General features: G+C 36.6%; 51 protein-coding genes, 1 other RNA gene and 1 pseudogene (1 of these 53 only partly in view). 12 read left to right on the top strand and 41 right to left on the bottom strand.

Annotated features, from left to right (window positions below):
- The 7 genes from LF20184_RS06790 to LF20184_RS06760 form a co-directional block, all read right to left on the bottom strand.
- Window positions 1-205, bottom strand: partial view of an ATP-binding protein gene (locus LF20184_RS06790; protein WP_010019805.1) — the 5' portion only. Its footprint begins 2,198 nt before the window's first position; only the first 205 of its 2,403 coding nucleotides appear in the window; it begins with the start codon at window positions 203-205; its stop codon lies off the left edge, out of view.
- Window positions 196-1,284 (bottom strand): carbamoyl phosphate synthase small subunit, encoded by a 1,089-nt coding sequence (locus tag LF20184_RS06785; RefSeq protein ID WP_010019804.1) that lies wholly within the window; start codon window positions 1,282-1,284, stop codon window positions 196-198. The genes LF20184_RS06790 and LF20184_RS06785 overlap by 10 nt, the downstream gene beginning before the upstream one ends.
- 21 nt (window positions 1,285-1,305) lie before the next feature.
- Window positions 1,306-1,833: a bifunctional pyr operon transcriptional regulator/uracil phosphoribosyltransferase PyrR gene (gene pyrR / locus LF20184_RS06780; RefSeq protein WP_010019803.1), complete on the bottom strand. Its 528-nt coding sequence runs from the start codon at window positions 1,831-1,833 to the stop codon at window positions 1,306-1,308.
- Between the two features lie 105 nt (window positions 1,834-1,938).
- Window positions 1,939-2,841: an RluA family pseudouridine synthase gene (locus LF20184_RS06775; RefSeq protein WP_029606517.1), complete on the bottom strand. Its 903-nt coding sequence runs from the start codon at window positions 2,839-2,841 to the stop codon at window positions 1,939-1,941.
- Entirely contained in the window at window positions 2,834-3,298 is a 465-nt protein-coding gene (gene lspA / locus LF20184_RS06770; protein WP_010019800.1) for a signal peptidase II, read from the bottom strand. Before lspA ends, LF20184_RS06775 begins: the two co-directional genes overlap by 8 nt.
- On the bottom strand, window positions 3,298-4,983 hold the full coding sequence (locus LF20184_RS06765; RefSeq protein ID WP_010019799.1) for a formate--tetrahydrofolate ligase: 1,686 nt from the start codon (window positions 4,981-4,983) through the stop codon (window positions 3,298-3,300). The genes lspA and LF20184_RS06765 overlap by 1 nt, the downstream gene beginning before the upstream one ends.
- The gene (locus tag LF20184_RS06760) at window positions 4,967-5,365 is read right to left on the bottom strand and encodes an EbsA family protein (RefSeq protein WP_010019798.1); all 399 of its coding nucleotides are present in this window, start codon (window positions 5,363-5,365) and stop codon (window positions 4,967-4,969) included. The genes LF20184_RS06765 and LF20184_RS06760 overlap by 17 nt, the downstream gene beginning before the upstream one ends.
- Before the next feature lie 27 nt (window positions 5,366-5,392).
- Here LF20184_RS06760 and LF20184_RS06755 point away from each other — a divergent pair, with 27 nt between their 5' ends.
- From LF20184_RS06755 to LF20184_RS06745, 3 genes are all read left to right on the top strand, one after another.
- Window positions 5,393-5,797, top strand: a complete 405-nt coding sequence (locus tag LF20184_RS06755; protein ID WP_010019797.1) for a reverse transcriptase-like protein — start codon at window positions 5,393-5,395, stop codon at window positions 5,795-5,797.
- A gap of 66 nt (window positions 5,798-5,863) precedes the next feature.
- A complete protein-coding gene (locus tag LF20184_RS06750; RefSeq protein ID WP_010019796.1) occupies window positions 5,864-6,877 on the top strand; it encodes a lipoate--protein ligase in 1,014 nt (337 codons plus the stop codon).
- 102 nt (window positions 6,878-6,979) lie between these two features.
- Window positions 6,980-7,924: a magnesium transporter CorA family protein gene (locus tag LF20184_RS06745; RefSeq protein ID WP_010019795.1), complete on the top strand. Its 945-nt coding sequence runs from the start codon at window positions 6,980-6,982 to the stop codon at window positions 7,922-7,924.
- Here LF20184_RS06745 and LF20184_RS06740 read toward each other — a convergent pair.
- The 4 genes and pseudogenes from LF20184_RS06740 to LF20184_RS06725 form a co-directional block, all read right to left on the bottom strand.
- Complete coding sequence (locus LF20184_RS06740; RefSeq protein ID WP_010019793.1) at window positions 7,921-9,036, bottom strand: THUMP domain-containing class I SAM-dependent RNA methyltransferase; 1,116 nt, start codon at window positions 9,034-9,036, stop codon at window positions 7,921-7,923. The two genes, LF20184_RS06745 and LF20184_RS06740, sit on opposite strands and share 4 nt — an antisense overlap.
- A 78-nt stretch (window positions 9,037-9,114) precedes the next feature.
- Window positions 9,115-9,474, bottom strand: an RNA gene (gene rnpB / locus LF20184_RS06735) — RNase P RNA component class B.
- Between the two features lie 313 nt (window positions 9,475-9,787).
- A pseudogene (gpsB, locus tag LF20184_RS13150) lies at window positions 9,788-10,192 on the bottom strand (cell division regulator GpsB); the annotation flags it as partial.
- A 61-nt stretch (window positions 10,193-10,253) separates the two neighbouring features.
- Entirely contained in the window at window positions 10,254-10,805 is a 552-nt protein-coding gene (locus LF20184_RS06725) for an SLOG family protein (protein ID WP_010019791.1), read from the bottom strand.
- A 67-nt stretch (window positions 10,806-10,872) separates the two neighbouring features.
- Between LF20184_RS06725 and recU the strand changes: the two genes are divergently transcribed.
- Window positions 10,873-11,499, top strand: a complete 627-nt coding sequence (gene recU / locus LF20184_RS06720) for a Holliday junction resolvase RecU (protein WP_010019790.1) — start codon at window positions 10,873-10,875, stop codon at window positions 11,497-11,499.
- Complete coding sequence (locus tag LF20184_RS06715; RefSeq protein ID WP_010019788.1) at window positions 11,499-13,958, top strand: transglycosylase domain-containing protein; 2,460 nt, start codon at window positions 11,499-11,501, stop codon at window positions 13,956-13,958. Before recU ends, LF20184_RS06715 begins: the two co-directional genes overlap by 1 nt.
- An 85-nt stretch (window positions 13,959-14,043) precedes the next feature.
- Here the strand turns inward: LF20184_RS06715 and LF20184_RS06710 are convergent, their stop codons facing one another.
- The 6 genes from LF20184_RS06710 to LF20184_RS06685 are packed head-to-tail and all read right to left on the bottom strand — an operon-like array spanning window position 14,044 to window position 25,840.
- The gene (locus LF20184_RS06710) at window positions 14,044-14,703 is read right to left on the bottom strand and encodes an endonuclease III domain-containing protein (protein ID WP_010019786.1); all 660 of its coding nucleotides are present in this window, start codon (window positions 14,701-14,703) and stop codon (window positions 14,044-14,046) included.
- Complete coding sequence (locus tag LF20184_RS06705) at window positions 14,703-15,326, bottom strand: DnaD domain protein (protein WP_010019784.1); 624 nt, start codon at window positions 15,324-15,326, stop codon at window positions 14,703-14,705. The genes LF20184_RS06710 and LF20184_RS06705 overlap by 1 nt, the downstream gene beginning before the upstream one ends.
- Window positions 15,327-15,383: 57 nt before the next feature.
- Window positions 15,384-15,863 (bottom strand): cell wall elongation regulator TseB-like domain-containing protein, encoded by a 480-nt coding sequence (locus LF20184_RS06700; RefSeq protein WP_010019782.1) that lies wholly within the window; start codon window positions 15,861-15,863, stop codon window positions 15,384-15,386.
- A gap of 46 nt (window positions 15,864-15,909) precedes the next feature.
- Entirely contained in the window at window positions 15,910-18,729 is a 2,820-nt protein-coding gene (locus LF20184_RS06695) for an ATP-dependent DNA helicase DinG, 3'-5' exoribonuclease type (protein ID WP_241653819.1), read from the bottom strand.
- Between the two features lie 15 nt (window positions 18,730-18,744).
- The gene (gene addA / locus LF20184_RS06690) at window positions 18,745-22,353 is read right to left on the bottom strand and encodes a helicase-exonuclease AddAB subunit AddA (RefSeq protein WP_010019779.1); all 3,609 of its coding nucleotides are present in this window, start codon (window positions 22,351-22,353) and stop codon (window positions 18,745-18,747) included.
- Window positions 22,346-25,840 (bottom strand): PD-(D/E)XK nuclease family protein, encoded by a 3,495-nt coding sequence (locus LF20184_RS06685; RefSeq protein ID WP_056945124.1) that lies wholly within the window; start codon window positions 25,838-25,840, stop codon window positions 22,346-22,348. The genes addA and LF20184_RS06685 overlap by 8 nt, the downstream gene beginning before the upstream one ends.
- 102 nt (window positions 25,841-25,942) lie before the next feature.
- Between LF20184_RS06685 and mvk the strand changes: the two genes are divergently transcribed.
- From mvk to fni, 4 genes are read left to right on the top strand one after another with little or no spacing between them, the layout of a single operon-like run.
- Entirely contained in the window at window positions 25,943-26,893 is a 951-nt protein-coding gene (gene mvk, locus LF20184_RS06680; protein WP_029606514.1) for a mevalonate kinase, read from the top strand.
- Window positions 26,886-27,851: a diphosphomevalonate decarboxylase gene (gene mvaD, locus LF20184_RS06675; protein WP_010019774.1), complete on the top strand. Its 966-nt coding sequence runs from the start codon at window positions 26,886-26,888 to the stop codon at window positions 27,849-27,851. Before mvk ends, mvaD begins: the two co-directional genes overlap by 8 nt.
- A 24-nt stretch (window positions 27,852-27,875) precedes the next feature.
- Window positions 27,876-28,955, top strand: a complete 1,080-nt coding sequence (locus LF20184_RS06670; RefSeq protein ID WP_099240471.1) for a phosphomevalonate kinase — start codon at window positions 27,876-27,878, stop codon at window positions 28,953-28,955.
- Window positions 28,948-29,994, top strand: a complete 1,047-nt coding sequence (fni, locus tag LF20184_RS06665) for a type 2 isopentenyl-diphosphate Delta-isomerase (RefSeq protein WP_010019769.1) — start codon at window positions 28,948-28,950, stop codon at window positions 29,992-29,994. The genes LF20184_RS06670 and fni overlap by 8 nt, the downstream gene beginning before the upstream one ends.
- On the opposite strand, the gene LF20184_RS06660 is transcribed toward fni, so the two are convergent.
- The 3 genes from LF20184_RS06660 to LF20184_RS06650 all read right to left on the bottom strand — a co-directional run bounded on the left by LF20184_RS06660 (window position 29,991) and on the right by LF20184_RS06650 (window position 33,176).
- Window positions 29,991-31,343, bottom strand: a complete 1,353-nt coding sequence (locus LF20184_RS06660) for an RsmB/NOP family class I SAM-dependent RNA methyltransferase (protein WP_056945122.1) — start codon at window positions 31,341-31,343, stop codon at window positions 29,991-29,993. The genes fni and LF20184_RS06660 overlap by 4 nt on opposite strands.
- Before the next feature lie 2 nt (window positions 31,344-31,345).
- On the bottom strand, window positions 31,346-32,320 hold the full coding sequence (locus LF20184_RS06655) for a hypothetical protein (RefSeq protein WP_010019765.1): 975 nt from the start codon (window positions 32,318-32,320) through the stop codon (window positions 31,346-31,348).
- A gap of 94 nt (window positions 32,321-32,414) precedes the next feature.
- Window positions 32,415-33,176: a hypothetical protein gene (locus LF20184_RS06650; protein WP_010019764.1), complete on the bottom strand. Its 762-nt coding sequence runs from the start codon at window positions 33,174-33,176 to the stop codon at window positions 32,415-32,417.
- A 199-nt stretch (window positions 33,177-33,375) separates the two neighbouring features.
- Here LF20184_RS06650 and lepB point away from each other — a divergent pair, with 199 nt between their 5' ends.
- Both lepB and LF20184_RS06640 read left to right on the top strand, forming a co-directional pair.
- Window positions 33,376-34,041 carry a signal peptidase I gene (gene lepB / locus LF20184_RS06645; protein WP_010019763.1) on the top strand — a complete coding sequence of 222 codons (666 nt, stop codon included), beginning with the start codon at window positions 33,376-33,378 and terminating at the stop codon, window positions 34,039-34,041.
- A gap of 31 nt (window positions 34,042-34,072) precedes the next feature.
- Window positions 34,073-34,258, top strand: coding sequence for an LBP_cg2779 family protein (locus tag LF20184_RS06640; RefSeq protein ID WP_010019762.1), 186 nt, complete (start codon window positions 34,073-34,075; stop codon window positions 34,256-34,258).
- Between the two features lie 131 nt (window positions 34,259-34,389).
- On the opposite strand, the gene LF20184_RS06635 is transcribed toward LF20184_RS06640, so the two are convergent.
- From LF20184_RS06635 to rpsU, 15 genes are all read right to left on the bottom strand, one after another.
- Window positions 34,390-35,571, bottom strand: a complete 1,182-nt coding sequence (locus LF20184_RS06635) for a DUF2075 domain-containing protein (protein WP_010019761.1) — start codon at window positions 35,569-35,571, stop codon at window positions 34,390-34,392.
- Between the two features lie 140 nt (window positions 35,572-35,711).
- A complete protein-coding gene (locus LF20184_RS06630) occupies window positions 35,712-35,900 on the bottom strand; it encodes a 2-hydroxymuconate tautomerase (RefSeq protein WP_010019760.1) in 189 nt (62 codons plus the stop codon).
- Between the two features lie 80 nt (window positions 35,901-35,980).
- The gene (gene pepT, locus LF20184_RS06625; RefSeq protein ID WP_010019758.1) at window positions 35,981-37,222 is read right to left on the bottom strand and encodes a peptidase T; all 1,242 of its coding nucleotides are present in this window, start codon (window positions 37,220-37,222) and stop codon (window positions 35,981-35,983) included.
- A 13-nt stretch (window positions 37,223-37,235) separates the two neighbouring features.
- Entirely contained in the window at window positions 37,236-38,027 is a 792-nt protein-coding gene (locus LF20184_RS06620; RefSeq protein WP_056945121.1) for a Nif3-like dinuclear metal center hexameric protein, read from the bottom strand.
- Window positions 38,027-38,716 (bottom strand): tRNA (adenine(22)-N(1))-methyltransferase, encoded by a 690-nt coding sequence (locus LF20184_RS06615; RefSeq protein WP_010019755.1) that lies wholly within the window; start codon window positions 38,714-38,716, stop codon window positions 38,027-38,029. Before LF20184_RS06615 ends, LF20184_RS06620 begins: the two co-directional genes overlap by 1 nt.
- An 8-nt stretch (window positions 38,717-38,724) precedes the next feature.
- Complete coding sequence (locus LF20184_RS06610; protein WP_010019754.1) at window positions 38,725-39,921, bottom strand: SAM-dependent methyltransferase; 1,197 nt, start codon at window positions 39,919-39,921, stop codon at window positions 38,725-38,727.
- 155 nt (window positions 39,922-40,076) lie between these two features.
- Window positions 40,077-41,192 (bottom strand): RNA polymerase sigma factor RpoD, encoded by a 1,116-nt coding sequence (rpoD, locus tag LF20184_RS06605; RefSeq protein WP_010019753.1) that lies wholly within the window; start codon window positions 41,190-41,192, stop codon window positions 40,077-40,079.
- A 20-nt stretch (window positions 41,193-41,212) separates the two neighbouring features.
- Entirely contained in the window at window positions 41,213-43,033 is a 1,821-nt protein-coding gene (gene dnaG / locus LF20184_RS06600; protein WP_010019752.1) for a DNA primase, read from the bottom strand.
- A 224-nt stretch (window positions 43,034-43,257) separates the two neighbouring features.
- Window positions 43,258-45,318, bottom strand: a complete 2,061-nt coding sequence (gene glyS, locus LF20184_RS06595) for a glycine--tRNA ligase subunit beta (RefSeq protein WP_010019750.1) — start codon at window positions 45,316-45,318, stop codon at window positions 43,258-43,260.
- Window positions 45,311-46,219, bottom strand: a complete 909-nt coding sequence (gene glyQ / locus LF20184_RS06590) for a glycine--tRNA ligase subunit alpha (RefSeq protein ID WP_056945120.1) — start codon at window positions 46,217-46,219, stop codon at window positions 45,311-45,313. Before glyQ ends, glyS begins: the two co-directional genes overlap by 8 nt.
- Before the next feature lie 221 nt (window positions 46,220-46,440).
- Window positions 46,441-47,199: a DNA repair protein RecO gene (recO, locus tag LF20184_RS06585; RefSeq protein ID WP_010019748.1), complete on the bottom strand. Its 759-nt coding sequence runs from the start codon at window positions 47,197-47,199 to the stop codon at window positions 46,441-46,443.
- Window positions 47,199-48,110, bottom strand: a complete 912-nt coding sequence (gene era / locus LF20184_RS06580) for a GTPase Era (protein WP_010019747.1) — start codon at window positions 48,108-48,110, stop codon at window positions 47,199-47,201. The genes recO and era overlap by 1 nt, the downstream gene beginning before the upstream one ends.
- A gap of 140 nt (window positions 48,111-48,250) precedes the next feature.
- Window positions 48,251-48,721 carry an rRNA maturation RNase YbeY gene (gene ybeY / locus LF20184_RS06575; RefSeq protein WP_010019746.1) on the bottom strand — a complete coding sequence of 157 codons (471 nt, stop codon included), beginning with the start codon at window positions 48,719-48,721 and terminating at the stop codon, window positions 48,251-48,253.
- Window positions 48,722-48,739: 18 nt separating this feature from the next.
- Window positions 48,740-49,717 (bottom strand): PhoH family protein, encoded by a 978-nt coding sequence (locus LF20184_RS06570; RefSeq protein WP_010019744.1) that lies wholly within the window; start codon window positions 49,715-49,717, stop codon window positions 48,740-48,742.
- Between the two features lie 105 nt (window positions 49,718-49,822).
- Window positions 49,823-50,005: a 30S ribosomal protein S21 gene (gene rpsU / locus LF20184_RS06565; protein WP_010019742.1), complete on the bottom strand. Its 183-nt coding sequence runs from the start codon at window positions 50,003-50,005 to the stop codon at window positions 49,823-49,825.
- Window positions 50,006-50,127: 122 nt separating this feature from the next.
- On the opposite strand from rpsU, the gene LF20184_RS06560 reads away from it, so the two are divergent.
- Entirely contained in the window at window positions 50,128-50,949 is an 822-nt protein-coding gene (locus LF20184_RS06560) for a pyruvate, water dikinase regulatory protein (RefSeq protein ID WP_010019741.1), read from the top strand.
- A 55-nt stretch (window positions 50,950-51,004) separates the two neighbouring features.
- Here LF20184_RS06560 and LF20184_RS06555 read toward each other — a convergent pair whose 3' ends face one another.
- The 6 genes from LF20184_RS06555 to hisS form a co-directional block, all read right to left on the bottom strand.
- Window positions 51,005-51,901: a deoxyribonuclease IV gene (locus LF20184_RS06555; protein WP_010019740.1), complete on the bottom strand. Its 897-nt coding sequence runs from the start codon at window positions 51,899-51,901 to the stop codon at window positions 51,005-51,007.
- Between the two features lie 70 nt (window positions 51,902-51,971).
- Window positions 51,972-52,850 carry a YitT family protein gene (locus LF20184_RS06550; RefSeq protein WP_010019739.1) on the bottom strand — a complete coding sequence of 293 codons (879 nt, stop codon included), beginning with the start codon at window positions 52,848-52,850 and terminating at the stop codon, window positions 51,972-51,974.
- Window positions 52,851-52,927: 77 nt separating this feature from the next.
- Window positions 52,928-53,446, bottom strand: coding sequence for a peptide-methionine (S)-S-oxide reductase MsrA (gene msrA / locus LF20184_RS06545; RefSeq protein ID WP_010019737.1), 519 nt, complete (start codon window positions 53,444-53,446; stop codon window positions 52,928-52,930).
- Complete coding sequence (gene msrB / locus LF20184_RS06540) at window positions 53,446-53,889, bottom strand: peptide-methionine (R)-S-oxide reductase MsrB (protein WP_010019735.1); 444 nt, start codon at window positions 53,887-53,889, stop codon at window positions 53,446-53,448. Before msrB ends, msrA begins: the two co-directional genes overlap by 1 nt.
- Before the next feature lie 473 nt (window positions 53,890-54,362).
- Window positions 54,363-56,132 carry an aspartate--tRNA ligase gene (gene aspS / locus LF20184_RS06535; RefSeq protein WP_010019734.1) on the bottom strand — a complete coding sequence of 590 codons (1,770 nt, stop codon included), beginning with the start codon at window positions 56,130-56,132 and terminating at the stop codon, window positions 54,363-54,365.
- 2 nt (window positions 56,133-56,134) lie between these two features.
- A complete protein-coding gene (gene hisS, locus LF20184_RS06530; RefSeq protein WP_056945119.1) occupies window positions 56,135-57,406 on the bottom strand; it encodes a histidine--tRNA ligase in 1,272 nt (423 codons plus the stop codon).
- Window positions 57,407-57,671 lie beyond the last annotated feature (265 nt).

Here is a 57,671-nt window from a genome sequence, read left to right as displayed (position 1 = left end):
CACCAGTAACCTTTTCTACTATCGTCTTATCGTAAAAGACACCAGATGATAACAAGGAGGTTGGATCCTCAACGATAATCGAAAGCTTGTAACCAAGTTGATGCAAGATGTCAACGGTATCATAAAGAGCAGTCGATAAATCAACGTTTTTATCACTACTAGTAGGACCGATAATTAAAATTGTATGTACATCGTCTAATTCCATTGACTTCTAATTCCCTCCTGTTGCTTGACCGATTCGATCAAATCAATAAATTCATCAAATACATAATAGCCGTCGGTTGGTCCAGGAGCAGCTTCTGGTTCAAATAAAACTCCCATAATTGGCAAATATTCATGACGAATTCCTTCGATAGTCCCGTCCGCAACACAAATATTAGTCACAATAAAATCAGAACTACCGATGTACTTCTGATCTAAAGTATAAGAATGATTATGATTAACAAAATCAATTTTGCCACTGGCCACTTCCTTAACTGCTAAGGATGATTCATGATGTGGCTGTGGTAAGTGAATTATTTGACATTCGTTTGCAAGAGCTATCAATAAACTACCTAGGCCAATCCCTAAAATTGGATAATCCTTTTGTAGGGTTTGAATTCGTTCGATCGTCTTCGGCAAGTCTTTGGGATCACCAGGTCCATTAGAAAAAATAATTCCATCCGGATGAAGATTTTCAATCTCTTCAACTGTCGAATTGTAATTAACGATAATCGAATTACAATCTCGATAAGATAATTGTCTCAAAATTGAATATTTTAAGCCAAGATCTACGATGACGATTTTTAGACCCATATTAGGATTAGGATATGATTGTCGAGTTGAAACTCGTTTGACTAAATCTGGTGGCAACACTAAAGCCTTGATCTGATCGATTGCATGTTCATCATGAGTATCCATGATACTAGCTTTCATTTCGCCATGTTCAGCAATGTGTTTTGACAAAGCTCTCACATCGACGTTTTTAATACCAGGAATCTTCAAACTAGTGATCCATTCTTCAAACGAAATAGAATTATTAACTGTCGACAAACTAGAGGAGCCGATTACGACTCCCTTACATTGCGAATTGATTGACTCATAAAAATCACGATTAATTCCCGAGTTACCCACAGAAGGAATTGTAAAAGCAATAATTTGACCCTCGGTATTAGGATCAGTTACCGATTGTTCAATCCCCGTACGATTATTTGATATTACTAATTGACCAGTAGTAATAATAGAAGAACCGAAACCATCTCCAGGAAAAACTGTTCCATCTTCTAAAATTAAATAACGTTTCATCTAAAGCAACTCCTCAAATATTTATTCGATTTCGATCTTATCTTCTCCATCGATTTCTTTCATTGAAACTTTGATCTTTTCCTTTTGAGAAGTTGGAATATTCTTACCAACAAAGTCAGCACGAATTGGTAATTCACGGTGTCCACGATCTACTAAAACAGCTAGAGAGATCTTCTTAGGACGGCCAGCACTCATCAAAGCATCCATTGCAGCACGAATCGTTCTACCAGTGTATAAAACATCATCCGTTAAGATTACGTGTTTGTTATTAATATCAATGCCTAGAGGTTGGGCGTCAACTTTTGAAATATCTTTTTCTTCGTGAGTTTGGTCATCACGATAAGGTGTAATATCTAGTTCCGCAACTGGAATCGAAATATCCTCTAACTGTTTTAATCTAGACTCGATTCGGTGAGTCACAAAGACACCGCGTGTTTTAATCCCTACAAGAACCAAGTCCTCAATTCCCTTGTTTCTTTCAATAATTTCATAAGTAATACGTGTCAATGCACGAGTCATCGTTTGACCATCAATAATTTCTTTTGCCATTAATTTTCCCTACTTTCAAAAAAAAGCACCCACAAAGTGAGTGCTTTAGTTTATTTATAATCGCACACAATTCTATTTTTACATTATAGCACGACGCTTTCACTGTCAATGACGTAATTGCATTAAAGTGTCTAAGAAAATCTTTGGGGGTTCAACTGAAAATTCCATCCATTTGTTAGTTCTTGGATGAACGAACCCTAAAGTTTTAGCATGTAAAAATTGACCATTGCCTTTTAGAGTATTTTTAGGACCATACAAAGGATCTCCCGCAACGGGATGACCGATGTATTGCATATGTACTCTAATTTGGTGCGTACGACCAGTTTCTAATTTTAATTTTAAAAGCGAGTAATTTTCAAATTGTTCCAAAACGGTAAAGTGAGTAACCGCATTACGACCATTTTCAACGACCGCTTGTTTCTTACGATCAGTTTTTGAACGGCCTAACGGTGCATTGATCTTACCAGTTTTTTCTTTGAAGTTGCCGTGAACGATAGCCACGTACTCGCGAAGATTACTTTTTTCTTTGAGCTGTTTCATCAATGATTGCTTAGCTAAATTGTTCTTCGCTATCATCAATAAACCTGAAGTATCTTTATCGATTCGATGAACGATACCTGGTCTGATCATGTCATCATCGTTGATTTGGCAATGGTACAAAATTGCATTGACCAAAGTCTTGTCTGGATGACCAGCAGCGGGATGAACTACCATTCCTTGAGGTTTGTTAACGACTAAGACGTCATCGTCCTCATAAACGACATCGATAGGAATATTTTCTGGAATAGCCTCGATCGGTTCTTCTTCAGGAACATTCACTAAAATTTTATCGCCATTGGTTAATTTAAAACCACTTTTTGCTACCGGTTGACCATTAACAGTAATGTATTGATCTTTGATGAACTTTTGAATCTGTGAACGTGTTAATTCAGAGATTTCATCATTGATAAAGGCATCTAAACGACCCTTTTTTGTTTCATTGTATTCTAAGTTAAAAGACTTACTTATTATTTTTCTCACCTGCTAGTTGGATAATCAAAGAGCCAATAATTAAAACCACACCAATTGTGATGTAAGTATCAGCCAGATTAAAGATTGGAAAGTTGATAAAGTCCAAGTTGAACATGTCGACGACGAAATGTCTAGTAAAACGATCAATGGCATTACCAACTGTGCCCGCTAATAAGAATATCAAAGAAAAGCGATAAAGATAATCTTTTTTGTCAGCTTTAACAAATAAATATATTAAAACGACCACAGCCACGATAGTTACCAAGTAAAAGAACATCATTTTACCTTCTAGCATGCTCCAAGCAGCCCCAGTATTTGTAATGTGCGTAATTGATAAAAGACCAGGGATGAAGTCATGCACGCTCATCGGTGCAATATTTGTCGTCACATAGGACTTAAGAGCTTGATCACCAACAACTAAAACCCCAAACAGTAGCCAATAAACTAACTGCACTAGAACAATCCTCCGATAGTACCTTCATTATCAACATCCATGTTCAAAGCTGCTGGTTTCTTAGGAAGTCCTGGCATAGTCATTACGTTACCTGTCAAAACAACCACGAATCCGGCACCTAATTTTGGAATGATATCAGTTACGTGAAGCGTAAAGTCTCTTGGTGAGCCGAGTCTCTTAGGATCATCACTGAGTGAATATTGAGTTTTAGCGATACATACTGGAAGATCATCCCAAGCATTATCTTTTAGTACTTGTAATTGGTTGCGAGCTTTTTTGCTGTATTCAACGTTGTTAGCGCCGTAAACTTCTGAAGCAATCGTAGCAATCTTAGCTTCTGTTGTTTCGCCGTCTTCATACAAACGAGTATAGTTAGCTGCTTTTTCAGTTGCTTTGATAACAGCCTTAGCCAATGCTTGACCACCTTTACTACCATTGTGATGGATTTCAGCTAGTTGTACATCAACGCCTACTTCATCACATAAACTAGTCAAAAGCTTGATTTCATTATCAGTATCAGTAGCAAATTTGTTGATGGCAACAACTACTGGAATGTGATAGTAACGCATATTATGGATATGACGTTTCAAGTTCTTAAAGCCAAGATTCAAGGCGTTCAAGTCCTCATTTTGAATATCAGCTAATTTTTGACCACCGTTGTACTTCAAGGCACGAACCGTAGCAACAATAACGATAGCGTTTGGTGCGTGATTCAATTTTGGCGTTACGATGTCCAAGAATTTCTCGCCACCAAGGTCAGCACCAAAGCCTGCCTCGGTAACAGCGTAATCGCCTAATTTCATAGCTAATTTAGTAGCAAGGATACTATTGCATCCGTGAGCAATATTAGCAAAAGGTCCACCATGAATAATAGCTGGTGTGTTTTCCAAAGTTTGAACTAGATTTGGCTTCAAGGCATCTTTTAGGAGAACTGTAATTGCTCCTTCAACGTGCAAATCTCTAACGAAGATTGGTTTCTTGTCAAAAGTATAAGCAATCAAAATATTAGAAATACGTTCTTTCAAATCATCGATATCTTGTGCTAAACAAAGTACCGCCATCAATTCACTGGCAACGGTGATTTCAAAGTGTTCTTCACGAGGAACAGAGTTGAATGGGCCACCAAGACCAACAACGATGTTTCTAAGCGCACGATCGTTGATATCTAAAGCGCGCTTCCAGACGATTCTTCTAGGATCGATATTTAAAGCGTTACCTTGATGAATATGATTATCGATCAAAGCAGCCAAAGTATTGACCGCACTAGTCAAGGCGTGCATATCACCTGTAAAATGAAGATTGATATCTTCCATTGGTACTACTTGAGCGTATCCACCGCCGGTAGCTCCACCTTTCATTCCCATAACGGGTCCTAAAGATGGTTCACGAAGTGCCAAAACAGTTTTCTTGCCGAGCGATTGTAAAGAATCAGCTAAACCAATAGCAACTGTCGACTTACCTTCTCCAGCTGGAGTAGGATTAATGGAAGTTACTAGGATCAACTTGCCATCATCTTTTTCATCCATAGTTTTTGCAATACTACGACCAGAAAACTTAGCTTTGTAGTGACCGTATGGTTCAATATCATCTGGTGTTAAACCTATTTTTTTAGCAATTTCGTTAATATTTTTCATATTGTCATGCTCATTAATTTGAGCAATTTCGATATCACTTGGAAATGACATTGCTTTCACCTGCTTCTTTTTTGATTATATTTAAAATTCCCTTTGTAGAAATAATTTTGAATGGAAAGAAATCCCGATTACTGAAGTGGAATTCCATTGTCCAATTATTGTCCGCCCTTATGTTAACATCTTCGTGTTTAAATACACGTGCCTTATAGTATGGTTCTTTGATAGTAACTGAATCCTTAGAAATTTTGATCCAAGAATTGGTAATAATGTAAAAGACATAAATACCATCAATAATCCAAACTATAAATGGAATAAAACTAAGCGCCATGATCTCCAGTTGTAAAATAATACCTAAACAAGCTAGACTTAATGCGATAGACCACATGATCACGCCCCATGCGCCAGTTGGTTGAACAAAATGTTTCTTTGACATAATTTCTCCTGAAAGGTTCTAAATAATATGATTAAATTGTACACCGATGCCGGATTAAATACTAATTTAAATCTTGGCGTCGTTGCGTTTGTAATAAAGCAAAATAATAAATTTTATAGCGATGCTCTTGAACAAGATTTTAATGACAATCACTATTTGGAATTCTTGGCATTAAAGATTGCTTTGAAAAAAATTATAGAAAAAAATTGGAATCACGACATTATCCAGATTCACTCTGACAGCCAAATCGTGATTGATAGTTTGAACAAAAAATATTCTAAGCACTATCAACCGATATTAGATGACATCTTAAAAGAGCTGAAATCGTTTCCATTTTACTTTGCTAAACACGTCTCAGATAAAGAAAATAGCGCCGCCCACGCCCAGGTTCATCAAAAAATGTTAAACATTCGTAAACATAGGTCTAAATAGTTTTTAGAAAATAGAAACTATGCTACGATTAAAACGTTTTCAATTAAAGTTGAGGGGGATTTCCTTATGTATTATGTTGTTATGAAAGATCGTGACATTCGCGATAATTTAGCTACTGAGCAATATTTAATGAATAACGTGAAATTTGATGAACCATTAGTCCTATTTTACATTGAAAAATCTTGTATCATCGTTGGTCGTAATCAAAATACCCTTGAAGAGATCAACAGCGACTACATTAAGGATAACAATATCACAGTTACCCGTCGTATTTCTGGTGGTGGTGCCGTCTACCAAGATTTAGGCAATTTATGTTTTAGTTTCGTAGTCGATTCTGATGATAAAAACTTCGGTGACTTTAAGTCTTTCACCCAACCAATTATTGATGCCTTGCACCAAATGGGCGCTACCACGGCCGAAGTTTCTGGTCGAAATGACTTGTTAGTTGATGGCAAGAAGTTTTCTGGAAACGCCATGTATTCTAGAAACGGCAAGACTTTCTCACATGGAACTTTATCACTTGACGTTGACCTAGATGTCCTTACTAAGGCTTTGCACGTTCAAAAAGACAAGATTGCTTCTAAAGGTATCAAATCAATCAGAAGTCGTGTAACTAATCTACGTCCATACTTAGCTTCTGAATATCAAAATCTGACGACTGAGCAATTCCGTGACCGTTTATTATTAGAATTATTCCACGCCAACAGTCTTGATGAAATTAAAGATCATGAATATGTCGTGACTGAAGAAGATCAAAAAGCCATCGATAAAATCAAAGAACAATATTATTACAATTGGGATTGGGTCTATGGTAAGTCCCCCGCTTTCACTGCTAAGCAAAGAAAACATTTTGACATGGGAACAGTTGACGTTCGTTATAACATCGCTAACGGCGTCGTCGAGAATGTTGAAATATATGGTGATTTCTTTGGTATGAAAGATGTTAATGATATTAAACAAAAATTATTAAATGTTAAATTTGATCGTGATGAAATTTTGAAAGTTCTTGGACAATTTAATTTGGATGATTACTTTAAGGGAATTCCAGAACAGGATCTAGGAAAACTCTTCACTCCCTAAAGCAAATTTTGTCTACTCTTTTAAATCAAAATGAGCCGAGAAAAATAATTCTCGACTCGTTTTTTATTTTTGTTATGATTATCTTTAATAAGGGGTTAAAAGATGATTAATGAAATTGTTTTAAATGATTCAATAAGTCTAATCGACGTTCATTCAACGACTAATTTAAATGATGATGACCGAATGAAACTAATTGAAGAGTATCGCTTGACTAATGAAGTTTTGGACTACGCCGACGATGAAAATGAACGAGCTCGTTTTGAATATGATGATTTGAGCAAAACCTACTTGATTGTTTACAATGTGCAAAACGAAAATGACCAGGTGGAAGATCTATCTCAACGAGTTTTGCCGATATCACTAGCTATTAAAGATCAACAACTATTTTTATTTACTAATGACGCTACCCACTACATCAAAGATTATCTCATCGACGTTAAAAATCATTTGAGTAAAAAATATCAAAAAGAAATTTGGGAATTCATTTTTAATACTTTTGACCAAATTTCCAGTGACTATAGCGATCAAATTAGTGAAATAGATTTACAAAGAAATAAAATTCAGTCTTTGATCCGTCGCCATCATTCATCAGAAAATCAAATTTTGGATCTGTCTGATTTAGAAGATTTGACGACTTATTTAAACACTGCCATCAATGATAACTATACTGTTGTAAAACAGCTTCAGATGGTCTCTAGTGGCAATTCTCAAGTGATTCATTTGGATAAAGTCAGTAAGGAACACCTGCACGATTCTCTAGTTGAAATTGAGCAGATCAAAAACCAAGTTGACCTTAGTTCTGATATTATCGATCGAATTTCGAACACTTACAACAATATTCTCAATAATAGAACAAATACGACCATGAAGATACTGACGGTTTACACCATTATTCTCAGTATCCCCACGATCGTATCGGGTTTTTACGGAATGAATATGAAATTGCCAATTGCCGATCAAAAATGGTCGTGGGTATTTTCATTAATCATTACCGTAGCTATTATTCTAATAATTCTCTGGGATCTACATCGTAGAAACAGTCTTTAGTGTTTTGCCCAGTATTGATAAAAGTCAGTTCTAATTGAACCATTATACAATTTACGTTTCTTAGTAGCTTGTTGACCATAATACTTTTCAAATTCAGTATCACTAGTCAAAATATACTTATTCCAAGTGGGAGCGGTCGCAAAGACTTCTCCCATTTCTTTATACAGTTTACGAACATTTTCCATATCACTCATACGTTGACCGTAAGGAGGATTGGTAATGATTGTTCCGTATTCGCCTTCGATCTTTAGATCTTTAACGGCAACTTGCTTGAATTTGATATCATGCAACACGCCAGCATCGTGAGCATTCAATTTTGCAATATCTATCATTGAGCCATCAATATCACTAGCAAAGATATTTAAATCGACATCTTTTTCGCCAGCCTTAGCCTCATCTTTCAAGTTAGCTAAGATCTTAGGATCAAACCAATCGAAATTTTCAAATAGGAAGTGACGTTGGATTCCTGGTGCAATGTTTCTAGCCAAGCGAGCCGCTTCAATAGCAATTGTTCCAGAACCAGTCGTTGGATCGATGAATGGATCTTCTTCAGGGTGCCATACAGTTAGAAGAATCATTGCGGCCGCAAAGTTTTCCTTCAATGGAGCTGCACCGTGTTCAACACGATAACCACGTTTGTACAAAGAATCACCAGTTGTATCAAGTGTTACCTCGACCATATCTTTGTGAATACGAGTTTCAATTTGAAATTTTGCACCAGTCTCCGGTAATCTACCACGACGCATGAAAACATCAGCCATTTTATTAACGATGGCTTTTTTTGTGATTGCTTGAATATCTCTTTCTGAATGTAATTGAGACTTAACAGTTCTTGCTTTGATAGGAAAAGCAGCATTCAAAGGTAGCCAGTTGTCCCAGTCAATTGCATAAACTTTATCGAATAGTTCTTCAAAAGTTACTGCTTTAAAACTATCGATCAAGATTTTGATTCTATCGGCACTGCGTAACCAAAGGTTAGCTCTGGCGATATCTTCATATTCACCGTCAAAATAGACTTTACCATTCTCAGTCTTTGTATCGTATCCCAAATTTTGTAATTCCTTTGCGGTTACAGATTCAAAGCCGCTTGACATAGTCGCAATTAATTTCATATTGCCCCTCTTGTTTTTTATTATTTAATTTTTTGTATAAAAAAAGGACGAACAAGTCGTCCCTCTGCCTCGATAAACTCCTATAGGCCACGTTCTGTTCATGTATTAGGTTGGCAAACCTAATACAGTTAGTAATCATCTATCTACAATTAAGCCTTCACAGTAGATTCATTTCTCGTTATGAAGCGCCCCTACCAAAGTTTGGGTTGCCCGCTTGCGGGGTTTACCTCGTTCCACCACTGCAATTTCTCACAGTAATACGTCTCTGTGGCACTTTCAAGCTATTAACGCATAGTCTCACTGACCTTAGCGCTTTCGCTGCCGTTACCCGAAGGTACCTTGGCTTATTAGGCCAAGCACAAACACTGCAAACATCTCAGTTCGCGCGGGCGTGGACCTTCCTCAGCCTAGATAACTAGACCGCGATTACTCGTAATTTACCGACTTGAACAGTATACACTAAATCCAATTAAATTCAAACCCGATATCACTAATTGATCATAAATTAATTTATCAGTGATTAAAATTGATTGAAATTATTGTTGTTGTTCATATTTCCATTAAAGTTATTTTGTCCAGGATTTGGATTATTCATTGGACGGTTAGCTTGGAAATTGTTATTAGCATTAGGGTTATTAAAACCATTATTATTCATTGGACGATTCATGCGAGGATTGATTTCTTGATGACCGCTCTCAACGCCATTGTGATTCATATTGTTAGGCACAACAGCTGATGCAAATTGCTTTGTTTCATTGTTTTCATCAGGAAGACCATTGCTGAAGTCATGGCCAAAGACACGTTTTTCAAGATTAGAAATACGTCTCAAAATATCATAATTAGTTGAAGCTTCAGCGGTAGAACTCTTTGGTTGAGGTCTCATTCGGTTATTTTGTGGACGTTGTTGAAAATTTGGATTAGGATTGTTATTTCCAGCACCAGCATTACGTGCTTGCATTAAACGGTCATTTTCACCCTTAAGTTGATCGATCTCATTAGCAAATGTTTCGTAATCTTTAATGATTCCATCTAAAAATTGGTCAACCTCAGTTGGGTCATAACCACGCATCTTAGTTTTGAATTCTTTTTGAAGAATGTCATTTGGTTGATAATTTAATGAAAGATCATTATTGTTGTTATTTGCTTGTGGATTCATTCCATTCATATTGTTCATTTAAAACACCCCAGTGTTAATTATTGTCAATTTATCTTATACCTTAACTATCATATAACATATTAGCAAAGTCCTGCATAGAATCAAAATCAATTAGTTCCAATTGATAGTCCATTCCACGATCTTGATAGGCTTTGATAGCTTCATAATCATACTTAGGTTTGCCACCACTATCTGGATCATAAAAAATCAAAGCTCCATCGGTATGCTTGAGCATGAATTCTTGCCATACTCTTAATTGTCTAGGATTATGATAACTCATATCGGAAACTTTGTTGACATAGTCAGCATTTCTTAAAAAAACATTTAACAATAGCTGATTTTTCTCGTTCCACTGACTGCCAAATTCTGAAAACGGTAGCATTACCGCATGTCTAATATTATAGCCCTTTTTCTTCACTTCTTGCACGGCTTTTCCAACTATTTGTTCCGTACCTAGTTGAGCACCAGTTATGACCCATTCCATCCCGTCTTCAGCATAATCGGTAATTCTCTGGCTAAAAAAGTCTTGAATTACTTTGGCTTTTGGGTCATCATCTTTAAAAATACCTAACTCGTAAGAGCGGTAGCCGGTGATCCATAAATTTTTAATCATAAAGAATCCTCCCAAGAATTATTATTTTTGCCATCATGGTATAATTTGCAGAGTAGGAGTTGATATTTTGAAATTAAACTACCCCGACGGGCGTGTTTTCCATAACAATCGTCCGTCAAAACCTTCTTTAAACACTTCTGCCAAAAAGAAACTGATTTTTGGTGATCGTGGTATGACGCTTGAAGAAGAGATTAATGAAAGCAACAAATATTACCGTAGTCACGATATGGCGGTAATTTACAAAAAGCCAACGCCAATACAAATTGTCAAGGTCGACTATCCCAAACGAAGTAAAGCTGTAATAAAAGAAGCTTACTTCAGACAGGCTTCAACGACTGATTACAATGGCGTGTACAATGGCTATTATGTGGATTTTGAAGCTAAGGAAACTAAGAATAAAAACACCTTTCCTTTGAAGAATTTCCATCAACACCAAATTGACCACTTGAGGATGTGTCAAAAACAAGGTGGCATCTGTTTTGTTATTATAAAATACGTAACTTTAAAACGCTATTTTGTAATGCCTGCCGATGATCTCTTCGTTCACTGGGATGCCCAAAAGCACGATGGTGCTAAATCCATTCAGCTAAAGGACATCGTTGACTGTTCAATTGAGATCAAAGCTAATTACGATCCTACTTTACCTTATATTGATGCTATACAACAATTGATAGAAAGTGGGAAGGAGAAATAATGAAAAAAAATACCAGTATACTGACCTTCAAAAATATTCTCAAATGGTTCCTGGCAATTTTTGCCGTTTTAGCAGGAATATTTTTATTCATCTTTGTTTACTATGCATTTAGTGCTCCATCTATTAGTCAAGAAAACTTACAGAGTGGTGGTTCTTCAACAATTGTTGATTCGACCGGTAAACAAATTGCTTCACTTGGGGACAACAAGAGAAATTATGTCACCATCGATAAAGTTCCGCAGCAGATGGAAGATGCTGTAATTTCAATTGAGGATAAAAACTTTTATAACGAACCGTTAGGAATCGATCCAGTAAGAATTGCCAAATCGGCTTTTAACAACGTTACTAAAGGTACTCTTCAAGGTGGAAGTACGTTGACGCAACAACTAGTTAAGTTGACAGTCTTCTCTACCGATACTAAAGATCAAACTTTTAAACGTAAGATGCAAGAAGCTTGGCTGGCAATGCGTGTCAGTCAAAAGTTCTCTAAACAACAGATCCTTGAGTTTTATGTTAACAAGGTTTATCTGAATAATGGTATTTATGGTATTGAGACTGGGGCTAAATATTACTACGGTAAGTCATTAAAAGAACTCAGCTTAGCTCAAATGGCTATGCTTGCTGGTTTGCCTAATGCACCAAGTAATTATGATCCATATACCCATCCTACTCAATCGAAGCAACGTCGTGATTTAGTTATCAACGCAATGTACAACAATAACAAGATTACTAAGGCGCAAGCTCAAGAAGCTATCAATACGCCAATCAGCGACGGTCTCTTACCTTATAAGAAAGTTTCAAACAGTAATAATACGAAACGAATAATCGCTGACCCATATATCAAGGAAGCTATTACTGAAGTAAAGAAAAAAGGCTTTGATCCATATCGTGATAATCTAAAAATTACCATTAATATGGACTATGGTGCTCAAAAACGTCTTTACAACATTGTTAACTCATCTAGCTACGTCCAATTCCCTGATTCTAAGATGCAAGTCGGAGCTTCAATCGTCAATCCTAATAATGGTAAAGTCGTAGCTATGATTGGTGGTAGAAATCTAGGAAACATTCAATTTGGACTCAATCGGGCTGTGCAAACGTCTCGTAGTAATGGTTCAACAATGAAACCTATCTTAGATTACGCTCCCGCTATCGATAAACTCAATTGGTCAACCTATCATCAATTAGACGATAGTGAATATACTTATCCTGGGACTAATATCCAATTAAAGGATTGGGATGAGGAATATCAAGGCCAAATGAGTATGCGAAAAGCTTTGGTCAACTCAAGAAACGTTCCTGCGGTCAAAACCTTATCAGCAGTTGGCTTATCTAATGCGATTGATTTTGCCAAAGGATTAGGAATTGATTCTATTAAAGAAAGCAGTGGTCTATCAGTTGGTATTGGTGGATCTGTTTCATCACTTCAAGGAGCTTCTGCTTATGGAGCTTTCTCAAATGGTGGAACTTATTACAAGCCTTACTACGTCTCGAAGATTGAAACTGCCGACGGTATGGTTCACAATTACAATAAATCCGGTAAGCGTGCTATGAAAGATTCAACTGCTTACATGATCACGGACATGCTAAAAGGTGTCCCATCAAGCTATGCAACATATGCTAATATTTCCGGATTGCACCAGGCCGGCAAGACTGGTACTACTAATTACTCATCAGATGCTATTGCTGCCAATCCATTGTTGAGTGGCAAAGCTAAAGATTCTTGGTACAACGGTTATACTAGAAACTACTCAATGAGTGTCTGGACCGGATACGATTCTGAAAATCAAAACGGAATTTCTTCGACATATCAAAGTGTTGCTGGGAAGATTTATAAAGCTGAAATGACTTACTTAGCCAATAAAGCTGACAGTAATCCTAATTGGAAGAAACCTAGTTCCGTTGTTTCTATGATGATCAAGGATAATGGTTCTTCTACACCAACGGTTGCTTCACCTAGCTCAAGTGCATCAACTTATACAAAAGAACTCTTTGTCAAAGGTCACGCACCTTCTAACCCATACAAAGAATCTGATTACACTTCAAGCAAGTCAACCAGTTCTTCAAGTAGCAACCAAGTAACTTCAAACAACCATTCAAGTAGCTCATCTGAATCTAGCGATGAAGAAAATGATACCGATACTGATGGTCGTGTTGAAATTACTGGTACAGATGCTGACGACCGTAATAATGATTCAAACGGTTCTAATACAACTGGTAATTCAACTAATAATAACAATAGTAACGGTACTACGACTGACAACAACAATTCGTCAAACACTGGCAATACTAATACCAACACCGGTGGCAATTCCAATACTGGCAATACCGATAACACTGGCGGTTCGACTGATTCAAATGGTGGAACGACTGGTGGCAACACCAATTCCAACACTGGCGGCACAACGACCAATGGTGGTGCAACAACGAATAGTTCATCAAGTAATACCGAACAATAAAAAATAGCAGTTATTTAGATATAGAACACATTGATCAAAGGATCGATAAGTTCTATCTAAATAGCTGCTTTTTGTTTAGGCTAATTTATTTCTCAGATGGCAAACCTTCGTTTTCTTCGTTTAGCTTGTCACACTCAATAATTAATTGATTAGTTTCTTTAGCCGGATCTAATTTCATCGAATACTTACGTCCATATTCAATCATCGTATGGTGTGCTCGATGCAATTCTTCTGGTTGCAAGACACTGACGATCTTCTTTTCAACTTGCAATGGATTAGCTTTTTGATCCACGAAATGCAATCGCTTAGAAATAGCTGAAACGTGCGTATCAACCGCAAAAGTTGCTTGATTAAAAACATCGCTTAGTACAACATTAGCCGTCTTTCTACCCGCACCAGGAAGTGCCATAATCCCTTTTCTAGTTTCAGGGACAACGTCGTTTAATTCTTCATGGACGATACGCGCCGTTTTAATGATATTTTTAGCTTTGTTATGAAATAGACCCACACTCTTAATAATTTGCTCTACGTCTTCAATATTAGCCTTCATAAGGTCTTTAGGTTCCGGATACTTAGCAAACAAAACCGGCGTAACTTTATTGACCGAAACATCGGTTGCTTGTGCACTCAAGATAACTGACACTAAATATTGAAATGGCGTTCTTGAATCTAATGAGGGACCAACCGGCCCAATATCTTCTTCCATCTGGTGAATAGCCCAGACAATTTGTTTATCTTTTAACATTAATATCCCAGCTTCTTTCGTCGTTCTTGGAGTTGCTCTGCTGACTTAATATTACTCTTTTCCCAGCTAATTAAAATCCGATCCATGTATTTTAAAGAATAAGCTTGATTCAAAACCGCCTCTCTCAAAGCCAGATCAATCAATTCGATACTGTAATGATCATCATCGATCCATTGATGAATTTGTTCTTGCTCGATTGGTGAAATAGGACGACCAAATTCAACTTCGATTTTCTTGAATAATTCTTCAGTATCAGACATCAATTTATCCTGCTTATTAGCCAATTTTTCCTGCTGCAAGAGATTCTTCAAACGATGGAAGATTGGCGTTAAAGAATAAATGTCACGTTGTTGATGGTGGTCAACTACGGTCTTCAATTCAATAATACCAAGTTTGATCAAACCTTGAATAACTGTGTAAATTGAGGTCTCATCTATCCCAGTATCTTCGGCTAAATCTTGTGCCATGGGGAAAGTATTGCCTTTTTGGGCATACATCGACAAAGCTAAATAGACGATCAAATCACGTTCAGTCATCCCTAATTTATGAAAATTCTTAATAATTAAATTATTAATAGTCGTACTGCCACTCTCGACAAAAGAATTGAATAAGTCATCGTTCATATAAATTACTCCAATACATAAAAAAAGCCCGAGAAAATATCTCGACTTTTTTGTTTTTTAAATATTATTAATGATCTGGATACTTTTACCAGTTTTAAAATCAACCAAATTGTAGCCGATCTTACCATTGCTCTTTTGGAAAGTTACTTCCCAAGTAGGTTTCTTTTTGTAAATTCCTAGATTTATATGCAAAATCTTCTTAGCTCCATAACGTTGAGCCACTCCATCGATAATCGTTTGACGAACTGGCGCATTATTTTTGTTAAAAGTATCGGTCTTACCACTCTTAGCATCAATAATGATGTAACGATATTTGTCATTCTTTGTTAAACCACCAACCGCATAATATTGCTTTTCACGCGTATAGTTACCAAAATAGTCAGGCTGAACGATGCCAGCCTTTTCTTTGGCAATCTCATTAGCTTGTGATTTAGCACTCGAATTTGGTGCCGTAGAAAGATTTAAATAGGTCAATGCAGAAACCATTGCTAATGCAATTAAAGAAATGGTCAATAAGATTTTTGTACTTCTATTCATAATACGTCCTTTTTTAACTAACAAAAATAGTATAGCAATAATTTACTTAATTCAAAAAGTCATTTATATCTTTTTTAATAGAATCCATATCTTCGTTGATTACCGGCAATCCTTTCGGAAGCGAATCCAAAATGGTTTTACCGTAATTCTTCGTCAAAATACGATTATCTAACAGTAAAATCACGCCTCGATCGTTAGGGGTCCTAATCAGACGGCCTAAGCCTTGTCGTAATTGTAAGATAGCATTGGGCAAAGAATCAACTTTAAAGACATTCAAATCTTGTTGCTTCAAAATATCTTGTTTGATTTTAACATCTGGTTGCTCAGGAGATTCGAATGGAATTCTCGTTACGATCAAAATCTCTAGAACTTTTTTAGGAAAGTCGACCCCTTCCCAAAATGAGTTGGCACCTAGCAAGACAGAACGACGACCAATAGCAAAACGCTTTTTGATCTTTTCATTTGAACCAGTCACGCCTTGAGCTAAAATTTCCCACTTTTCTTTGACGTCAGTCTCCATTAGACGCTCATAAACTTTGGCCAAAGTATTTAACGAGTTGAACAAAATCATCGTTTGATGATCCAGATTGTCCAAGACATCAACGATGTAGCCCGTAACCATGTCAAAGTATTCTTCACTATTGAGCGATTGAATATCCGGTAAGTTAGCTGGCAAATAAATTTTGCTATTCTTAGAGATACTATTCATATCCGGCAAGATAACCATTTGATTGATCTGATTTTGGTTTAGTTGCGTATCCAAAATGAAGTGTGAAAAATCTTTTTGAATCGTAATAGCTGCTCCAATAGCAAAGATTTGACTGAATCGATCAGTCGTATCGGCAATCAAATCGCGGATGTCATATTGACGCCAACTGATTTTTAAGGTCTTAGGATCGTAGTAATCGCGCATTTCTAATTGCAAACCAAATTTATTGTCTGGACTTTTAAGAGCTTGCAACAACTCATCAAGGTTCTTCAAAACTGTTCTTAATTTAGCATTTTCAATCGTCAAATTGGAGATTACCTTTGATAATTCGACTGAAATAAAGTTCTTTTGGAAATTGTATTGGTCAAATAGAGTTTCAACACGATTGGAAATCAGTGATAATTCCACAATCAAATCCGACAATAACTCAGCTAATTTGTCATTATCTTTGCCGAATTCATTGCTGCTGTCTAGGATTGAGACGAATTCTTGCCGGTCTTTGAAACGAACTTTATTGCGAATATAATTTCCAAAGATATTGTATTCGATTCGTTCCATCAATTCGTCAACAGCTTGAAAATGAGTTTCCATCGTCTGTAAATCCTGATAATTCCACAATTGAGTCGTTACTTCTGTAAAAGCATAACGAAGTGTTACTCGATTTTGATAAAGAATATCACTGATTTTTTTGATGTATTCGTTCAATTTCAAAAAGTCGATCGTAGGTGAACTAGCATCCCGTAAACTACCAGCAAAATGATTAGCTTCATCAATCACTAAGTAGGAATTGCCACCCCAGAATTGACTGTCTAAATGTCTAGCTAAAAATGATTGGTTAGTAACTAAAATTTTAGATTCCAGATAACGATTTTGTTGGTAAAGCCAAAAGTCATCGTTGCTATAAATTGAATTTTCCTTTGGTTCGCCACGATGTCTGATGATGCTGAACAAAGGACTACTGTAATTCGTCAGATGTAATTCGCTCAAGTCACCAGTCGTTGTCATCGTCAACCAAACAATGATCTTCATTTTCAAAATAGCCGTATGACTGTGCAAACGATAGTTATCCAAAGCTTCAGAAAAGCGATCCAAATCAATGAAGTTATAACTACTCTTGACGATTTCTGCGTGATAATTATTGCCAGTCACTTGATTCAATAACGGAATCGACTGTTCAACAATTTGCTGCTGTAAAACTTTCGTTGTGGTAGCGATAACTAATTTCTGGTCACTGTTGATCAAATAAGATAGTGGCAATAAATAACCTAAAGTCTTACCTGCTCCCGTTGGCGCTTCAATTAAGTTCCACTTTTTATATTTGTCACGGTGTTGACTAGTTTTGTAAATATTATCCATCAAGTTAGATTGATTAACTCGATAATCTAAGATGCCGTCAAGCAGTTTTTTCTTAGCTTCTTTAGATTGAGGATATTTAGTCGAGTGATCGATTTGTTCACTGACATGGAAATCCTTTTTGCGTAAAATAAGTCCACCCTGCTCATATAAATAAGCTGGTAAAACTTCTGTTCGCGCATTTTTTTCCCGTTCTTCTAAAACAGTTTTAAAGACTAGATCCGTTTCCCTCAAAGTATTCTTCCCGAACTTAGCCAACAACCGCAAAGTATCCAGTGGTAATTGCTGAACACGTTTTAGAATAACCAAAAATAATTCTGCTGTAACGTGTGCATCGCTGTTAGCACTATGCGGATTTTTATGGACGATGCTCAAATAACGTGTTAAGTCTTGTAATTTGTAACTGCTAATAGTTGGAAAGAGAATTTGCGATAATTCAACAGTATCGATAGCTTTGACGTTTAGTTGATTCATTCCGATACGTTTAAATTCACGATTTAAAAAGGTCAAATCAAAATTCACATTATGTGCAATAAAAACTCGATTTTTTAAAAGTTTAAAGATATCAGGTGCAACTTCTTCAAATGTAGGTGAATCTTTGACATCTTCGTCACTCAAACCAGTTAAGGCCGTAATCCGATTAGGAATTGGTACCTTAGGATTGATTTTTTGATCATAAATATGTGTTATTTCACCATTTTCGATAAGGGCACAGCCGAATTGAATTATACGCCCGTTGTCATGCCAATTAGAATTGGTTGTTTCCAGATCAACAACAGCGTAAGTGTTTTTCAAATCATTCACCTCTCATCTTTTTTCTTAAAGTTTAACTGCTCGGTCTTTCTTCAAGAAATAAAGATATTTGCCCAAAACGGGCTTTTTCTTGATTGCTTCAATCGCTTTTGCGTATAAATTAACTTGTCCTGAATATTTCTTAACAAGTTCATCCTCATTTTGACTAGTAACATGATCAGTTTTATAGTCAAAAATAATTACGCCTTCATCTAATTCAATCACTCCATCAATAATACCATGAACTAAGATTTTATCGTTAACAGAATAATCTTTTGCGGTATCTTTAAACAATCTTTTGGCTGGCATCAGAATTGAGCAAGGGAATTCTCGACTAACATTTTGATGATTAGCAACAATTTCTTGACCTAAGTCGCTTTGATAAAATTTGGCCAAACTAGCACAGTCGATTTTTTTAGCCAATTCTGGCGTCAATAATTTTTCATTGGTCATTTGAGTTATTAATTCTTCAAAATCGGCAATTTCTGGAGTCTTCTCTATATTGATTTTTTGAAGAACTAAGTGAGTTGCACTTCCGACTTCAGCGTTAGTGACTTTTTTAGTCTTAGTCAAAAATTCCGGTTGAGCAAATGAGCCTAAGTTATAGCGTGACTTTTCCGGTAGCATTTCAGCCATGTTTTTGCTATCAGGGTCTTCAAACAAACCTTTGATTTCAGAAACTGACTGATAGGCCGTCGTTTCAACTGATTCTTGATATTGATAATCTAAATCCAAAATATCGGCAACTGCATCTTTGAACAATTGACTAGGTTCTTTAGGTAACAATTTGATTTTTTGATTCTTAGGAGCTTTTGCATCTTCAGTTTTGGCTTCTATCAGTTTAAATTGCAAATGACTCGCTTCATCATAATACTCTGGTGCCTTAGCATCTTGTAATGTACTGATACCAACGAAGTTTTGAAAACTATTAGCTTTCATTCTAATTGATTCATTCACTAAACCATTAGTCATCGAAACATTATTCCAAGTTTTTAATAGTTTATCTGAATCTTTAGTAAAACCAAGCATGATCAATTTTTGCTTTGCTCTAGTTAACGCTACGTACAATAAACGCATTTCTTCGGAAACAGTAGCGATTTTCTTTTGATAACTGATAATTCCTCGAGGGATGGTCCGATACTTGAGTCTAGTTTCATTATCAGCCACAGTAATTCCGATTCCTTTTTGAGCGTCAAAGACAGTGTCGGAATTGACATCCATCATATTGAACTTCTTGTCCATATCCAAATAAATTACGATTGGAAATTCCAATCCCTTAGAACCGTGAACTGTCATAACTTTGACCGTATCATCATTAGCTTCAATACTATTTGGTTGCGAAAGATCTTTGTCTAATTTTTGCATTCGTTCGATAAAGTTAATGAATTGATGCAAACCTTTATAATTATTTTCTTCATAAGCATTGGCACGTTGGTACAAGGCATGAAGATTGGCAGCACGTTGCTTTCCACCAGGCATCCCTGAAACGTATTCCAAAATACCAGTCTCTTGATAAATCTTCCAAATTAAACGAGCAATGCTATTTTTGTTAGCAAAGTCACGATAATTATCCAATTGGACTAAAAACGAACTGATTTTGTTCTTGAGATGTTCTTCAGCGTTTTCAGAAGCCACATATTCATTCAAAGCTGTAAAGTAAATATTTCGTTTATCGACTAAGCGGATTTTGGCCAATTCTTCTTCATTCAATCCAACAATTGGTGAATGTAAGACGGCAACCAAAGGGATGTCTTCATATGGATTATCAACCAACTTCAACATTGACATCATAATTTGCAATTCAGTCGTCTGGAAATAATTTTGGGCATCCTTGACCATGACGGGAATATTTACCTTTGAAAAATAAGAAATAATATCAGTATTGCTATCTCTAACTCGCGACAAAATAGCGATATCTGAATATTTCAATGGACGAATCTTTTTCTCTTCTGAGTCGGCTTTCATTTTGCTGTCATAAATTTCAAAGCCTTGATCAATCAAAGCTTGAATTTTTTTGGCAGCTGCACTGATCAAAGTCTGGCGCTTAGTTACTTCTTCATCTTCATCGCCGACATAAACGTCAAATTCATTAGTTGTATCAACGACCTCTGGGAAGTTAGTTCCGGTAATCAACTTAGATTTCTCATCGTAATCGATGTCACCAATCTTTTTATCAAAAATTTTCGTAAAGATATTATTAACGAAATCATCGACGGCCTTTGAGGAACGGAAATTCATTGACAATTGGATCAATTCATCGTCATTGTCATCTCTTTGGAAGGCTTCATATTTTTCGGTAAACAATCTAGGTGCTGCTTGTCTAAAGCCGTAAATTGACTGCTTGATGTCCCCTACCATGAAACGATGATTATTTTCACACGACAATAAGTCGATAATCTTATCTTGCATGGCATTGACATCTTGATACTCATCGATCATTAACTCATGGAACTTGTTTTGATAATATTCTTGAGCAATCTTTCGACCATCGACTTCACCTTCTAAAATATCAACGGCGCGGTGTTCTAAATCATTGAAGTCTAAAACGTGACTATTAGTCTTAAGTTTTTGAAACTCATTAATAAAGCTATATTCAACTTCAACTAATTTTTGAACTAAACTTTGGGCAACCTTTAAAGCTTCGTTGACACCAGTTTCTGACTTCAAGAAGTAATCAGTCACCAGACTCTTTAATTGATCGTCTAGAGTTTTCTTAACCTCTCCGGTTTCATTCATTAACGAGAGATCTTTGCCCTCTTTTTCAGCCTTAGTAACACGTTGCTTTTTGTTTTTAAATTTAAAGTTATAAAAGATGTCCTGCAACTGATCGTAATTGTACTGTGACAATTCTGAATTGACTTTTTGGAGTCTTTCTTCGGCTTCCTTAAAGACATCTAGGTAAGTTTGTGCTAAATCATCGTCAGATGCTAAATCTAAACCGTGTTTGACTGTCAATAGAAGTTCATCTAGGCGTGACTTGATTTGTGGCAAGAATTCTTCTCGATAAAATTCAGTTTGACTAAATGAATTTACGAATTGATAAGTCTTACTCAAATCATCTAAATAAGCCTTCGTATCGCTAGTCGTAATGGCAAAGTCGTACAGTTTGAAAACAATGTCCTTTAGACCATCGTCAGTTTTATCATTAGTGAAATTGTTAGTTAGTTTGATGAAGTCTATATCTTCTTTGCTGTAGTACTTGTTACGAACATTATCATAAGCTTGCTCTTGGATAATTGATTTCTCAGTATCGTCACTCAAAAGTCGAAAATTAGGATCTAAATCAATTACATAATAAAACTTCTTGATCACACTCAAGCAAAATGCGTGCAAGGTACTGATATTAGCCATCGGAATGCGAAAAATTTGTTTTTGAAGACGTCTTTTTTCATCAGCATTATCAGTTTGATTAACAGCTTCTTTCAAAGCTTTTAATAGACGATCCTTCATTTCTTGAGCGGCAGCTTCTGTAAAAGTTGCAACTAATAAGTTATCAACATCTTCATCGCTCTTCAGTTCGCGTAAGATTCGTTCAATTAAGATAGTTGTCTTCCCTGAACCAGCCGCAGCTGAAACTAAGATATCATGTCCGCGATGTTCAATTGCTTTTTTCTGATCTTCTGTCCACTCAGGCATTGTCTTCCTCCAAAATTTCTCCGATTTTTTCTAGCACATCTTTTTTGTTGTAATTGATGATATCGTGATATTCATTTTCCGGTAACATTGCATCGAATTCAAAAATAGGACGAAAGTCGCTGTATTGTAAATCGGTAACCTTTTTGTAGCGATACGGATTGAGACTCAATTTTCCGGAATAAATCTTTTCTCCGGCTTGTTTGATCAAACGACGATTGTAATTAAGAATTTTAAAGAGATCATCATCGGAAATCACATTGTCTTTGCCAAAACTAACTACTGGAGATCTGGATGATCTGACATTTTTAGAAGTTCTAGCTTCAGTATCAAAGTTATCCAACAGCTCCTCGTCATTTAACAAAATTCCTTGAAGTTTGAATTGAGCCAAAATTTGTTCAGCAAGTGGCACTTGTTTTTTGCTCAAAGGGATAAATGGATTACTAATGTGTTCGTATAGCGCACCACCAACTTTTACGTCGGAATCATCAACTTTAAATAGTTCCAAATTATTGTTCAAGCTCTGGATATAAGTAGGCATCTGCATCGTAATTCCACTTAGAAATTGTGGGAAATTGAAATCCTTGTCACTCGACTTGTAGTCAACAATTGTCAAATAAGCCAATGCTTGTTCTGGCAAAATCATTTCATCGATTCGATCGATCTTTCCACGAACATTGATCTTGTGACCATCTGACAAGTCATAAGAAAGCCCCGGCAAGTCTTGTTGATTGTTGATTCGACCAAAGGTAACTTCAGAACGCTTAGGATTAAAGCCATTACGTTGATACTGCTGCTTCATGTTCTTAACTAATTGAACTAAGGTATTTTGCAATTTGTCAGAAATATAAAGCATTCGAGATGAAGACTTAAAAATCTTGTTCTCTGGCAAACTAGTCTGCTCTTCAAATAAGTCAGCAATCAAGTCAGTTATCTCTTGATCATTGAAATCGACTAATCTTTGATTATGTTGAGTAAGATATTTTACTAAGCTGTCTAGGACTGCATGAAAAACTGAACCAGTTTGAGCTGGCGTTATTTCGAATAGCTGACGTGGATACAGACGTAATCCGTATTTTAAAAAGTATTCATACTCATTTTTATAAAATGTTTCTAACTGTGAAATCGAAACATTGATATTCTTGCCATACAAAGCATTGACTGTTTCTGGTGTTAAGTTAACAGGCTTATTTTGATAATTCAATGAGCTCAAGGCAAATTCAGATGTCTCTTCATCACGATTCAACAACTGCTTACGAACGTATTGCCAAGCGTCCGGTAAACTAGCATTTTTATCTAAAGCACTGCGTGAAATTCTAATCAAATAATTCAAAGTTGAAGCTTTTGAGCCGATGTATTGCAAGATATGGTTGTCTTCCAAATCATCTGTAGCTGGATTAAGCAGTTTATCTTCAATCTCTAAATTGAAATGGTCTTTGATTCTTTTGACATAACTGGATAATTCTTGTTTTTTATTATCCTCAATCAAATTAGGATACGTAAATATCAAACGCTGCGAGCTGGCAGTGAAAGTAATATCATGCAAGAATGGTTCGGCATTATTGATCACTTCGTCTGACTCTTTTAAATACTTACCATCGGTCAAATTATTATTCAAAAAGCCACGTTCATCGTCAGTTACTAGATTATTAGAGACCGTTGCCCCAGGCATATTGGCAGTGGTTGAACCTAAGATGAAAGTAATCTTGCGATTGTTAGGTTGGATCATTCCAATTTCAGAAATGCTTACAGCATCGAGTGTCGAAGGGATTTGCGAATAAGTAGCATTTTCAAACGCCGCATCCAAAATACTGATAAAATCTGTTGATTCAAATTCTTTTTCGCCAAATACAGTTACGTACTCGTCTAAAATTTGATTGAATAAGTTGACGATTTGTTCTGGTTGATTAGCCAATGTTAGATTTTGTTCTTCAGTTGCCTGTTGTTGCCAAGTTAATAAGACTTCAAAAACGTGGTTGTTCGTCAAGAAAGCGTACAAGGCTGTGGCACTCTCAACTGAAGATAATTTTTGATCTAAGAATTTATCTAATTGCTGATAAATTGATTTTATAAAACTTTTAATGACATTAATTAATTGATATTCATGAATTCTTTCAGCATCGACTTTTGGATCTAACTGTACGTCTGGCTTAAAGGCTGCTCCCAACCAATTTTTCTTTGTGGTACCGTTAGCCAAGGCATAATTTTCAGTCAAATCTAGAGCCTGTCGAAAAGCCGATAAATCATCCTTAAATTCATCAGGAATCAATAATTCAGTTCTCAATAAACTAATAACGTCGTCTTCTTGCATCCCTTTGTTGTAGACGGCAAATAAGAGGTCAACCAAGCGTTTGAAGGGATGATTAGCCATTTTCTTTTGCAAATCGATAAAATAAGGAACTTCATTATTTTCCATAAATGATTCGATAAAGGAACCATATTCCGATAAGTTACGTGTCAAAATCAAGAAGTCATTGTATCGATAACCTTGACGAGCCACCATTTGACGAATATATGAACTAACGGCTGAAATTTCAGTCTGCTTGTCCGTACATCTCCAAATTTGCACTGAACGCTTATCATCAAAAATCGAAGCTTTTATATTCCCCACGCCACTGGATTGAATCCAATAGTCTTCCAATTTTGCCAAGTCCGAACTAATCCTAGTTGTTTGAGCAAAATAATCTTTGACAGCGATTTGTTGTTGCTTAGCAAAGTCTGTCAATTGTCGATAGGTCGAGTTAGCGCGATAGTAAAAGTCAGCTGGGTCATTCGTATTCGACTTCTCCAAAACCAATGACACATCGAGGTTGCCACTATTGATCATCAATGACTTCACCAAATTTGATTCTGTAGCGGTAAATGATGAAAAGCCTTCAATATAAAAATGATAGTGGCTAGTTTTTATTTTCGTATTCAAAAAGTCGGCCAAAGCATTCAATTGAAAATCATTAGTATTGTAATTTTGGATTTGTTCCAAATAAGCTGTATAAATTAAGTTTAATTCTTGGATTTTATCAGCGAAAACGTCTTGTCCATTGTCATTCAAAACTAACTCAATATCTTCTGGCTGAACTTGTCCGTTCATGAATTCATTGAATTGAGAAATCATTTGATCTAAAAATCCAGGTTTATCAATCATTCCTGAAAAAATCTTCAAATCTTTTTTGTGCGTCTGAACAATTTCTTTCAACAACATGGCGGCTTTAGTTTGCGTTAAGCTTTCTAGGTTATACTCACCACTGTCACGCAAAAAGTACCAAGCCAGACGTGAGAAAGAAAAGGTTTGGACATTATTTGTAGCTATCAATTCATCGTCATCATTGCCGAATGATTTGAGGATATTGACTTCAGATTCGAATTTTATGTGATTGGGAACTAAGAAAAAAAACTGTCCCTGTGGATCTCTTTGAAAATCTTCATTAAATAATTCCATCATTTTTTGATGATGGTCAAATTGGTTCTTACCTAATACAAAATTTAATGTCATATTTATTCACCCGCAAAAATTTTATCATAGTTAACCGTCATAAAGTGGAAATCGTAACAATAGATGTATAAAATAAATACTTAGAGAAACTGAGGTGAGCATGTGCTTAAAGGAATAGGAAAAAGTCACGGAAAAACAATAATTATGGGGGAACATGCGGTAGTTTATGGCTACCCTGCATTTGCTATCCCATTGTTAAGTACACCTGTGATCGTAAAAATAAAACAGAGTGAGAACAATTCTTTGATCTCCAAGTACTATGCTGGAAAGATTGACCAAATTCCAGATTCTTTAGCTGGAGTTAAATACTTAATTGGTCTATTAGATAAAAAAATGAACACTGATCACGTCAATTACACGATCAGTATCGACAGTGGTTTACCTATCGAACGTGGAATGGGTTCTTCAGCTGCCATCGCTTGTGCCATTACCAGAGCCTTTTTTGACTTCTTTGACCAAGAGATTGATCATCAGACACTATTAAACTACGTCAATAAGTCAGAAACTGTCACTCATGGTAAAGCTAGTGGTTTGGATGCTTTGACAGTAAGCTCTGAATATCCAATTAAATTCAGTAAAGATCAAGCTCCAACAGCTTTTACCTTCAATTCAGAAGGCTTCATTGTCATTGCTGATTCAGGCGTTAAAGGTAAAACCAAAGAAACCGTTGCCGACGTCAAAAAAATGTACGATGAAAATACTAAAGTTATCGGTGCTTACTTAAAACAATTAGGCGACTATGCTACCGATGCCAACGAGTATTTGAACCAGGGCAATTTGAAACAATTAGGTTTGGTCTTCTCCTTAGCTAATGAAATCTTAACTAAATTGAATCTAGCCATCCCCAAAACTGACAAATTGATTGATGCAGCGAACCACGCCGGTTCACTAGGCAGTAAAATCACTGGTGGCGGTCGTGGCGGTTGCATTATTTGCCTAGCCCGCAACCTAACTAGTGCTCAGATGATTCAAAAAGCACTAGTTAAAAATGGTGCCGAACAAACTTGGATTCAACCACTATCAATTTATGCGGAGGATTCAGACATTGACTAAAACAGCCCGTGCTTATACAAATATTGCTTTGATTAAATATTGGGGCAAAAAAAATAAACAATACAAACTTCCCTATACGAATAGTTTGTCATTAACTTTGGATCGATTTTATACTGATACGCTCGCTGAAGTCATCGATAATGATCGAGATATCATTTCATTAAATAATGAAGTTCTGAACGATACCAAAAGCCAACGAATCCGTAATTATTTAGATACCGTTAGACAAATGTATTCATTCGATGACCATTTTCAAATCACGACGGTCAACCACGTCCCTACTTCAGCTGGTTTTGCTTCATCTGCTTCCGGTTTCGCTGCTTTGGCCGGTGCAATCAATGAAACTAAGCAACTGGACCTCGACCGAAAACAACTTTCAATTTTAGCTAGAAACGGCTCAGGTTCTGCAAGTCGCTCAATTTATGGTGGCTTTGTGGAATGGATAGCCGGTTATGATAATCTGTCTTCTTTTGCCGTGCCTATTGACGAAACACCAGAAATTGACTTAACCTTACTATCGGTTGTGATCAATCAACATAGTAAGAAGGTTTCTTCAACTGTCGGCATGAAAAATAGTGTAAAAAGCTCCCCTTTTTATTCAAATTGGGTTACACTTGTGTCTTCAGAGATAAAAGAAATTAAGCAAGCAATTGCTCAAAAGGATTTACAAAAAATCGGAGAGATTTCCGAGCACAATGCAATGAGTATGCATGCTTTGACCTTGTCTGCTAATCCTTCGTTCACTTATTTTGCACCAGAAACAATTCGGATATTTCAATTAATTCAGGAAATTAGGCACAAAGGAATTTTTGCGTATGCTACAATTGATGCTGGTCCAAATGTTAAAATAATATGTACGAAAGAATCAATTCAAAAGGTTCAAACATACATCGAACAACAACTATCAAATGTAACGACTGTCGTTGCCAATATTGGTCACGGAATTGAATACATCTGATAAAAATTGAAAGGTATGATATTTTTGTCTACAGGAAAAGCACCTGGAAAACTATATTTAGCTGGGGAGTATGCGGTCGTTGAAACGGGATTTCCCGCAGTTTTGACTTCCGTTAATAAGTACGTGACTGTTACCATCAACAAAGCTAAAAATGGTGGAACAATCCAATCAAAAAATCTCAACAAAGAATTGATTCACTGGAATCGTCAAGGTACAGAATTAGTTTTTGATGATTCTGAAAGCCAATTGCAATACATCTTGGCTGCTATCAAATTCGTTGAAAGATACGCTTTAGAGCGTGGAACTAAATTAAGCTATTATGACCTATTAGTAACTAGTGAGTTAGATTCCGCCGATGGTAAGAAATTCGGTTTGGGATCTTCTGCTGCTGTAACTGTTGCCGTCGTTAAAACTTTAGGTGATTTTTATCATCTAGGATTGTCAGCAATGGATATTTACAAGATTTCAGCAATTTCTCATCTATCAGTTCAAGGTAATGGTAGCTTAGGCGATATTGCGGCTAGTGCTTTTGGTGGCATCGTTGCCTACTATTCACCTGATCGTAACTGGATCTTCAATATGGTAAGAAATCACAGTATCACTGAAATTTTGTCACTCGATTGGCCAGAATTAAAAATCCAAAGTTTAGATTTACCTGATAATTTAGAACTAACAGTTGGTTGGACAGGTTCTCCTGCTTCTACATCAATTTTAGTTGATCGAATCGCTTTGACTAAAGCGCAAAAAGTCGAAAAGTATCAAAACTTTCTTCACGCTAGCCGTCAAAATGTTGAAAAATTAATCGATGGCTTTAAAACAAACAATTCCAATCTCATCAAAGAAACTTTTAGTAAATATCGTAATTTATTAGCTGACCTGGCTGAATTCAGCGACGTTCACATTGAAACAGAACTATTGACTAAACTTTGTGACATTGCCGAAAAACTCGGTGGTTCTGCCAAAACTTCCGGTGCTGGTGGTGGCGATTGTGGAATCGTCTTAAGCGATATGAATCTTGATGTAGATGAATTAAAGAAAGAATGGCAACAAGTTGGGATTACCCCACTGACTTTAAAAATTGGAGACACAATTGCTCATGCCTAAACAAGATGCACAAATGCAACGTAAAGTTGAACATCTTTTCTTAGCTGAAAAATTTTTTACAGACGAATCCTTTGCCGATTTCGACAGGGTTCGTCTTCTTCATAATGCCCTGCCCGAATTACGCGTAAATGACATTGATTTAACAACTGACTTCTTAGGCAAAAAGATGTCCTTGCCAATCTACTTCAATGCCATCACTGGTGGTTCTAGACCTTCTAGCAAGTTCAATACGGAATTGTCGCGACTAGCAGCTAAATTGAATATCCCCGTTTCTAGTGGATCAATGGGCGTATACCTGCGCTTGCCAGAAGAAACAAAGAGTTCATTTACTACCCTAAGAGAACACAATCCCAACGGCTTTGTTATTGCTAACGTTTCTGCCAAGGTCAATGCCAAGCAAGCTCAAACAGCAATTGATCTTTTAAAAGCCGATGCATTGCAGATTCATTTGAATGCTTTGCAAGAACTAGCGATGCCGGAAGGCGACCAAGAATTTCTCTGGATGGATCACATCAAGGAGATCGTCGATAACGTCACGGTTCCTGTAATCGTTAAAGAAGTCGGTTTCGGTATATCTCAAGAAAATCTAGCTCAGTTATTCAACATTGGCGTCAAAAATGTCGATATCTCCGGATTCGGAGGTACTGATTTTGCCCAAATCGAAAGTGAACGTAACCACGAACTGGACTTAACTTATTTAGACCGTTTCTCACTTTCAACTGTCGAGTCACTCTTGGAATCGAGAAGTTATCAAAATAATTTGACCATCCTTGCTTCTGGCGGCATCAGAACGCCAATGGATGTCATCAAAGCTTTAAGAATGGGTGCTACAAGCGTTGGTATGTCTGGACTTGTCTTGCATCACTTGCAAAAGTATTCATTAGGCGAAACGGAAATCTTCTTTACGGAATTTATTAAACAACTGAAATTGATTATGGCTGCTATCGGCGCTAAATCAATTGAAGACATCAAAAAAGCCCCCATCATTTTTGACGGGAACTTAACTAATTATATGAAACAACGTCATATTGACTTTTAACGTCTTAATCCTTTTGGATAGACGTTTTTTATTTGCTGATTACTGTAACGTCCCCAACTGAACAGCTTACCTTCAAATGAAAGACCAATCCACTTGTTGTCAAAGTCTGGGCGTTGACTTAAAATAACGGATTCACCATGCAAATACTTCTCATATTGTTCTTGGTCTAATTCAAAAACAGTTTTTAATTCACTAGGTTTGAGTGCTAACATCCATGCGATGTCAGGCTCAAATCTATTTTTTTTGAATTCGCCAAGTTTTAAACCATTACGCAAAATGTGCAATCCCTTAAAGCGACTGTCTAAACTAGCAGCTTGATACAAGAAATCGCTAATTTTTAACCAATTGCTCTCTGACAAACCATTCAAATTAGCTTTGGCAAATTTACTTACAAATTTTAAATCGTCTTTTTTCAAGCCAGTGTTGATCTGACGTTCCTTTATTTCTGATTTTTCACCATCTTTGACCATCTTGCACATGAAATGACCTTCGCCGTTGAATTGATCTGGGAACATACGTAGAGCTTTTTTTAGTTCTGGATTATTATTGCCCCACTCTGGACGACCATCTTCCATACCAGCATACTTTTTAACTTCAACTAAATGCATATCAGGATATTTCTTCAAGAACCAGTCGATATTTTGTTCATTTTCTTCGGGAGAAAAAGTACAAGTTGAGTAAACCAAAGTACCGCCGTTATCTAACAATTTGTACGTTGAATCTAAAATATGTTGTTGACGGTTTGCGCATTGCTCCACGTAATCTAATGACCAATATTGAGTTGATTCAGGATCTTTTCTAAACATGCCCTCACCAGAACAAGGTGCATCGACCAAAATTTTATCGAAGAAGTTATCAAATTTCTTTTCAAAATCCTTGGGTGAATTGTTAGTTACAACAGTATTAGTAATTCCCATTCTTTCAATGTTAGAGGACAATACTTTAGCACGTTTGGAATTAATCTCATTGCTTACTAAAAGTCCTTGAGAGGCCATTTTTGAAGCTATATAGGTTGTTTTACTACCAGGGGCTGCACACAGATCCAAAATTTTGTCATCTTTGGCAGGATCTAGGATTTCTGTTACATACATGGCACTAGGTTCTTGACTGTAAACATATCCAGAAATATGGTCGATCGAATTACCATCAATATTGCCGTAGTAACCAATGGGACTGTATTCAATTGGCTCATCTAAAGGGTAGGCTACATTTTTATAATTGGCTTTTAAGGGATTTAAACGAAAGGCATCTTGACTATCTTCTTGAATAGCAGAAAATAACTTTTCAGCTCGTTCCCCCATTAAATTACGATATTTTTCTTTAAAGTCATTGCTTAAATCGACTTTCATTGTTACTGATCACTCCGTTTAGTAAAGAATATTTGTGACAAACCTATCAGAATTGTAATTAAGACTGAGACGGCCATGAATAAATTGAATGTGTTGTGACTGATGATAACGATTTTCCAATGAACAGCTGTAAAGGCTAATGCATATGGAACTAACGTATAGAGTAAATATCTAATCATCAAACCATTCCGATAATTATTTTTCAGGTCACCTGTCAAATGAGATCTTGCTAGATCGAATTTCAACGGTACCAAAATATAAAAATCAACTGCTACGATCAAGAAGAACAGCAAGACAATCCCAACCATGTAAAGCTCTCCATTGTTGTTAGCATCAACATTAGTAAAGTCATCCGTTTGTGGGACATACTTATGCGTCGACCTAACATGTAGAACTTTTTTGATTTTCGATAGACTCTCTTTGTTGGACAAAGCGTTGCCATCAATAACTGTTGTAACTTGATTCAAATGGTATTTGGACTTGGCTTGATTGGGAGATAGAGAAATCAATGTTTGTGAATTCAAGATATCGGCCCCATCAAAACCAGTATTACCAATTACTGAAATATAGTGATTATCAACTTTGATGTAAGCTTGACTCTGAGGTTTATAAGCTTCAATCTCAGAAGACTTGCCTTGAACAGCAAATGGTATTTGAGAAGTAAAATCTTCTTTTGAAAAATAACGTCCACTCGTCAAAGGAAGTTTATTAAATTTGTTATGGCCATAAATATAACCAACATCACTATTGCTTTTTTCAAAGAAGATCATTTGATAACTCGACGTCTTCTTTTTTGATAATTCAGAAACAGCCGTTACCAAATTCTTCTTTGATTTAGTTTTTAAGACTAAAGCATCGTCACTCATACCAAGTCGATTCATCGTATTATTGTACTTTATAGAATCGCTCTTAGAAATAGCCACTCCAGTTAAAAGTACTATCAAAAAAATAACAATACTTGAGATTATTTTTTTCATACAAAACCACCTAAATAATTAATCTTACTGGTATCTTATTTTACACTAAAGAACCAAACAAGGCTGGAACAATTTTGCTCCAACCCGTGTTTGATTATTTAACTAAGTAAACTTGGTCATGTACCAAATCATATCTGGAATAATATTTATTCAATTCATCGATTCGTGGATCATCGACCAATTTGGCATTATCCCAAAACTCTTTACTATTGGTAGCTCCATACTTTTCACCAATAACTAAGAAATTTACGCCTAATTCGCGAACTTTCTGTAAAACTCGATAGTCGATATCTTCTCGATCAGGACTCCAAGCCAACAAAACTGTGTCAACGTTCGTACCATATTTTTCCAAAGCCGCCAAAGCGTCCAATGATTCAACCTCGGTGACTCGTTGATTACCAGTCTGATCATGCTTAGCCCAGCTCAGATCGTCAGTACAGTATGATTTCACTCCTAAGTCACGTAAGCCTTTTGATAGATAACCGTTTCCAGCCATCAATTCCAAGAATACTTGATTCGGAAATAGTTCAGGGAATTGTTCTACAAAATCTTGTGTAATAGTAGCCCAATAACCAAAACGAGTCTGCAAGTATGTTCTAAACTCACCCAAATCGTGGTCAAATTCTTCTAGATGAGCTGACATAGCTTGATACTCAATCTCATCTAGTTGAATATTATTTTCCATGTATGCTTTGATCTCATCTTCAGACAACTGTAATTGTGGAAAATGATAACGTGGCAATTTTTTATCTAATAAAGCTAGACAGATACGTTCCATAAATTTGATCCTGGCATTAAAAACCATGCCATTTGGCAATTGTGCTGTATCTTGTCTTAGTCCGTCTATGTAATTCATCTTGTGTCCCCCAGAATAATTTGCGACTTAATTGTGACTATATTACTAAAAAAAGCGGTAAACTTAAAGTAATTGAGATGTATTACTCTTTACACTTTAATGCAAATTAAATTAAATTTTATTGACGAAAACAAGACAAATATTTCCAATAATTTGGAAAAAGTGTAATATCTTAAGTAGTACATGTACGAGGTGAAATATGGCAGAAAATAATAAAAGACGGCAATCCCAAAAAGACGAAGAAAGCGGTTGGAAGTTTTGGCTGCAAACTATCGCGCTGACGATTGCTATCTATGCTGTCTTCTTCTTGGGTTTCAAGTTTGTCCTCTCAAATGATAGGGTCTCTGGTCCTTCCATGCAACCGACCTTTGAAAATGGAGATAAGGTAATCGCTACTAGACATTCCAAACTTTCACGTGGTGATGTGATTGTTTTGAAAGCCCCTGATGAAGCAAATACTTTCTATATCAAGAGAATCATTGGTTTACCTGGAGACACAGTCGTTTCTAAGAATAATAAAATCTATATTAATGGTAAACTATATAAGGAGGACTTCCTCGACGCTGGTAAGAAGGTCAAAGAACCAGATACTAGTCTTTATGCAGGCAAGCCTTACAGTTATACCTATAATTTCACACTAAGCTACTTAGCTAAGAACTCCCCTGAATGGCAACAACGTTACAGCAGCTCTTACCTAAACAAAGTTAAGAAGACTAATAAAGTTCCAGCTGGTACGTACTTCGTAATGGGAGATCACCGAACCGTTTCTAAGGATAGTCGTATTATTGGATTCATCGATAAGAAGAGTGTTATTGGTGAAGTCAAATGGCGTTATTGGCCTTTAACTAGATGGACAGTCTTTTAAATCAGAGTTATAAATTATTGGAGGTATTTTTATGGATAAACCAAATATTGCTGAAATGATTATTCAGTACGAAAAAGATAAAGATATGACTGATACACAATTTGCTTTTGAAAGTCATCTATCAGTCGAACGAGTTCACAATTTGAAGTCAGGCGATTACGAACCTACTGCGGATGAACTCAAAACTGTTAAAGAATACATTAAACTACATCAATAGCAATATTTGCAGTTTACCCTGTTGAGCGACTGTCGTATGATGGTTGCTTTTTTGTTTTGGTGTTTTTTTGGTGTTATGTTTTCGTAAAACATTTATTATTACTAAAAAGTTATAAAAAAAGCCAATATCAACTATTGGTTTTTTAAATTTTCAAAAATTTCAGCATCGTGAAAGTAAATAAAACAACCCTTGATGCCTCGTTTTAATAAAATATTGATAGAATTCAGAATCAATTCTCGCTTGATTTGATCAAGGCTCTCTAAATCATGGTCATGACGATTTTTAAACGCTTCACGATCCTCGTATTTTTTCGGATCTACCTCGATTTTACTATTACCCGCATAAGTAACTGTCGGTCCAATAATAACTGCCACATACTGTAAATCAAAGCCTTGTACGGTATACATCGATCCTATTTCATTGATTGTTTCTGGTTTTTGAGCCCACGTTGTTTGATCGTAATTATATTGATCCCAAGGTAAATGAAATTCTCCTTCATTGACAAAATGTTTCTTGCCATCCAAGGTCGAAGGATAGTCAGCTGTAGCAACGATTCGACACTCCCCTAGCTCATTATTTTTCTTTTTTAGTTCTTGATACATCTTTTGAGCATCATCATAAACGCGAAAATCGTATTCAGTATTCATAGTTAAATAATCATTATTATCTTCCAGAGACAATAATTTATTATTGGTTGTTAAATTATCAATCCAATTGACCACCTTTTCAGGTGCTTGCATTCGCATTTGTGTTTTCAAAGTAGCATGCCCAAATTGAACCTCTTGTTCAGATACAATTCGATCTAACAGCGACTGTGACCAATAACTCTTTAATTTCAAAACTTGGCGTTGATCGTAAACTAGAATTACGATTTTACTCAATTTAATGATTTCTTCTAGCTGATTTTTTTGACGAAAATTATTGTAGTTGTCACTTTCACTCAACAACAAATGTGCTTCGTCAATAACGACTATATCAGCCGTTTGCTGCTTTTTATGCATCGTATTGATAAAACTAGTTGGTCGCACAAAACGGTTCTTACGCAAGGCTTTAAATTGACCAGCATTGGCTTGATAAACCTTCAACAATTCCGGATGATTTACCAAGAAGTAGTTATTAGTTTGATGTTTCTTTTCAATTTCTAAAAATAGCTTCGTTAAAATAACGCTTTTGCCAGTACCAGCATCACCATTTAATTGAAATACACCTTTTTTGCCGCATTGTAAGTTATTTTGACTAAATTCCATGATTTGATTGAAAACAGATTGTTGTTCTTGAGTTAATTCTTTATTGGGAAAAACAGATTCTAACATGATTCACCTTCCATTAATGACTTGTCCATTTTGAACTAGTCAAAAAAGTGCGTCAAGGTTACATAAGATAAATTAAAACAAGTTGTACAAAACCTACTTTAATTCAAAAAAATACTCCCAATCTCTTGAGAGTACCAAATTTATTTTTCGTCGCTCTTCAAAACGCCACCAACAGCGTAATGTTCTTTTTCCATTTCATTTAAAACAACGTGAACGTGTTCAGCAGGAGCACCTGTATTCTTTACAATAGCTTCTGTAACATCTTTGACCATTCCTCTTAATTGTTCTTCTGAACGGCCAGCAATTAAATCGATATGTACTAATGGCATAGTTATTTCTCCCTTAACTTTTGATACTTAATTATAACAAAAAATACCTAAGACCAAAGTCCTAGGTATTAATTAAATCATTATTTTTCGTTATTCAATTTGATGATTTCAAGAATTACATCACAAGCTTTTTCCATGGACTCTTCAGCCACATATTCAAAACGTCCGTGCATATTCTCGCCACCAGCAAAGAGATTAGGCGTTGGCAAGCCCATGAAGGAAATTGTTGAACCATCAGTACCACCACGAACTGGAGCTTCGTCAGGTTCAATACCAAGATTCTTCATAGCTTGTTCAGCAATCTTAACTACATCCATATGGTCTTTCATGATTTCGTACATGTTGTAATATTGATCGGCCATATCGATCTTGACAGTATCAGCACCGTACTTGTCGTTTAACTTCTTAACGATTTCGGTAACTTTATTCTTACGACTCTCTAGACCATCACGCTCAAAGTCACGAATAATGTAAGACATATCAGTGTGATCGATTGTTCCTTGTTCATCACAAAGCAAGAAGAAACCTTCACGTCCTTCAGTCTTTTCTGGAACTTCATCAGCTGGCAACATGCTTTGGAATTCGTTAGCAATCAACATTGAGTTGACCATGATTCCCTTAGCGCCGGATGGGTGAACATCTTTACCAGTGATATGAACTTTCAAGCCAGCAGCTGAGAATGTTTCAAATTCAAGTTGTCCAACTGGACCACCATCAACTGTGTAAGCAAAGTCAGCACCGAAGTCTTTAACATCAAATTTCTTGGCACCAGTACCAATTTCTTCATCAGGTCCTAAACCAATCTTGATCTTACCGTGCTTGATTTCTGGATGATTGATCAAGTATTCCATTGTAGTAATGATTTCAGCAACACCAGACTTGTCATCTGAACCCAACAAAGTGTCACCACTAGTAGTGATCAATGTTTGACCACCATAATTCTTCAATGATGGGAAAACTGTAGGGTCAAGTGTGTATTTACCAGCCTCATCTAGTTTGATAACACTCTTACCGTCGTAGTTTTCAACAATTTTTGGTTTGATATTTTCTGAATTAAAATCAGCAGTATCAACGTGAGAAATCAATCCCAAAACTGGAACATCCTTATCAAGATTGGAAGGCAATTCCGCTGTCAAATATGAATCAACTTTACGAATCTTAACATCCTTCATTCCGATTTCCATTAACTCTTCAGCTAATCTCTTCAAAAACTCAGTCTGTCTTTCAGTTGAAGGAACAGTGTTTGAATATTCGTCAGAACGAGTATTTTGCTTTACATATTCCAAAAAACGAGGAATCAATTTTTCATACTTTATTGCCATTTTTATACGCTCCCTATAAAAAATTATATGGTTCTGTATCTACTTCTGATTGTACTATATCCAAATCGATTTTATTAGTCCTTTTCCAATCATTTAAAATATTAGCCATTTTTTTTATAAAGATTGCTTCAATATGATGTCCTGGATCGATCACATTCAAACCATTAGCCATCATATCGTGAGCTGTGTGGTAATAAACATCCCCAGTAATAAAAGTATCAGCACCAGCTTTTAATACTTCTGGATAGAATTTTCCAGCATCACCACCGATCACAGCTACTTTTTGAACTGGTTGTCCCAAGTCAGATTTTACATAACGCAAGTTCTTAATGTTGAAATCGTCACGAACCTTTTGAGCAAAATCAACCAAAGCCATGGGCTCTTTTAATTCTCCCATACGACCGATTGAATAATCATCATTTTCGTCTAAGAAACGAACGTTTTCTAAGCCTAATTCTTCCATCAACCAATCGTTCATTCCATCGTGAGCTTTGTCCAAATTAGTATGACTAGCATAGACAGAAATATTATTAGCCAATAGATCGCGATACATCTTATTTTGTGGTGAAGCCAAATCTAAATTATGAGCAGCATGAAACATTACCGGATGGTGAGCCACAATCAAATCAACCTTTTTATCGATTGCTTCTTGGACTACATTAGGACGAACATCCAGAGTGGTCATAACTCGGTGAATTTCTTGTTTTCTATCACCTAGTTGAAAACCAGTAGGGTCGCCTTCCATCTTGATTGACAATGGAGCAAATTCTTCAATTCTTTCGATAACATCTTGAACTTTAACCATTATAGTATCTCCTCAATATATTTAATATCTTGGTTCATTGCCGCAATCTTTTCTTGATCGATGACTTTGGCATTATGCATATTGGCTACTGCTTTTTTAAAACTGTTCAATTTATGTTCCCATTTAGCTATAAAAGTTGGGGTCTTCTTTTGCATCAACACTGGCCCCATTAAATATTGTGCTTCAGTTAAATTAACCGGTTCGTTCACTTTCTGAGCTTTAATAATTTCATAAACATGATGTTCTTCGGCAACGATATCTTCATCAACGATTTTAAAATTATTATCAGCTAACCAGTGACGTACAAGCGGTTCACCAATATTAGGTTGTAAAATCAGGGTTTTTACATTGGATAATTGTTCTTCTGTGGCACGGCTCAAGATATCTTTGATCAAGATACCACCCATGCCGGCAATTACTACGGTATCTACTTTGTCATCTTCATTAATGACAGCTAAACCGTCACCCAAACGGACATCGATCTTTTCACTCAAGCCAAATTTTTCCACATCTGCTTTAGAACGAGACATGGGACCTTTGGCCACTTCGCCAGCAATTGCAAAGCTAGCAATATTAGTTTCCAGCAATTCAACTGGTAAGTATGCGTGATCAGAGCCAATATCGGCTACTCTAGTATTTTTATCAACCATTTGGTAAACGGCTTGTAATCTCTTTGAAAGTAAAGTCACTTTAACCTCTATTCTGCAGTCTTTTTATCTAAGTCTGTCATGTATTCACGTGTCATTGGCATAGCTGTTCCACTTGGACCATTTGTCAACAAGTATTGGATAACATCAATATTACCACTTTCAAATGAAGCGGCACAGGCTTGAAGATACAAGTCCCACATACGTACGAATCTTTCACCGTACATTTCATCAACTTGATCTTTGACCTTATTAAAGTTATGATCCCAAATTTCGACTGTCTTTTGATAATGACGACGTAATGGCTCTAAATCATCAATTTGAAGTCCAGCATCCAAAATGTGACCAACGTTTTCTTTAACATCAGGAATGTAGCCACCTGGGAAGATATACTTAACCAACCAAGCATCGACACCGACACCGTAATGTTGGCCAGTAATACCGTGGATCAAAGCATTACCATTTGGCTTTAGGTTCTTCTTAACAGTAGCAAAATAACCAGGTAGATTGTCTTTACCAACGTGTTCGAACATACCAACAGAAACCACGTGATCAAACTTTTCAGTAACTTCACGATAATCTTCTAGCATTACTTCCATTTGATCAGAAAGATTTTCATCTTGGATCTTTTGGTTTACGTAGTCATATTGTTCTTGACTAAGAGTAACACCTTTAGCTTTCAAACCATATTCTTTAGCGGCAGTAAACATCATCGTTCCCCAGCCACAGCCGATATCAAGAATTGTTTCACCAGGTTTAGTATTCAACTTATTCAAAATGTGACGTACTTTATTCATTTGAGCTTGTTCCAAAGTATCTTCTGGTGTTCGGAAATAAGCACAAGAATAAGTCATAGTCTTGTCCAACCACAACTTGTAAAAATCATTACCAATATCGTAATGTTCTTGAATTTCTTTTTTGTTTCCTTCTTCAGAGTGATTGAACTTAGGAATGTACTTCTTTAATTTCAAACTAGACATAAAACTGTCTGATTGAGTATATGCGGAAGTGATCAATTTTTGAATTGAACCTTCGATTTCAATCTTCTTATCCATGTAGGCCTCGCCAAGAGTCAAGGTAGCATGTTTGACAACTTCAGAAATTGGAACTTTGTCATTAAACTTAATCGTTATATCAGACTTGCCCTCTGGTCCGTAATTCTTTTCTTTTCCGTCCCAAAAAATAACCTTGATAGGAATAGTAAATGAACGGGAAAATATCTCATCGTAAATCTTTTTATCTAACATAACTTCCTCCAAAACAATAGATAATATAATTGTAAATCAAATTATGAAAAAATATAAAGAAAAAGTGTTGATTTTCAGAAACATAATTATCGATTTGTCCTTTTTTTATCTATCATGTCATAAAAAAAGACCACCCAAAAGGTGATCTAATTTAATTATTCTAAGAAATCCTTCAATTGTTTTGATCTTGAAGGGTGACGTAATTTTCTCAATGCCTTGGCTTCGATTTGACGAATTCTTTCACGAGTAACACCAAAGACTTTACCTACTTCTTCAAGTGTTCTTGTACGTCCGTCATCTAGTCCAAAACGTAAACGCAAAACGTTCTCTTCACGATCTGTTAGAGTATCCAAAACATTTTCTAGTTGTTCCTTCAACAATTCATATGAAGCATGGTCTTCAGGACTAGTTGCATCTGAATCTTCAATGAAATCACCAAGATGTGAGTCATCCTCTTCACCGATAGGTGTTTCCAATGAAACTGGTTCTTGAGCAATCTTTAGAATGTCACGAACTTTACCAGTTGGCATGTCCATTTCAGCACCGATTTCTTCAGGAAGTGGTTCACGACCTAAATCTTGAAGCAATTGACGTTGGATTCTGATCAATTTATTGATAGTTTCAACCATGTGAACAGGAATACGGATAGTTCTAGCTTGGTCAGCGATAGCACGCGTAATAGCCTGTCTGATCCACCAAGTTGCATAAGTTGAGAACTTGAAACCTAGACGATAATCAAACTTTTCAACGGCCTTCATTAGACCCATGTTACCTTCTTGAATCAAATCAAGGAATTGCATTCCACGACCAACATATCTCTTGGCAATAGAAACAACCAAACGCAAGTTAGCTTCAGCTAGTTTTTGCTTAGCCACTTCATCGCCTTGTTCAATCTTCAAAGCAAGATCTACTTCTTGTTGAGCATTAAGCAAAGGAACACGACCAATTTCCTTTAAGTACATACGAACAGGATCGTTTACTTTAATATCAGTTGGTGCCGTAGTATCGTTTTTCTTAGTCTTTTTCTCTTCTTTCTTTTCCTTTAGAAGAGCCAACTTACTAGGATTACCTTTGTCATCAACAACACCGATACCGACATCTTCAAGTTCACTAACGAAGTTAGTCAAAGCATCACCCTTTAATTTATAAGGCTTGATGATTTTTTCTTGAAGGTCATCTTCAGTGATCTTACCAGTTTTCTTAAGATCTTTGATAAGTTTCTTAGTTGCTGCTTTTAATTCTTTTGATACTGCTGGTTTCTTAGTTGCCATATATTATTCCTCCAGTATGCTTAATTGCTAAGGATTCTTCTTACTTTAATCAATTGCTGCGTTAACTCTAACTGCAATTTATTGTCACCAACCATCGCCGCCTTCTTGAGTTGTTGATTGATATCGCTTAACTGCGATTCCAATCCAGAATTCTTGATGTTGTTCATATAATCATCAATTTCTTGATCATTATATTCAACTGGCATATTCATCATTTCAAGTTCTGCCAATAAATTTTTATCATCATCATCTAAAATATTCATAAAATCAGAGATATTGATTTCTTCTGCGGCATCGTTTTGTTCAGCGAACGACAGTAGAGAATCAAAAATTCGTTGGTAATTTTGGTGAACAAACTTGAAACCATCACCTTTCAAATTAATTCTGATCTCGGGGAAATTGATTGCCCAATACAATAAATATCGCTCAGATTTTTCTAAACGATCGTATTTAGGTCGAACACTCGAGGTGACTTTTTCCAAAGCATGTTGTTGAACGTCTTTATAATTGTTAGCCGGCTTTTGAATTGAAATTTGACGACGCAATGCATCTAATTCCTTATTGATGGCATCTTTTGAGACATTCATCTCATCAGCAACCTTGCCAACGTACATATCGACTTCAACAGGCGATTGTAATTTTACGATCTCTTTTAATGATTGATTCAAAAATTCTAGTTGATCATGTTCATTATTGAGATTGTAGTTACGCTTGAAGTAATTCAAAATAAAGGAAATTGGTGTCTGAACACTGTTAGCTAAATTTTGAAACTTCTCAGAACCTTCACTCTTGATGAATTCATCAGGGTCCTTTTTATCTGGAATACTGATAACTCCATAAGTGAAACGTTCATCGGTAAGTTGGGTCAAAGCCCGATAAGTAGCTTCAACTCCAGGATCGTCGCCATCATAACAAATGTTGATCTGATTAGTCAGACGACTCAAAACGTATAGCTGTTGATCTGTCAAACTAGTACCCATCGAAGCCACACCATTAGTGACACCAGCTTTATATGCACTAATAACATCCATGAAACCTTCAAACAGGATCACGTTGCCTTTTTCCCGAATCTCTTTTTTGGCATTATTCAAATTGAATAAGGTCTTACCCTTATTGAAAATTTCCGTTTCAGGACTATTGAGATACTTAGCTGTGGAAGCTTCTTTATCCAATATTCGTCCTGAAAAAGCAATGATATTACCCGATTCATCCGTAATTGGAATCATCACACGATCTCGAAAACGGTCAAACAGTTCTCCAGCTTCATTCTGCGCAAACAGTCCCGATTTTCTCAAGATATCTTCTTTGATATCTCGATCCTTGAAAAACTGTAGCAAAAGGTTGTTATTATTTGGTGCATAGCCGATACCAAAAGTTTGAATCAAATCATCATCCAACTGACGATTTCTCAAATACTTCAAGGCATTGGAACCATTCTCAGTCTTCATCAAAATGTGGCTGTACAACTTAGCTGCATCAGCATACATCCTCAAAAGAGTTTGACTGTCAGAGTTTTGGTACTGGTTGTTCTTAGCTTCGTATTGGTCTGGAACGGGGATATTACCCATCTGAGCAACTTCAATTACGGCTTCAGGAAAAGATTTGTTCTCCATCTCCATAATGAACTTGAAGACGTTACCCCCACGACCACAACTAAAACAATGAAAAATTTGCTTGTCCTCTGCAACTGAAAACGAAGGAGTTCGTTCTTCATGAAATGGGCAAAGTCCAAACAAATTCTTACCAGATTTTTTTAATTGTACGTACTTGCTAATAACATCGACGATATTAGTCTTCGAGGTAACTTCATCAATGAATTCCTGAGGAATCCGTGTTGCCATGGCCGTCACCTCCTGCTTAATAGATGTTGAAAACATTTATGATCTCAACCACCAGCGACTAGTAAATAAAAAAGTGTCCCCACAAAAAGTGCGAACTGGGGCCACTAGTCACTTGTCAACTATTCATTATACACGGTCCTATATAAAAGTCACGTATTTAACTTGCTTTTTGACGATTTTTTTGAAAATAAAAAACTGCCCCTAAGGCAGCTTCTTTAAAATGCTTATTTTGTAACAATTTTAGATAAATCACCTAAGTTAGCAATCAAGTGATTGGCAATCACTAATTGAGTCAAACGATTATTCTTAACTTTTTCATCTTTAGCCATGATCATATTTTCATCAAAATATGAGTCAATTACAGGACGTAAAGCAGCAAGTTGTTTGAATAAATCTTCAGCATTGTCATTCTTGATAGCAGCGACTTGTTGGTTTAATTGTGATTCAGATGGATTTTCAAATAGTGAATCGTCAACAGCCAAATCGTCAGAATATCCGAACTTAGCTTTCTTAGACAAGTTAACGATTCTGCCAAGAGCTTCCATAACTACCTTGAAGTCATCATCGTTAACGTGGTTTTGAAGCACTTGGGCAACGTTGATCATTTCGATTGCATCAATATTTGAACCACCGGCAACAGCATCGATAATGTCAGTTCTGATCTTGTTTTGTTTCAACAATTGACGAACACGATCGATCATGAAGTCGATAATATCTTGTTTATGAGCATTCAAGTCTAGTTTTTCAGGAACTGTTACATTGTCCTTCAAGTAGTCTTGTAAGTCATTTAAGTTCATTGACCATTGATATTGATCAAGAATTCTAACGATACCATAAGCTTGACGACGCAATGCATAAGGATCATTTGAACCACTAGGAATCAAATCAACGGCAAAGAATGTTTCGATTGAATCTAATTTGTCGGCAATAGCCAAGGCTGCACCAACTTTAGTTTCTGGTAAAGCACCTTCTGAAGAGATTGGCATGTAGTGTTCTCTAATTGCTTGAGCAACAGCTTTTGTTTCACCCATGATCTCAGCGTACTTCTCACCCATGACACCTTGTAATTCAGAGAATTCATCGACCATGTTAGTTACAAGATCAAACTTGTAAATATCACTAGCACGGAGCAAATCTTTTCTTTCTGTGTCTGAGAATTGGAAAATATCAGCTAAATGGTCAGCAATTTGGTGCACACGAGCCATCTTTTCATACATCGTACCGATCTTAACGTGGAAGTTAACTGATTTAAGTTTTTCAACGTAGTCTGCAATAGTCTTCTTTTGATCTTCCTTGAAGAAGAAGTCAGCATCTTCTAGACGAGCTACTAGAACTTTTTCATTACCACGGATAACGTTTTCGATGTGTTCTGAATTACCGTTTCTAACTCCGATAAAGTAAGGAGCTAAGTTTCCTTCTTGGTCACGAACGTAGAAATATCTTTGGTTATCTTTCATTGAAGTAATCAAAACTTCATCAGGAATTTCCAAATATTTCTTGTCGAATGAACCATAGAAAGTAGTTGGATATTCAACCAAGTTGTTAACTTCTTCCAACAAGTCAGCATCTACATCGATATCCCAGTTGTTGTCTTGGGCAATCTTTGCAATTTGGTCAGAAATAATTTGTTTACGATCTTTTGCATCAACGATAACAAATTGTGACTTCATCTTTTCAACGTAGTTTTTAGCGTCGTCGATTTCAACATCTTGGCCTAAGAATCTGTGACCGCGACTGATACGACCAGAAACAACATCCAAAATCTTTACTGGTACTTCTTTTGTATCTAATAGTGATACCAACCAGTGAATTGGTCTGATGTATTCAAAATCATATGAACCCCAACGCATTCTTGTAGGGAATGTGATAGCTTTGATAACTTCGTCCATGTGACTCAAAACATCTTCAACTTTTTGGCCATCTTCATGCTTTTGGATGTAGGCATATTCAGTACCTTTGAGGTCTTCAAAGAAAATGTCGTCAGCAGTCATCCCTTGTCCACGAGCAAATCCTTGAGCAGCTTTAGTCCAGTTGCCGTCAGCATCTTGAGCAATCTTTTTAGAAGGTCCCTTTGCTTTAACGTCAATATCAGTTTGTTTTTCAGCGATACCTTTAACCAAAATAGTCAAACGTCTAGGAGTTGAATACTTTTCGATTGAATCAAAAGAAATACGATTTTCTTTCAAGAATTTTTCAGCTCTTTGGGCGAATTGGTTCACACTCTTAGTTACAACGTGAGCTGGCATTTCTTCCAAACCAATTTCTAATAAGTAATTTTTAGTCATTTGCTTTCTCCTTTGCTTCACTATTTGCTAAAAGTGGGAAGCCACGTTTCTTTCTTTCTTCAACGAAGGCCTTAGCAACCTTGTGAGCCATCTTTCTGATACGTGACAAGAAAGCAGCACGTTCAGTAACAGAAACAGCTCCTCTAGCATCTAGCAAGTTAAATGTATGTGAACATTTCAAGATGTAATCATAAGCTGGGTGAACCAAGCCTAGATCCATCAAACGGTTAGCTTCTTTTTCATATTCATCGAAGAACTTGAAAAGCATATCTTGATTGCTTTCTTCAAATGAGTACTTTGAGTGTTCGTATTCAGGTTCTTTGAAGATATCACCATACAATACGCCGTCACCCCATTCAAGATCGTAAACAGAGTTAACATCTTGGATGTATGATGCCAAACGTTCTACACCATATGTGATTTCACTAGTTGTTGGGTGACATTGAAGTCCACCGACTTGTTGGAAGTATGTAAATTGAGAAACTTCCATACCGTCAAGCCAAACTTCCCAACCAACACCGGCACAACCCATTGATGGGTTTTCCCAGTTATCTTCAACGAAACGAATATCATGTTCCAAAGGTTCAATTCCTAAGGCACGAAGTGAATCTAGGTAATATTCCTGAATGTTTTCTGGAGCTGGTTTCATAACCACTTGAAATTGGTGGTGTTGGTACAAACGGTTAGGGTTTTCACCATAACGACCATCAGCGGGACGTCTTGAAGGTTCAACGTAGGCAGCGTTCCAAGGTTCTGGTCCAATTGCACGAAGGAACGTATAAGGACTCATTGTTCCGGCACCTTTTTCTGTATCATAAGCTTGCATCAACATGCAGCCCTTACTACCCCAAAACTTTTGGAGCGTAAGAATCATATCTTGTATATTTAATTTTTTGACCATGTTTTCTCCCTTCGGATGGATACAAAAAAATCCCTTGCAGGTACACTAAGGTACTTCTGCAAGGGACGAGTATTCGCGGTTCCACCCTAATTCAGGACTAAGTCCTGCTCTTTTATATTCAAATTAAATCGTACGCCATAATTCAATCGAAGCTTTCACTATTCTCCGTCGCTGTTTCAACATTTATCAATATAACCATTTTTGTAAAAATTGTCAATCCGCTAAAAACGAACTCGCTTCATTTTGTCAATAAAAGTTTTACTCTTGGGATAATAACCCACAGTTCCTAAATAAATCGCATCGATCGCATGCTGAATCAAATCTTTATTATTTTCTTTGATTTCGATTCGTCCTACTTGTGAGAGGTCGATTTTACTAAAAAGACGCAAGAAATAAATGATTCGTTTCGGAATATGCAAGCGATGAATATCTTCGTCAAAATGCTTTGAACAAATAATACCACCCAATAAGACCGAAAAATCAAAAACTCCTTCAGTCTCGCCACCAACGACGCAGCTGTCCATATTGGGAGCTACTCCAAAAGCACTCAACAGTTTCATCTGCATGATATTAACAATTATCTGGGCATCGTAGCCATTTTCAATATATAACAAAGCTTTAAACAACATCCGATACCACGAATCTGGCACTGGATCATCAACAAAAGCTTCATGATACAGATCAAATAAAAAGGTCGCATAAGCATTCAATTCGATATCTTGAACGATTTCATCAAATTGTTTGATATTACTAGCTGAATTCAAATAAGATAAGCCATCATTTTTGACGACTCCCAAATAATCGCCATAAGAAAAAGTAATCACAGCCCCAGAAATCTTTGACTTGGCAGTTTGGGTCCCTCGGACTAAAAAAGTCTTGAATCCATACTCCTTAGTCAAAATGGTAACTAGCGCATCCCTTTCCTTGTAACGTTGCCTACGAACGACGATACCGAAGAAATTAGTTGGAACTTGAGCCATTAATTATTCAAGTCCTTCAATGAATAGCCAGCACTAGCTAAGAAGGCTGGATCATCACGCCAATTCTTCTTAACACGAACCCAAAGCTTCAAATTGACCTTTTCACCTAATAAATGTTCGATCTTAATTCTTGAGCCGATACCGATATTCTTGAGCATTGAGCCACCTTTACCGATAACGATTGGTTTTTGGCTGTCACGTTCAACGTAGATATAAGCTTCGATTTGAAGTTTTCCAGCTTCTGAACGTTGATTCATCGATTCAACCACTACAGCAATTGAGTGAGGAATTTCATCACGAGTATCTTCCAAAATCTTTTCACGAATCAATTCCCCAACGATGAAGTACTCTGGGTGATCAGTGATTTGGTCGTCGGCGTAATATTGTGGACCAACTGGCAAAGCTTTTGTCAAAGAGTCGATCAAATCATCAACGTTATTACCATTTGTGGCAGAGATTGGAATAATTTCGGCAAAATCCATCAAATCTTTGTACTCGTCAATTTGTGGTGCCATTTCATCTGGATTGATCAAGTCGATCTTATTTAGAATCAAGAACACTGGTGCTTTAACTTTCTTCAATTCTTCAATAATGAATTTATCCCCAGGTCCTGCTTGTTCGCCAGCTTCAGTCATGAAAAGTACAGCATCAACTTCTTTAAGAGCTGAAATAGCAGCTTTATCCATGTATTGATCCAAATCGTTATGAGGTTTGTGAATACCCGGTGTATCCAAGAAAATGATTTGGCGTTCATCGTCGGTATAAATACCTTGGATCTTGTTTCTAGTTGTTTGAGCTTTTGGTGAAGTGATCGCAATTTGTTCCTTAATGATGCGATTCATAAAAGTTGATTTACCAACATTAGGACGTCCGATGATGGCGACGAATCCTGATTTAAAGTTATTTTCCATAATTAATTCATATCCTTATCACTGATTATTCAGTCGTTTTGTAATTCTCAATTACTAATTATAATACAAGAGATTGCCCAAACCTCAAAGTAAAACACAATAAAAAAGAATATAAAGCTAGGCCTTATATCCTTCTAAAATTATTTTTCTAAACCATAAGCGCTGAGAATTTTTTCTTGAAGACCAATCATAACTTTTTCGTCTTCTTTTTTAATATGATCGTAGCCATTTAAGTGCAAAATACCATGAACAATCGTATAACCTAATTCACGATCAAATGAATGTTCATACTCTTTAGCATGTTCATCAACGATTTCAACACTGATAAACAAATCGCCCAAATCAACTGGCAAGTCAGGAATCTGTGCTTCTAAGTAATCCAAAGAGTCTTCACCGTCATTGATAGCAAAACTGATAACGTCAGTTGCTCGGTCAGTGTCACGATATTCCTTGTTGATTTCGTGTATCTTATCTTTTGTAACAAAATGAATCGATAATTGAGTACTATCTTTTAATTCCAATTTGTTAAAAGTGAATTGAACGATATCTTTGACCCAATTTTCTCTTGCTTGGTCGATCAAATTATCATCATTGTAAATTTCTAAATCCATAATAATAATCCCCAATAGTTATTTTTTAGTTTTATCTGAATCCTCATAAGCATCGATAATTTCAGCAACAACTGGGTGTCTAACAACATCCGCCGAACTGAAGTTTACAAATCCAATATGTGGCAAATCTTTTAAAATTGATTGTGCTTGAATCAGACCACTTCTTTGATGACCAGGCAAATCAATTTGTGAGATGTCACCATTAACAATCATCTTAGAATCAAAGCCTAAACGCGTCAAAAACATCTTCATTTGCTCTCTAGTGGTGTTTTGAGCTTCATCCAGGATAACAAAGGCCTCATCTAACGTACGCCCTCTCATGTAAGCTAAGGGAGCCACTTCAATCACGCCACGTTCAAGAAGTCGACTAGTATGATCCGCCCCGTAAATTGCATACAAAGCGTCGTAGATCGGCCTCATGTAAGGATCAACCTTTTCCTTTAAATCACCAGGCAAGAAACCAAGACTTTCTCCTGCTTCAACAGCGGGACGAGTCAAGATGATTCTTTTTACACGACCTTGCTTTAAAGCTGCTACAGCCATAACAACGGCCAAATAAGTTTTACCAGTACCCGCTGGTCCAATACCAAAAGTAATGTCATTATGATTAATAGCATTAACGTATTGTTTTTGACCAAAGTTTCTAACACGAACTGGCTTGCCACTGAAATCTTTTAGCAACTCATCTTTATACAAGTCACCGAAGTATTCCAAAGTACCACGTTCAACCATTTTCATTCCACTGACGATATCAGCCGAACCCAAGCTAATGCCGGTCTGAGCTAATTCAATCAATTTCTTTAATAATGCTAAGGTCTGGTGGACGTTACCATCAACACCTGTTACATCTAAGCGATCACCAAATGCATGAATTTGGACATCGAGTCCTTCCTCAATCAAATGCAAGTTACTATCGTTAACTCCGAAAAGATTAATTGCGTTTTGAGGATTTTTGATTTGAATGCTTTCTTTTATTTGTTCAACTTTTTCTGCCAATAAACACCCAACCTCCTATTAGTTTGAATGATAGCACAATGAGCGATTTTTTTGACAAAAAAAAGGTTAAAACAATAAATTGTTTTAACCCTTCGAAACTATCTATTAACGACGTTTCTTGTTGCGCTTGCGAGCAGCCTCAGATTTTAACTTTCTCTTGACACTTGGCTTTTCGTAAAACTCACGTTTTCTATATTCTTGAAGAGTACCACTCTTTGAAACGGAACGTTTGAATCGACGAAGAGCATCATCAAGCGACTCGTTTTCACGAACGACGGTTTTTGCCATATGATAATCCCTCCTTCCGATTTCTAACGTAACTGTCTATTGCTCTTGCAGTTCATATGTTATTATAACAAAAAGAAGATAATGTTCAAATAATTTTTTACATTTTTTTGGAGGAATTTATTATGACACAGAATTTAGACGTTTTTGTTTTGTCCGATGGCGTTGGTGAAACCGCTTTAAGAGTTGCTAAAGCAGCATTCATCCAATTTCCAGAGATGAACACCACTTATACCAAGTATCCCTTTATAAAAAAAGATGAACAGCTAAATAACATCTTAAATTTGGCTAAAGAGAAGAAAGCGGTCGTTTTGCACACTATTGTTTCGGAAGAAACTTGCGATGTAATCAATGAATTTTGCCAAGACAATGGCATCGTCTATTATGATATTTTGAATCCTATCATCGGAACTTTCTCACAAATGACTCATCAAGTTCCAATTCGTAAAAAAGGTCTCATCCACGAATTAGATAAAGATTACTTCGACATGATCTCCGCGATGGAATTCACGGTCAGCAATGATGACGGTCAAAACCCTAAAGGATTCTTAGAAGCTGACCTTGTTCTCTTAGGTATCTCCAGAACCTCAAAAACACCCCTCTCACTTTATTTAGCTAATAAGAACATAAAGGTAGCCAATCTGCCATTAAGCCCTGTAACTGGCATTCCTGATGAATTATGGGACGTCGATCCTAAGAAAATTGTTGGTTTGACTAACGACATCAACGTTTTAAGCAAAATCCGTAGTCAAAGAATGATTGCTTACGGTTTAAGTGCCAACACTACTTACTCCGAAGAAGACGAAATTCAAAAAGAACTCGACTACTCCAATAAATTATATAAGAAATTAGGCTGTCCTGTTATTAATGTTGCTGACAGATCAATTGAAGAGACAGCTGCAATCATCATGGAAATTTTACATTTTGATGGTTACGAAAAAGGATAATTCTTCAATTATTCATAAAAAAGAGCTCGATTCTTGTGGAATCGGACTCTTTTTTCTATGCATTAATTAGCTTTTCTTTCATTTCTGGATCAAATTTATTAGCCAAAAGCATCTCAATTTCAGGTTTAAATGGAGCAATCCCCTTTTTGTCATTTTCATCACGTTTAACGTACGGTGTTTCCATAATTTTAGAGACGTTTTCCAATTGTGGATGATGAGCTACATAGCTTAGAGCATCAAAACCGATCGTACCAAAACCAATGTCTTCATGGCGGTCTTTATGAGAACCGCGTTCATTCTTAGAATCATTTAAATGAATAACTGATAAGTTATCCAAACCAATAATGTGGTCAAATTCATTCAAGACACCATCGAAATCATTCTTGACATCATAACCAGCATCACTCATGTGACAAGTATCCATTGTGACGGACAACTTGTCATTTTGAGCACAATTATCAAAAATCTGGGCAATTTGTTCGAAACTTATCCCTACTTCAGTTCCTTTTCCAGCCATCGTCTCGATTGCTATTGAAACCTTTTGATCAGGATCAATGATTTCATTTAAGGCTTGACCAATTTGTTTTAAGGCGACATCTGGGCCTTGCTTTAAGTGAGCTCCTGGATGAAAACTTAGTGCTTGAATTCCTAAGGCATCGCAACGCTTGATCTCACCGCGCATAAAGTCGATGCCAAATTCTAATTTATCGGGTTTTAAGGTATTTCCTAAATTAATAATATAAGGCGCATGACCAATAATATTTTTGATACCATACATCTCTAATAGACGTTGACCTTCAGGTATATTCATCTCTGAAACATCTTTTCTTCGAGTATTCTGAGGAGCGCCAGTAAAAATCATCATCGCATTAGCGCCATAACTATGGGCTTCTTTAGCAGAACCAGCCAACATTTTAGGGGCTTTCATTGCCACATGTGAACCAATTATCATCCGTATCCCTCCATATTTAAAAATCAAATAAAGTATAGCATACAAAAAAGCGAAGCCTTTTGACCTCGCTTTAGTAAATATGAGCCTGATAAAACCTACCCATGACTTTGACCGTATCCGTAACACTAACGAATGCATGCGGATCAGACAACGACATTGCTGTACTTAAATCATGCAATTCTGAACGTGAGATAACTGTGAAAAGAATCGTCTTCTCTTCATGTTTATAAGCACCTTCAGCATCGTGAACGATAGTAATACCACGTCTCATTTCATTTTGAATTTGCGTAATGACTCTTTTAGGTTTAGAAGTAACAATCATAACTTGAAGTTTTTGATCCTTGTTATAAATCATATCGATAACTTGTCCATTAATGAAAATACTGACCGCACTGTATAAAGCGTGGACCCAACCGAATAAGAACCCAGCACAAGCAACGATAAAGACGTTGAACATGATATTGATCGTACCAACACTCTTACCGGTCTTTTTGCGCAAAATAATTCCTAAAATGTCAATTCCACCAGTAGAAATACCGTTTCTCAAAGCCATCCCGGTACCAAAACCGTTAGCTACCGCACCAAAAATGGCACAGACTAAAGGATCGGCCGTAATCTTAACTGGTGGCAACAAGTGCATCATCGTACTGGCTAAAGCAACCGCAATAACCGTAAAAACGGTAAACTTGTGATCAATTTTTCGCCAAGAAAGTACGAATAACGGTGCATTCAAAGCGAAGTACATAATCGCAGTTGAAATATCGAATGGAAACCACCGATGTGAAATTGTTGAAATTAATTGCGCAGCACCAGTTACTCCTGAACCATAAATTCCACCTGGCGTCCAAAACATGTTAACCGCTACAGATACCGCGATAGAATATAGAAATGCTACTGAAATTTTGGATAAGTACTGATGCCTTTCGATCAGCTTATCTAATTCACCCATACTAAAATTTCTCCTAATTGTCTTAAGTTACTTACAACATATTAGCACAAATCCTAGTATTTTCAGACTTTTTCGAGCTATTTACGGTGATTTTTGATATATTCCCCACGACCGCCGCTCTCTTCCATTTCAAAGCGTAGAGGGTTCTTTTTATAGAAGTCTTGGTGGTAGTCTTCAGCAGGCCAAAACTTAGTAGCAGGCTGAATTTTGGTTACGATAGGGTCACTAAATTCTCCTGACTCGGCCAGTTTTTTCTTGGATGCTTCAGCGACTTCTTTTTGAGCCTCATTTTGATAAAAGATTACTGGGCGATAACTGTCGCCACGATCTTGAAATTGCCCCATAGCGTCAGTTGGATCAGCTACTTGCCAATAAATTTCAACTAAATCTTGGTAAGAAATCACATCATTGTCAAAAGTAATCTCTACAGATTCAGCGTGGCCAGTAGTTTCGGTACAAACTTGTTCATAGGTTGGATTATCAACGTGACCACCGCAGTATCCAGATACGACTGAAATAATTCCTGGTTGTTCGTCGAATGGCTTAACCATGCACCAGAAACAACCTCCAGCAAAAATAGCAGTTTCTTGAGCCATTAGTCAGCATCCCCTTCATCAACGTATTTTTTATAATCGGCATAGCCTTTTTCATCCATTTCATCATAAGGAATGAATTTCAAAGCAGCTGAATTGATACAGTATCTCAAACCACCTAATTCTTCAGGTCCATCAGTAAAGACATGGCCCAAATGAGAGTCAGCTGATTCACTTCTAACTTCAGTTCTTTCACGACTTAATCGTGTGTCGCGCTTTTGCTTTAGTTTAGCAATTGGTTCACTAAATGATGGCCAACCGCAACCGGCATCATACTTCTTGGCTGAAGAGAACAAAGGTTCACCACTAGTAATATCAACATAGATGCCCTTTTTGTAGAAATTATCGTACTTTCCACTAAAAGGACGTTCTGTGGCAGCATGTTGAGTTACTTGATACTCCTCATCAGTTAAGTCAGCTAAATCCTTCTTGTATTCATTTGACATAAAATCACTCCTTCTCAATTTCTATTAACTAGTATAAACTTTTCGAATATTAATTCCACCACCCTGCTCATAAACTTACAGTCTCAAGTGATAGCCATGCTCAATTGTGCACAATTTAAATTGTTTTCTAATTTTAATTTAATTTAAATGGCTTCATTAAATACTTAGTTTTTTTTTAGTTGATGATAATATTCCGTCCTCCATAGCAAAGAAAATTTGGCCGGAACAATGTGGGCACGACTTGGAGCCTTTGCTAAGCCCAAAACCGGGCAAAGTCTTCAAGCTCGACCTTTCACTAGGCAATAAATTGCCAAGAGAAATTTCACATTTGAGCCAATTTTCTTCGCTATTCCGGACTAGATAGTAGTTCTAATTTTAATGTCAAAAACAAATAGCATCTGCATTCCAGAAAAGATCTCCTTTTAGAGAGCCATTCTTAATACAGATGCTATTTTTATTAATGATGTTTAGAATTAGTCTTTCTTGCTAACCTCAATTCCAAGATCATCTAATTGTTGTTTTGAAACTTCAAGTGGAGCGTGTGTCATTGGTTCTGTGGCGTTTGAATTCTTAGGGAATGCAATCACGTCACGGATATTGTCTTTGCCTGATAGTAGCATAGCAAATCTATCCAGACCAATAGCCAAACCACCATGTGGAGGACAACCGTATTGCAAGGCATCCAATAGGAAGCCAAATTGTTCATAAGCTTTTTCTTTAGTGAAGTTCAAGGCTTTAAGCATCTTTTCTTGGATCTTGTAGTCATGGATACGGATTGATCCACCACCAAGCTCGTAACCGTTTAGAACGATATCGTAACTTTGTGCATAAGCTTTGTGAGGGTCTTCACCATCATCTAAGTAGTGAACATCTTCTTCATTTGGCATTGTGAATGGATGGTGAGCAGCAGTCCATCTTTGAATTCCTTCATCATATTCGAACAATGGCCAGTTTACGACCCAGATAAAGGCGAATTCTTTAGGATCATACAAGTTTTGTTCCTTAGCAATAGCTTTTCTCAAGTAACCTAATGAATCAGCAACAACCTTCTTGTTGTCAGCAACGAATAGCAATAAGTCGTTGTTTTCAAGACCAAGTGTTGAAACTAATTGTGCTTCTTGAGCCTTGATGAACTTAGATACACCACCAGTTAACTCATTGTCATTAAACTTAGCCCAAGCAAGTCCTTTAGCACCAAAACGTTTGATGTATTCTTGATAGCTTTCGATATTCTTTCTTGAGTATTTGTCAGCACCATCTTTAACGACGATAGCTTTAACTTGACCACCGTTGTCGATAGTTCCCTTGAAGACTTTGAATTCTGTTTCTTTGAAGATGTCGTTCAAGTTTTGTAATTCCATACCGAAACGAACATCTGGCTTATCAGAACCGAAACGATCCATGGCGTCATCCCAGTTGATTCTTGGGAATGGAGTCTTAACTTCGATACCTTTTTCATCTTTCATAACACGAGCGATAAGACCTTCAGTAACAGTTTGAATTTCTTCTTGATTCATGAAACTAGTTTCAAGGTCAATTTGAGTAAATTCTGGTTGACGGTCACCACGAAGATCTTCATCACGGAAACAGTGAGCCAATTGGAAGTAACGGTCAAATCCACCGACCATTAATAATTGCTTGAACAATTGTGGTGATTGTGGAAGTGCAAAGAAACGTCCAGGATAAACACGTGAAGGTACTAAGTAATCACGAGCACCTTCTGGTGTTGATGGTGTTAGGTTTGGTGTTTCAATATCGATAAAGCCATTTTCGTACAAGTATTCGTTAACTGAATGCTTGATTTGAGCACGTGTTCTGATAGCTTTTTGCATTTCAGGTCTACGTAAATCAAGGTAACGATACTTTAATTTTGTTTCTTCTGAAGAGTCGATACCATCTTTGATTTCAAATGGTGGTGTCAATGATTTGTTAAGGATTTCTACTTTTTCAACAACAACTTCAACTTTACCAGTTGTCATATCATCGTTAGTAGCACCTTCACCACGAAGTCTTACGGTACCAATGACGTTAATAACGTATTCTGAGCGCAAAGTTTCAGCGATGTCTAAAACATCTTGATGGTCAGTATTGAAAACTAATTGTACGATTCCCTTATAATCTCTAAGGTCGACGAAAACTAATCCACCTAAATCACGACGTCGTTGAACCCAACCGTCTAAAGATACTTTTTGTCCAACATATTTTTCAGTAATGTTGCCACAATAATCTGTTCTTTCTTCCATGTTTATCCCTCGATTTTTTTCAATTCTTCGGCTAAATTATCCAATGAAACACTAACTTGTTCAGTTGTTTCCATATTCTTAACATTAGCTGTCTTGTTTTCTAATTCACTGTCACCAATAGTTACAGTATACTTAGCATTCAAATTGTTAGCTGTCTTGAATTGAGCCTTAATCTTTCTTTGAAGATAATCTTTGTCGGCACTAAATCCAGCACGACGTAAATCAGATAAGATTTTAACTGAAGCACGTTCAGCCTTTTCACCAATAGTTACCAAGTAAACGTCCAGGCCATTTTGAACTGGTAGGTCTTCATCTTTAAGAAGGAGCATCAAGCGTTCAACACCTAGTCCAAAACCAATACCAGGAGTTTGAGGACCGCCTAGTTCTTCAACTAAGCCATTGTATCTACCACCAGCTAAGACAGTAATTTCTTTATTGTCAAAAGCTGGATCAGTTACCATAAATTCAAAGATTGTGTGGTTATAATAATCAAGCCCACGAACCATTGTTGAATCTACTTCGTAATTGATATCCAAGTCATCTAAAAGACCTTTGAGATATTCAAAACGTTGTTCTGAAGCTTCATTCAAGTAGTCCAAGATTGAAGGAGCATTGGCAACGATTTTCTTATCGCCAGCGTCTTTACTATCCAAAATTCTCAAAGGATTCTTTTCCAAACGAACTTTTGAATCATCACTTAATTGATCTTTGAATGGTGTGAAGTAATCGACCAAAGCCTTGTGATAAGCGGCACGGGATTCTGGATCACCTAAAGTATTCAAAGCAACTTTCAAATTCTTAATTCCTAAACGATTCAAGAATTCCAAGCCAACTGAAATAACTTCTGCATCCAACTCTGGTGAATCAGAACCGAAAGCTTCAACCCCGATTTGGTGGAATTGACGTTGACGACCTGATTGAGGACGTTCATATCTAAACATTGGTCCCTTATACCAAACTTTGTAAGGCTTGATTTGTTCTGGACCGTAAAGTTTATTTTCTACGAAAGCTCTAACGACACCGGCTGTTCCTTCTGGTCTCAAAGCAATGTGTCGATCACCCTTGTCGTGGAAATCATACATTTCTTTAGAAACAATATCAGATGTGTCACCTGATGATCTTTCAAAGACGTCGTATGATTCAAAGATTGGTGTTCTAATTTCTGAAAAACGATACTTATTAAATGTATCAGCTGCGATAGATTCCACGTATTGCCATTTGCTTGATTCGCCAGGCAAAATATCCATGGTCCCCTTTGGTTTTTGATAACGCATAAAATCCTCCTTAAAATAAAAAACACCCTTGTCCAAATAAGACAAGGGTGCATTTTTGCACGGTACCACCTAGTTTTGTTGCTGCAGTTAACGCCTGCCAAACGATTAGTAACGTCACACAAATAATTGTCATCTGTTCTCAGCAGCCAGACTCTCTGTAAAACAATCTCATTTGATTTGCAATATACATATAAACTACCAAAAACATGAGAAATGTCAAGTTTTGGGAATAAAATATCATTATATTCTTTCAAGTTTCACTATT

The sequence above is a fragment of the Companilactobacillus farciminis KCTC 3681 = DSM 20184 genome (assembly GCF_002706745.1).
Classification (GTDB): Bacteria; Bacillota; Bacilli; order Lactobacillales; family Lactobacillaceae; genus Companilactobacillus; species Companilactobacillus farciminis.
The sequence above is the reverse complement of the archived record's forward strand: the minus strand, read 5'-3'. Positions and strand labels throughout refer to the sequence as shown.

What these genes read in the sequence shown, in the direction of transcription:
- LF20184_RS06760 (WP_010019798.1), bottom strand. Translation starts at nt 5,365, where the DNA reads ATGTCAAAGAAACATTTTGTTCAACCAACTGGCGCATGGGGCGTGATC.
- LF20184_RS06660 (WP_056945122.1), bottom strand. Translation starts at nt 31,343, where the DNA reads ATGAAAGTCGATTTAAGCAATGACTTTAAAGAAAAATATCGTAATTTA.
- LF20184_RS06635 (WP_010019761.1), bottom strand. Translation starts at nt 35,571, where the DNA reads ATGTTAGAATCTGTTTTTCCCAATAAAGAATTAACTCAAGAACAACAA.
- LF20184_RS06560 (WP_010019741.1), top strand. Translation starts at nt 50,128, where the DNA reads ATGACACAGAATTTAGACGTTTTTGTTTTGTCCGATGGCGTTGGTGAA.
- lepB (WP_010019763.1), top strand. Translation starts at nt 33,376, where the DNA reads ATGGCAGAAAATAATAAAAGACGGCAATCCCAAAAAGACGAAGAAAGC.
- msrB (WP_010019735.1), bottom strand. Translation starts at nt 53,889, where the DNA reads ATGTCAAATGAATACAAGAAGGATTTAGCTGACTTAACTGATGAGGAG.
- rpoD (WP_010019753.1), bottom strand. Translation starts at nt 41,192, where the DNA reads ATGGCAACTAAGAAACCAGCAGTATCAAAAGAATTAAAAGCAGCAACT.
- LF20184_RS06555 (WP_010019740.1), bottom strand. Translation starts at nt 51,901, where the DNA reads ATGATAATTGGTTCACATGTGGCAATGAAAGCCCCTAAAATGTTGGCT.
- LF20184_RS06755 (WP_010019797.1), top strand. Translation starts at nt 5,393, where the DNA reads ATGATTAAATTGTACACCGATGCCGGATTAAATACTAATTTAAATCTT.
- recO (WP_010019748.1), bottom strand. Translation starts at nt 47,199, where the DNA reads ATGGCTCAAGTTCCAACTAATTTCTTCGGTATCGTCGTTCGTAGGCAA.
- LF20184_RS06655 (WP_010019765.1), bottom strand. Translation starts at nt 32,320, where the DNA reads ATGAAAAAAATAATCTCAAGTATTGTTATTTTTTTGATAGTACTTTTA.
- glyQ (WP_056945120.1), bottom strand. Translation starts at nt 46,219, where the DNA reads ATGGTCAAAAAATTAAATATACAAGATATGATTCTTACGCTCCAAAAG.
- fni (WP_010019769.1), top strand. Translation starts at nt 28,948, where the DNA reads ATGCCTAAACAAGATGCACAAATGCAACGTAAAGTTGAACATCTTTTC.
- aspS (WP_010019734.1), bottom strand. Translation starts at nt 56,132, where the DNA reads ATGGAAGAAAGAACAGATTATTGTGGCAACATTACTGAAAAATATGTT.
- LF20184_RS06710 (WP_010019786.1), bottom strand. Translation starts at nt 14,703, where the DNA reads ATGTTAAAAGATAAACAAATTGTCTGGGCTATTCACCAGATGGAAGAA.
- addA (WP_010019779.1), bottom strand. Translation starts at nt 22,353, where the DNA reads ATGCCTGAGTGGACAGAAGATCAGAAAAAAGCAATTGAACATCGCGGA.
- LF20184_RS06640 (WP_010019762.1), top strand. Translation starts at nt 34,073, where the DNA reads ATGGATAAACCAAATATTGCTGAAATGATTATTCAGTACGAAAAAGAT.
- LF20184_RS06650 (WP_010019764.1), bottom strand. Translation starts at nt 33,176, where the DNA reads ATGAATTACATAGACGGACTAAGACAAGATACAGCACAATTGCCAAAT.
- ybeY (WP_010019746.1), bottom strand. Translation starts at nt 48,721, where the DNA reads ATGGATTTAGAAATTTACAATGATGATAATTTGATCGACCAAGCAAGA.
- LF20184_RS06610 (WP_010019754.1), bottom strand. Translation starts at nt 39,921, where the DNA reads ATGTTAGATAAAAAGATTTACGATGAGATATTTTCCCGTTCATTTACT.
- LF20184_RS06745 (WP_010019795.1), top strand. Translation starts at nt 6,980, where the DNA reads ATGATTAATGAAATTGTTTTAAATGATTCAATAAGTCTAATCGACGTT.
- LF20184_RS06685 (WP_056945124.1), bottom strand. Translation starts at nt 25,840, where the DNA reads ATGACATTAAATTTTGTATTAGGTAAGAACCAATTTGACCATCATCAA.
- LF20184_RS06705 (WP_010019784.1), bottom strand. Translation starts at nt 15,326, where the DNA reads ATGAACGATGACTTATTCAATTCTTTTGTCGAGAGTGGCAGTACGACT.
- LF20184_RS06620 (WP_056945121.1), bottom strand. Translation starts at nt 38,027, where the DNA reads ATGGTTAAAGTTCAAGATGTTATCGAAAGAATTGAAGAATTTGCTCCA.
- LF20184_RS06740 (WP_010019793.1), bottom strand. Translation starts at nt 9,036, where the DNA reads ATGAAATTAATTGCGACTATGTCAAGCGGCTTTGAATCTGTAACCGCA.
- pyrR (WP_010019803.1), bottom strand. Translation starts at nt 1,833, where the DNA reads ATGGCAAAAGAAATTATTGATGGTCAAACGATGACTCGTGCATTGACA.
- LF20184_RS06630 (WP_010019760.1), bottom strand. Translation starts at nt 35,900, where the DNA reads ATGCCATTAGTACATATCGATTTAATTGCTGGCCGTTCAGAAGAACAA.
- glyS (WP_010019750.1), bottom strand. Translation starts at nt 45,318, where the DNA reads ATGACTAAAAATTACTTATTAGAAATTGGTTTGGAAGAAATGCCAGCT.
- era (WP_010019747.1), bottom strand. Translation starts at nt 48,110, where the DNA reads ATGGAAAATAACTTTAAATCAGGATTCGTCGCCATCATCGGACGTCCT.
- LF20184_RS06715 (WP_010019788.1), top strand. Translation starts at nt 11,499, where the DNA reads ATGAAAAAAAATACCAGTATACTGACCTTCAAAAATATTCTCAAATGG.
- pepT (WP_010019758.1), bottom strand. Translation starts at nt 37,222, where the DNA reads ATGGCAATAAAGTATGAAAAATTGATTCCTCGTTTTTTGGAATATGTA.
- msrA (WP_010019737.1), bottom strand. Translation starts at nt 53,446, where the DNA reads ATGGCTCAAGAAACTGCTATTTTTGCTGGAGGTTGTTTCTGGTGCATG.
- dnaG (WP_010019752.1), bottom strand. Translation starts at nt 43,033, where the DNA reads ATGGCAACACGGATTCCTCAGGAATTCATTGATGAAGTTACCTCGAAG.
- LF20184_RS06750 (WP_010019796.1), top strand. Translation starts at nt 5,864, where the DNA reads ATGTATTATGTTGTTATGAAAGATCGTGACATTCGCGATAATTTAGCT.
- LF20184_RS06700 (WP_010019782.1), bottom strand. Translation starts at nt 15,863, where the DNA reads ATGAATAGAAGTACAAAAATCTTATTGACCATTTCTTTAATTGCATTA.
- LF20184_RS06550 (WP_010019739.1), bottom strand. Translation starts at nt 52,850, where the DNA reads ATGGGTGAATTAGATAAGCTGATCGAAAGGCATCAGTACTTATCCAAA.
- LF20184_RS06725 (WP_010019791.1), bottom strand. Translation starts at nt 10,805, where the DNA reads ATGATTAAAAATTTATGGATCACCGGCTACCGCTCTTACGAGTTAGGT.
- LF20184_RS06785 (WP_010019804.1), bottom strand. Translation starts at nt 1,284, where the DNA reads ATGAAACGTTATTTAATTTTAGAAGATGGAACAGTTTTTCCTGGAGAT.
- hisS (WP_056945119.1), bottom strand. Translation starts at nt 57,406, where the DNA reads ATGCGTTATCAAAAACCAAAGGGGACCATGGATATTTTGCCTGGCGAA.
- LF20184_RS06765 (WP_010019799.1), bottom strand. Translation starts at nt 4,983, where the DNA reads ATGTCATTTCCAAGTGATATCGAAATTGCTCAAATTAATGAGCATGAC.
- rpsU (WP_010019742.1), bottom strand. Translation starts at nt 50,005, where the DNA reads ATGGCAAAAACCGTCGTTCGTGAAAACGAGTCGCTTGATGATGCTCTT.